This window comes from Burkholderia sp. Bp8986, from assembly GCF_003854225.1.
In the GTDB taxonomy this organism is placed as follows: domain Bacteria; phylum Pseudomonadota; class Gammaproteobacteria; order Burkholderiales; family Burkholderiaceae; genus Burkholderia.
This window is the reverse complement of record NZ_QTQM01000028.1, coordinates 57,672-100,490: the sequence shown is the minus strand read 5'-3', so window position 1 is coordinate 100,490 and position 42,819 is coordinate 57,672. Positions and strand designations below refer to the sequence as shown.

Below are 42,819 nucleotides of genomic sequence, written 5' to 3'. Positions count from 1 at the left end.
GACCACCGAGATCCATCACCACGTGTCGCATGACGGCGACGGCGCGGGCGCATCCGGCGGCGCGGCCGGCCTGACGATGTGGGCCGCGATCGGCCAGATCGTGATGCTCGACATCGTGTTCTCGATCGACAGCATCGTGACCGCGATCGGCATGACCGAGCACGTCCCGATCATGTTCGTCGCGGTGATCGTCGCGGTGTCCGTGATGCTGTTCGCCGCCCAGCCGCTCGCACGCTTCATCGACCGCAACCCGACCATCGTGATGCTCGCGCTGTCGTTCCTCGTCGTGATCGGCATGACGCTGATCGCGGAAGGCTTCGGGTCGCACGTGCCGAAGGGCTATATCTACGCGGCCATGGCGTTCTCGGCGTTCGTCGAGGGCATGAACATGCTGGCGCGGCGCGCGAAGGCGAAGCGCGTGGCGCGCGGCGAAGGTCGCTGAGCCAGGCGGGCGGGCCGTGGCCAGCCCTCGATTCGGAATGTCCGACGAAAGGAGAAACGCGATGAAATGTCCGGTCTGCAAGACGCCCGACCTGCTGATGGCCGAGCGGCAATCGATCGAGATCGACTACTGTCCGACGTGCCGCGGCGTGTGGCTCGATCGCGGCGAACTCGACAAGCTGATCGCGCGCGGAACCGGCGATGGGCCGGCGCGCCGCGACGAGGTGCCGGTGCGGCACGATGCGCAGGCGCCGCGCGGGCGTGACGACGGCTGGGGGCGCGACGGCCGCGTGCCCGACGACCGTTACCGGCACGACGGCCGGCGTCGCAAGAAGTCGGTGTTCGACCTGTTCGATTTCGATTGAACGCGACGGCGAGCGTGTCCTGCTCGGCACATCGAAAAAAAGCCCCGCCGCGCGTCATGCCCGGCGGGGCTTCGTCATTCGTCATTCGTCATGCGCGTCGCGGACGAACACGCGCCGACGTTACGCGTTGCCGGCCGTCACGTCGATGCGGCGCGGGCGCGTTTCCTCGCGGCGCGGAATCGTCAGCGTGAGCACGCCGTCGCGCAGGCTCGCATCGATCCGCGACGTGTCGAGGTCGGGGCTCAGCACGAACGTGCGCACGTAGCGCGGCGCGCGGACTTCGGCGTGACGCACGCGCAGGTCGGCCGGCGTGTCGATGCGTGTGTCGGCTTCGATCGTCAGCGTGTTGTCGTGCACCTTCACGTCGAGGTTTTCGCGCGGCACGCCGGGCAGGTCGGCACGCAGCGTGACGCGCTGCCTGTCTTCGACGATATCGACGGCCGGCGTGATCGCGGGCCGGCGCGCGGCTTCGGCGGCGGCTGCCTGCGTGGCACCGGTCTGGCGTTCGGTCAGGGTCTGGCTCTGGCTCTGGCTCGTATTCATATCGTTCTCCTGAAGGTTACTGAACGGTGATCGCGCGCGGCTTCGAGGCCTCGCGCCGGCCGACGCGAATCAGCAGGCAGCCGTTCTCATAGCGGGCGCTGACGTTGTCGGCGTCCGCGTTCTGCGGCAGCTCGACCACGCGGCGGAACGCGCCGTGAAAGCGCTCCTGCGCGTAGGTGCGTACGTCGTCGCCGGCGTCGTGCGGTGCGGGTTTGCGCTCACCGCTGATCGTCAGCAGGTCCTTGTCGATCGAGACGTCGAAGTCGGCCGCGGCCATCCCGGGAGCGAACGCGACGATCTCGATCGCGTCGTCGGTCGCGCCGACGTTCAGCGCGGGGAACGCGCTCGGACGCACCGCGCGGATGCCGGTCGGGGGCTCGCCGAACAGGCTCGCCATCTGCCGCTGTACCCGGGCGAATTCGTCGAACAGGTCGTGACCGAAATGAATACCGCTCATGAGGATCCTCCGGAACATGAGACGCGAAAGACACGATGGCGCGACGCCGATGGCGAGTGCGACGCACGGTTTTCCGCTGAGTCGAAACGGGGGCAGTGCGCGTGACGGGCACTGCCTGGCAACGGGTAATTAGAGGCCGCCGCGGTCGTTTTCAAGAGGGAAAGTGCAATCGGCATCAACGCGTCGTGACGGGGATCGATGCGACAATCGTCGCGCTATCCACAGACCACGGAGACGGAACGGACATGGAGATTCAACGCATCGCGATCGTCGGGGCCGGCGTGATCGGCGCGAGCTGGGCGGCTTTCTATCTGTCGAAGGGCTTCGACGTCGTCGCGACCGATCCCGCACCGCAGGCCGACGCGCGGCTGCGCGACGCGCTCGCGGCCTTCCTCGGCGAGCGGGCCGCCGAACTTTCCGCGCGGCTGTCGTTCGACGCCGATCTCGTGCGCGCGCTCGACGGCGTCGATTTCGTGCAGGAAAACGGCCCCGAGCGGCTCGACCTGAAGCGCGCGCTGTACCGGCAGATGGACGACGTGCTGCCCGCGCGCGTGCCGATCGCGTCGAGCTCGTCGGGCCTGAAGATGTCCGAGATCCAGACCGCGTGCGACAGGCATCCGGAACGCTGCCTGATCGCGCATCCGTTCAACCCGCCGCACCTGATTCCGCTCGTCGAGCTGGTCGGCGGCAGCGCGACCGACCCGAGCGTGATCGCGCGCGTGAAGGCGTTCTACGACGCACTCGGCAAGCAGACGATCGTGCTCAACAAGGAGATGACCGGCCACGTCGCGAACCGGCTCGCGGCCGCGCTGTTTCGCGAGGTGTATCACCTCGTCGGCGAAGGCGTGGTGAGTGTCGCCGATGCGGACAAGGCGGTCGCGTGGGGGCCGGGCCTGCGCTGGGGCTTGATGGGGCAGTGCCTGACCTATCACCTCGGCGGTGGCGCGGGCGGGATCGCACACTTCCTCGAACACCTGTCGGGGCCGATCACGACGTGGTGGGACGACCTCGGCACGCCGTCGTTCGATCCGGCCGTCGATCGCAAGCTGAACGACGAACTGCGCGCGATCCAGGGCGAGCGTTCGATGCAGGAACTGGCGGCCGAGCGCGACCGGCTGCTCGTCGAGCTGATCGACGCGCGCCGCCGCAGCTTCCTGCCCTGAGCGCGTCGCCGCGCGGCGTTCCGGTCGCGCCGGGAAGGCTATTGCTGCACGGCCGCTTGCGGTGCCGGCTGCGGCGTCTGCGCGAGCCACGCGGGCAGCGCGGCCTGCACCAGTTCGCGATTGCGCGCGCGCGTCGCGGCATCCGGCGGATAGTTGCCGTCGTTGGTCGGCAATTCGCCGTCGAGGTAGGCCTGCTTCAGCTGGGCGACGACTTCCGCGCGCGTGAGGCCCTGCGCGGGGGCGGCGGCATCGGTTTGCGCAAAGGCGGGGGACAGCAGCGCGGCTGCGGCGGCCGCGACGGCGATTCGCACGACGTTCATGGTGTGCTCCGATCAAGGGGACGGGACAGCGGACGCGCGGCACACTGCCGTGCGTTCCGATGCGGCCCATTGTCGCGAGCGGGGACTGCGCGGACGCTGACGCGTTCCGGGCAAGATGGTCAGTTGCGCGCGAACACCGCGGCGGCGTTGGCGTGAAGGCGGCAGCCAGCCTTACAGCTCGGCCGCCGCCGCGATCAGCGTCGCTTCGAGCGCGAGCGTCGAGCGCGACGCGGCCGCCGGCCGGTCGATCACGTATTCGAGTTCGCCGAGTTCGGGGAGCCCCGCGTCGAGCCGCGCGAGCCCGGCCGGAATCACGTAGCCGGCGAACGCGCTGACGCCGAGCCCCGCGCTCGCGGCCGCGCGCAGCACCGCGATGCTGCTGCTCACGACGGCGATCCGGTAAGGGCGGCCGACCGCCTCGAGCGACTCGAGCACGCGGCGGCGCGATACGCTCGGCTCCGGATGCATCGCGAGCGGCAGCACGGCCTCGTGGCCGGTGATCCGCGAATCGGGGCCGGTGCACCAGTACAGCGGTTCGCTGCGGATCACGCGGCCGCGCCGGCTGCCCGCGACGCGTTTCGCGAACACGAGGTCGTGACGGCCTTCGTCGAGCGCATCGAACAGGTCGCCCGACAGCCCGGTCGAGATCGCCAGCTCGACTTCCGGATTGCGCTGCACGAAGCTCGCGAGCGCGGCCGTCAGGTGCGCGGACGCGAAATCCTCCGACATCGCGAGCCGCACCTTGCCCGACAGCGGCGGGCCACACACCGACGTGACGGCCTCGTCCATCAGCTCGAGGATGCGCACCGCGTAGCGGAACAGTGCATCGCCGTGCTGCGACAGGTGCACGTTGCGCGTGTCGCGCTCGAACAGCGGCCGGTCGAGCAGTTCCTCGAGGCGGCGAATGTGCTGGCTGACGGTCGACTGCGACAGGCTCACGCGTTCGGACGCGGCGGTGAAACTGCCGGACTGGGCGACGGCGACGAAGCTGCGCAGCAGCTCGGGCGGTAATGGACGCATTGCTAAATCCACTGAATCGGTTTCGACAACTTCATAAATGGCCGGATGGTGCGGCGCTAGTATCGGATCACGCGCTGGTGCGGCCCATGCAAACGGGGCGCCGGACGCGTAGCCCGTGTCGCGCCGCCGGCTCCATCGGTCAGTCTAAGCCATCCGGCGTCCGGCCCGAAACCGCATCATCCCATCGACCGCCTGAGAACGCGCTCGCACGACGAGCCGCCGGGCCGCGGCGCCCCGCCGCAGGAGACACCCAGTCCGCGCCCGGAACCGGCATGCGGGCCCGACTCCCGCACGCGTCAGGCACCCGTCACGAAGAGACTGGAGACGACTCATGATCATCTACGGAACCGCGCTGCTGGCGTTCTGCCATCTGGCCGGACTGTTCCTCGGCGACCTGCTGGGCGCAGCGATCGGCGTGAAGACCAACGTCGGCGGCGTCGGCATCGCGATGCTGCTGCTGATCTGCCTGCGCCTGTGGCTGCACCGGCGCGGCTGGCTGCCGAAGGAGACCGAGGCCGGCGTCGGTTTCTGGGGCGCGATGTACATCCCGGTCGTCGTCGCGATGGCCGCGAACCAGAACGTCGTCGCCGCGCTGAAGGGCGGGCCGGTCGCGCTGCTCGCCGCCATCGGCGCGGTCGCGATCTGCGCATGCTGCATCGCGGTACTCGTGCGCACCGGGCGCGACGACACGGCCTTCGCGGGCGTGCCGCAATTCGAAGAACAGTAACGGAGGCCGCGATGCTGCAGATGCTCGAAAAAACCGTCGCCCACAACGGGCTCGTCGCGTCGTTCGCGCTGGTCGGCCTGATCATGTGGCTGTCGTCGCTCGCGTCGCGCAGGCTCACTTTCGGCCGCGTGCACGGCTCGGCGATCGCGATCGTGATCGGCCTCGTGCTTGCGTACGTCGGCGGCGCGTTCACCGGCGGCGAGAAGGGGCTGGCCGACGTCAAGCTGTTCGCCGGCATCGGCCTGATGGGCGGCGCGATGCTGCGCGATTTCGCGATCGTCGCGACCGCGTTCGAAGTGCAGCCGACCGAGGCGCGCAAGGCCGGCCTCGTCGGCGTCGTGTCGCTGCTGCTCGGCACCGTGCTGCCGTTCATCGTCGGCGCGTGCATCGCGCGCGCGTTCGGCTATACCGATGCGGTCAGCATGACGACCATCGGCGCGGGCGCGGTCACCTACATCGTCGGGCCCGTCACGGGCGCGGCGATCGGCGCGAGCTCCGACGTGATCGCGCTCAGCATCGCGACGGGCCTCGTGAAGGCGATCATCGTGATGGTCGGCACGCCGGTCGCGGCCAACTTCATGGGTCTGAAGACGCCACGCTCCGCGATGATCTTCGGCGGCCTCGCCGGCACCGTGAGCGGCGTGAGCGCGGGCCTCGCGGCGACGGATCGCCGGCTCGTGCCGTACGGCGCGCTGGTCGCGACGTTCCATACCGGCGTCGGCTGCCTGCTCGGGCCGTCGGTGCTGTTCTTCACGACACGCGCGCTGGTCGGCGCATAACCGCCACGCGTGCGATCCGGGCGACCCGTGCGCAAGCACCGGCGTGCGCGGGCCGCGGCGGGGCCGCATCCATCGCGGCGTCCTCTGAGTCGCATTCGTCAACATCATCAATCGGCGGCGGCGCCAGGCTTAGAATGCCGCTGAACCATCGAAGCGGGAGAACTGTTCATGACGGGATGGAATCACGCGCGGCAGGCGCGCGATGCACGCCTCGCGGCCGGCGCGGCTTTCGCGTGGCCCAAGGCCACTTCCTCCGGGGCGCGCGGCAAGCGGGTCGATGCGCGCGACACCGTCGCGTTGCTCGAAGCGGTGCTGCGGCCCGGCGACCGCGTTTGCCTCGAAGGCGACAACCAGAAGCAGGCCGACCTGCTCGCCATCGCGCTCGCCGACGTCGACAGCGCGAAGATCCACGACCTGCACATGGTGCAGTCGGGCGTCGTGCTGCCCGAGCATCTCGACGTGTTCGAGCGCGGCATCGCGAAGCGTCTCGACTTCGCGTATTCGGGCCCGCAGTCGCAGCGCATCGCGAAGCTGCTGTTCGGCGGCAAGATCGCGCTCGGCGCGGTGCACACCTATCTTGAACTGTTCGCCCGCTACTTCATCGATCTCACGCCGCAGGTCGCGCTGATCGCGGCGGTCAGCGCCGATGCCGACGGCAACCTGTACACCGGCCCGAACACGGAAGACACGCCGACCGTCGTCGAAGCCACCGCGTTCAAGGACGGCATCGTGATCGCGCAGGTCGACCGCATCGTCGACAAGGTGCCGCGCGTCGACATTCCGGGCGACCGCGTGCATTTCGTCGTCGAGGCCGGCCGGCCGTTCTACGTCGAGCCGCTGTTCACGCGCGACCCGGCCGCGATCACCGAGACCCAGATCCTGACCGCGATGCTCGCGATCAAGGGCATCTACGAACCGTACGGGATCAAGCGCCTGAACCACGGGATCGGCTTCAACACGGCCGCGATCGAGCTGCTGCTGCCGACCTACGGCGCGAAGCTCGGGCTGAAGGGCAAGGTCTGCACGCACTGGGCGCTCAATCCGCACCCGACGCTGATTCCCGCGATCGAATCGGGCTGGGTCGAGCAGATTCACTGCTTCGGCTCCGAAGTCGGGATGGACGACTACATCCGCGCGCGCTCCGACGTATGGTTCACGGGCCCCGACGGGTCGCTGCGCTCGAACCGCGCGTTCTGCCAGACCGCCGGCCTCTACGCATGCGACATGTTCATCGGCTCGACGCTGCAGATCGACCTGTCCGGCCATTCGTCGACGGTCACGGCCGAGCGCATCGCCGGGTTCGGCGGCGCGCCGAACATGGGCAGCGACGCGCGCGGGCGGCGTCACCCGAGCGCGCCGTGGCTGAAGGCCGGCGCGGAGGCCGACCCCGACACGCCGGCGGCGCTCAGGCGCGGCCGCAAGCTGGTCGTGCAGATCGGCGAGACGTTCGGCGACAAGAACGTGCCGATGTTCGTCGAGAAGCTCGACGCGCTGAAGCTCGCCGACAAGCTGCAGCTCGACCTCGCGCCGATCATGGTCTACGGCGACGACGTCACGCACATCGTCACCGAGGAAGGGATCGCGAACCTGCTGATGTGCCGCGACAAGGACGAACGCGAGCACGCGATCCGCGGCGTGGCCGGCTATACGGAAGTCGGCCGCGGGCGCGATCGCAGGCTGGTCGAGCGGCTGCGCGAGCGCGGCGTGATCCGCCGCCCGGAGGATCTCGGTATCGATCCGCTCGACGCCGACCGCCGCTGGCTTGCCGCGCGCTCGATCAAGGATCTCGTGCACTGGTCGGGCGGCCTGTATGCGCCGCCGGCCCGGTTCCGCAACTGGTGAGGACAAGGGCATGGAACAGTTGAACTATCGCTTCACCGCGCGCGAACGCGCGCAGGGCGAACTGGCCACGGTGCTCGTCGGCGTGGTCGCGTCCGGCAATCTCGAGGTGCTCGTCGAGCGCGTGCTGCCGGGCAACGAATGCGAGATCGACATCCGCACCGCGGCGGTCGGTTTCGGCGCGGTGTGGCAGGCCGTCGTGTCGGACTTCGTCGAACGGCGCGCGCCGGGCGGCCTGAAGCTGTCGATCAACGACGGCGGCGCGCGGCCCGACATGGTGTCGCTGCGGCTCGCGCAAGCCGTGCGAGCGATCGAGGGAGGCGCATGATGACCGACGCGATCCACGACGCACCCGCATTCGTCGCGAACCGCGCGAGCTGGTACGAAGCGTCGGCGCGCCAGCGCGTCGACGGGCTGCTCGACGCGGGCAGCTTCACCGAATTTCTCGGGCCGGGCGATCGTGTGACGAGCCCGCACCTGCCGCTGTTCGACCTGCCGCAGCAGTTCGACGACGGGATGGTGGTCGGCCGCGGCCGGCTCGACGGCACGCCGGTGTTGGTCGCCGCGCAGGAGGGCCGCTTCATGGGCGGCGCGTTCGGCGAGGTACACGGCGCGAAGCTCACGGGGCTGCTGCGTGCGGCGCGCGACCTCGGCACGCCGGTGCTGATCCTGTTCGATACGGGTGGCGTGCGGCTGCAGGAAGCGAATGCGGGCGAACTGGCGATCGCCGAGATCATGCGTGCGCTCGTCGAGGCACGCGCGGCCGGCGTGCCGGTGATTGGGCTGATCGGCGGGCGTGCGGGCTGCTACGGCGGCGGCGGGCTGCTTGCCGCGTGCTGTTCGGCGCTCGCGGTGTCCGAGCAGGGGCGCATCAGCGTGTCGGGGCCCGAGGTGATCGAGACCAATCGCGGCGTCGAGGAATTCGACGCGAAGGATCGCGCGCTGATCTGGCGCACGATGGGCGGCAAGCACCGCCGGCTGATCGGCGGCGCGGACCGCTACGTGGCCGATACGCCCGACGCGTTTCGCGCGGCCGCGCTCGACCTGATCGGCCGTGCGCCGAAATTCGACGCGGCGATGCTGCGCGCGGAGCAGGCGCGTCTCGAAGCGCGCGTCGAACGGTTCGGCGCATGCAAGGACGCGCTCGACGTGTGGCGTGCGCTCGGCGCGAGCGAGCCGGAAGCGATTCCCGGCATGCCCGACGGTGAATTCGCGAAGCTCGCCGATCAACTGCAGGAGCCGCAGCATGACGCTCGATGAAGTACTGACCTCGCTGTTCCCGAACGGCCACGCGATCACGCGGACCGGCGGCTTGCTGGCGGGCCACGCTGATCTGACCGGCACGCGCGTCGACGTGATCGGCGTCGCCGACCGGCTGCCGTTCGGCATCGACGAAGCCGTGACGCTCGCGTCGCACGTGCTCGACACGATCGGGCGCGGCGGCGACACGCCGATTCTCGTGCTCGTCGACAGCGACAGCCAGCGGATGAGCAAGCGCGACGAACTGCTCGGCCTGAACGAAGGCTTGTCGCATCTCGCGAAATGCCTGATGCACGCGGAGCTCGCCGGGCACCGGACGATCGGCCTGCTGTACGGCCATACGGCCGCGGGCGCGTTCATCGCGACCGCGCTCGCGACGCGCACGCTGCTCGCGTTGCCGGGCGCGGAGCCGGAAGTGATGGACCTGCCGTCGATGTCGCGCGTGACGAAGCTGCCGATCGACGTGCTGAAGGAGATGGCGCGCTCGACGCCGGTGTTCGCGCCGGGGCTCGACAATCTCGTGAAGATGGGCGCCGTCGACGCCGTGCTCGACCCGGCACGCGCGCTCGACGCGCAGGTCGCCGAATGGCTCGGCAAGCCGGCCGATCGCAACGACGTGCGTGCGGCGCGCGGCCGGCCGGTCGCGGCCGACGTCGCGCGGCGTGTCGAGGCACTCGCGCGTGCCGCACGCTGACACGCCGCTGCGCCGCCACACGCTCGTCACGCTGACGGCGGCCGGGTGGGGCGCGGCCTGCGCGCGCGATCCCGCGCTGGCGGCCGATCCGCTCGTGCAGGCGTGGGCCGCGCACGGCTGGCCGCTGATCGTGCGCCGCGCGTCGCCCGACGAGGCCGATGCGGGGCGCATCCCGCTCGGCTTGCCGCTGCCGCCTTCGGCGGGCAAGCGGCGCATTGCAATGAACGTCGCCGCCGACGCGCTCGCGTCGGTCGGTCCGCTGCCCACGCTCGCCGATGTGCTCGCTGTCGCACCCGACGCATGGCACGCGACGCTGCGCGACCTGGCTGCGCTCGGCGCCCGCTGCGGCGTGCAGGGCCGCGTATTCGGCAGCCTCGCATGGCAGGCGCTGACGGGCGAGCGCTACCTGAGCGCGTCGTCCGATCTCGACATCGTGTTTCCGCTGCCTGACGCCGCATCGCTCGCCGCTCTGCTCGACGGCCTGGCGACACTCGATGAACACGCGCCGATGCGCATCGACGGCGAACTGCTGCGCGACGACGGCGCCGGCGTGAACTGGCGCGAGCTGCATGCGCGGCTGCCTGAAGTCGCGGTCAAGACGGCGATGGCCGTCGAATTGATGCCTGCCGACGCATTCACCGGAGGCACGCGATGAGTGCTTGGGCCGCCTGCCGTGCACCGGCGCCGTCCGATGCCGAGCGCATCGCCGAACTCGCCGAGCACAGCCTCGTGCTGGAAATCGACACCTATCCGAAGCCGGGCCTCGTCAGTCACGTCGACAGCGGCAGTCACGCGGACATGGATGCCACGATGTTCGTGCGCAGCGCGGCCGTGCTGCGGCCGTACTTCGCGGAGCTCGCCGAAGCCGGTGCGCGTGACGCCGACATGGCCGTGCTGCGCAAGATCGGGCTGCGCGCGGAACACGCGATGCTTGCCGCGACCGGCGGCGTCAACACGCATCGCGGCGCGATCTTCGGGCTCGGGCTGCTGTGCGCGGCCGCCGGCCGCCGCACGGTGCCGGGCACCGCGGCACGCACGCTGACGCTCGGCGCGTTCGTCGCGCGGCGCTGGGGCACCGAGATCCTCGGCGGCCCGCGGTTGCCCGACAGTCACGGCGAGCGCGCGAGCCGCCGCTACGGCGTCGGCGGCGCGCGTCGCGAGGCGGCCGACGGGTTCACGACCGTGTACGACGTCGGGCTGCCGGCCCTGCGCCGCGCGCGGCCCTGCATGCCGGACGATCCGGAGGCCGCGCGCGTCGACGCCTGCTTCGCGCTGATCGCCGCGCTCGACGATACGAACCTGCTGCACCGCGGCGGGCAGGCCGGCCTCGATTTCGCGCGCGCCACGGCACGCGCATTCGTTGCCCGCGGCGGCATCCGCGCCCGCGACTGGCGACTGCGAGCGGCCGCCGCGCACCGCGCGTTCGTCGCGCGCCGGCTGAGCCCGGGCGGCGCGGCCGACCTGCTGGCGATGAGCGTGTTCGTCGATGCGCTCGAGACGAACGAGGCGGGACGATGACGCTGGCGATCCTCTGTTCGGGGCAAGGTGCGCAGCGTGCGGACATGTTCGAGCTGACCGGCGCGGTGCCGCAAGCCGATGCGCTGTTCGCGCACGCCGGCCGGCTCCTCGGCGACGATCCGCGCGACTGGGTGCGGCACGCCGAACCGGATGCGCTGCGCGAGAACCGCGCTGCGCAGATCCTCTGCACGGTGCAGGCGCTTGCGGTGACGATGTTGCTCGAGGCGATGTGGCCGCGGCGTCGTTGCGTCGCGGGGTACAGCGTCGGCGAAGTCGCATCGTGGAGCGTCGCGGGGATGATCGATCCGCACGACGCGCTGGCGCTGGCCGAGGCGCGCGCGCGCGCCATGGATGCCGCGAGCGGCGGCGATGAACGGATGGCATTCGTGCGCGGGCTCACGCGTGCGCGGCTCGCGCAACTCTGCGACGGCCGCGATGCGGCGATCGCGATCGCCAATCCGGGCGATGCTTACGTGCTGGCCGGGCGGCAGGCCGACGTCGCCGCGGTGGCCGACGCCGCCGCACGCGACGGTGCGCTGCGTGTCGCGCCCGTGTGCGTGCGGATCGCGTCGCACACGCACCGGCTCGCGGCGGCGGTGCCCGCGTTTCGCGCATCGCTGGCCGCCGTGAACGTGCGCCGGCCGCTGCCCGGCACGCGACTGTTTTCGGGGATCGACGGCGCGTCGGTGCTCGATGTCGACGCCGGGCTCGACAAGCTTGCGCGCCAGATCGCGGAGCCGGTCGAGTGGGCGGCCTGCCTGGCCGCGTGCGTCGAGGCCGGCGCGACCGCGTTTCTCGAACTCGGCCCGGGCCGCGCACTGGCCGAGATGGCGGGCGGCGCGTATCCGGCGCTGCCGGCCCGCAGCGTCGCGGATTTCCGTTCCGTCGACGGTATCGCGAGCTGGCTCGCGCGCGTCGCGGCCGGCTGACCGGCGGCGTGCAAGCGGCCGGATCACGCGCCGGAACCGCTTCAAGTCCGCTTCGAATTCCGCTTCGAAATCCGCCTGCCGACCGGTCGTTCCGCGCCGGGTGTTGCGCCGGCGCAGCAGCGCTGCAGCAGGCGCTTGTCATGCGAATTGGCGTCGCTACAATGGCGCCCGCCATGAGACCAGCCGCCTTCCTCGTCGCCGCGCTTTGCTGTGCGGCGACCGCCCACGCCAGCCCGATCCCGTCCGACGCCGCCGCGGTCGGCAGGTACTTTTCGTATGACAATGCGGCGGCCGACGCGACCGTCGACCTGATCGGTCAGGCACAGCGCCGCGTGCTGCTGGCCGGCTACGCGTACGTGCCGCCCGCGGTCGCGGCGGCGCTGCGCGCGGCGCGTTCGCGCGGGATCGACGTACGGGTCGTGCTGGTTCGCTCGCCGCGTGCGGGCAAGTACAGCGGCGCGGGCTATCTGAAATCGGCCGGCATCGACGTGGCGATCGATTCGCGGCACGGCGACCCCGCACCGCGCTTCGTGATCGTCGACGACAGCGTCGCGCTGACGACGCTGTCCGACGACGCGGCCGCGCACGCGGAAACGGTCAACGTGTTCCAGCGTGCGCCGGAACTCGCGCAGTCGTACGCGCAGTCGTTCTGGCGGTTGTATCGGCAGGCCGGCGGGCTCTAAGCGCTTGACGGCGGCCCGCCCCGGGCGAACGCCACCCATCCTATTCCTTGCCGCGATCGGCCTGCCGCGGACGCCGGTATGACCCCGCTTGCATCGGCGTGTCCGATGAACCATGCTCGTTGAACAGGTGCCGGCGCGCAGGTCGCGCATCCGGCCCAACGGCAGGGAGCCGATCTTGACCGAGTGTTTTGCCGATCGCGCCGACGCGGGTCGTCAGCTTGCGCTCGCGCTGCACGACTATGCGGGGCGTCGCGACGTCGTCGTGCTCGCGCTGCCGCGCGGCGGCGTACCGGTTGCATTCCCGATCGCGCAGGCGCTGCGCGCGCCGCTCGACGTGCTGGTCGTGCGCAAGCTCGGCATGCCCTCCGATCCCGAATTCGCGATCGGCGCGATAGCGACCGGCGGGGCGATCCACCTGCAGCACGCGGCGATCCGCGCGATGGGCGTGTCCGATTCCCAGCTGGCCGACGTGATCGTGCGCGAGACCGCCGAACTGCAGCGCCGCGACACGCTGTATCGCGGCGCGCGGCCGCCGCTGCCGGTCGACGGGCGCATCGCGATCGTCGTCGACGACGGAATCGCGACCGGCGCGTCGATGCGCGTCGCACTGCAGGCGCTGCGCAAGCGCCATCCCGCGCGCATCGTGGCCGCCGCACCCGTCGCGCCGGCCGGCGCCCAGCATGCGTTCGACGATCTGGCCGATGCGTTCGTGACGGTGTCGCAGCCGCTGCGCTTCTTCGGGATCAGCCAGTTCTACGCGCGTTTCGACCAGACCGGCGACGACGAGGTGCGCGCGCTCCTCGATGCTGCCCACGGGCCGGACGACGACCTCACGTCCGCCTGACCCGGCGCCGGCGCGATATCGGGCGAACGGCTTCGGCCTGCGCGAACACGCGCTGCAGCGCCGGATGGACGTTGCCGTGCCAGCGCGCGCCCGTGAACAGCCCGTAGTGATCGCAGTCGTCGATATCGAGACGCTGGCGCTCGCCGGCCTTGAGGCCGCGGCACATGTCGAGTGCCGCATGCGTCTGGCCGGCGCCGGTGACGGCGTCGCAACCGCCTTCGACCGTCAGCAGCGCGACGCCGCGCAGCGCGGCCGGCTCCACGCGCTGGCCGCCGACTTGCCACGTGCCGTTCGCGAGGCACATCCGCTGGAACACGATATCGACGGTGTCCAGGAAGTATTCGGCCGGCATGTCGAGCAGCGCCGTGTATTCGCGCAGCGCGCGCCGCGCGTCCGCCAGCGCCGTCAGGTCGAAGTGCGACGCGGCGCGCGCGTAGTCCTCGATCAGCGTCAGGAAGCGTTGCGGATACAGCAGCGCGATCTCGCCCTGCTGAAGATAGGTCGGGAACACGTGCCGGCCACGGCCGGGGAAGCGGGGCGGCACGATGTCGATCAGGTGGCGGCGGCACCACGTGAGCGAACGGGACGCGGCCGTGGTGCCGAGCGTGGTCGGGTTGATGCGTGCGTCGAGCGGCCCGCCGATCAGCGTGACGCTCGCGGGCGGTGCGTGGCCGCGCGCGGCGCGCAGCGCGAGTGCGCCGAGCGCGGGAACGGTGGCCTGGCATACGGCGACGACGTGCAGCGGCCGGTCGTCGCGGGCGAGCGCGTCGACGAAGCCGTCGAGCGTCGCCACGTACTCGTCGAGCCCGAAGCGGCCCGCCGCGAGCGGGACGTCGCGCGCATTGACCCAGTCGGTCACGCAGACGTCGCCGTCCGCGAGCAGCGCCTCGACGGTCTCCCGCATCATCACGGCCGCGTGCCCCGCTAGCGGCGCACACAGCAGCACCGCGCGCCGCGCATCGTCGCGTGCGAAGCGCCGCAACTGGCAGAACGGCGTGCGCGCGACGATCCGCTCGTCGACGGCCGGCCGCCGGATCTCGAAGCGCGGCGGCCCGGCGGCCGGCCCGAGGAGCGGCTCGAACAGGTCGTCGTAGCACGACGACACGGCGTGCGGCAGCGTCGCGGCGGGCCATACGTCGAACGCGTGGCGCGTCGCTTCGCGCCAGGCGCGCATCCATTCCCGCTGCTGCTCGACGACGTCGTACCACATGGCGAACCTCGAGGCGGAAGGGGGGGAATCTGCATTATGGTCACTCCGGGCGCGCAGCGGGTGTCGGAAACGTGACCGGACGACGCGGATTTCGCCGCGCGTTTCGGCGGCATCGCGCTAGGCACCGGCGCACGGCGCTGCTACAGTCGTCGGTCCCATTCCCTCAAGCGGAGCGTTTGCGATGAAGCTGATCGGCATGCTGGATTCCCCGTTCGTGCGCCGTGTCGCCATATCGGCGAAGCTGCTCGACCTGCCGTTCGAACACGAGTCGGTCTCGGTGTTTCGTCAGTTCGACCGGTTCCGGTCGTTCAGCCCGGTCGTGAAGGCGCCGACGCTCGTGACCGACGACGGTGCGACGCTGCTTGATTCGTCGCTGATCGTCGACTACTTCGACCATCGCGTCGCGCCGGAGCGGCGCCTGTTGCCCGACGCCGCCGACGCGCGGCTGCGCACGCTGGTGCCGGTGGGCCTCGCGCTGGCGGCGGCCGAGAAGACGGTGCAGGTGGTGTACGAGCACGCGTTGCGACCGACCGACAAGCAGCACGCGCCGTGGCTCGAGCGCGTGCTGAGCCAGCTCGAGGCTGCGTACGGCGAACTCGAGCCGCTCGTCGCGGCCGCGAACGGCTGGTTCGGCGGCGCGCGGCTGCTGCAGTCCGACGTGACCGTCGCCGTCGCCTGGCGCTTCACGCAATTCATGGCAGCCGATTACCCGGCGCTCGCGCGGATCGATCCGGCCCGGTATCCGGCGCTGGCCGCGCATTCGGCGCGTGCGGAAGCGCTGCCGGCGTTTGTCGAGACGCCGCTCGCCTGAATCCGGCGTCGATCGCGGCGGCACCGGAACGACGGCGGGCGACGGCGGCGCGTCCGGCCCCGCCGCGTCGGAACCGGGCCGGCATTCGGCGCGTATCGACCCAACCGCAGTCCGCGGCGCGTCCGACCGCGCGTTATTGTTCGGCGCGACGTGCTGAAAACCACGTCGCGCCGCTGCGTCTTATGCGCCCGCGCGCTCGTGCGCTGCCCGCCCGGCCCCGTCCGGCAAGGACGTGCCGATTGTTCTCCGCCGCTGACAAGTGACTTCGCAATCGCGCTGTTTATCCGGATGCGGGCCGTCCCTAGAATCCACTCCATCGAATATGCATTGCCTGATGGAGCCGATGATGAGAGCGCTGATCGAATCGAGTCTGTACCACCCGTCCGTCGTGTTGCCGCTTGCCGCGCTGACGCAGCTGATGGTCGAGCGCGACTTCAATCTCGGCCAGGTCGGCCTGATCGTCGCCGCGCGGGGCGCGCAGGCAGCCGTGTCGCGTTCGCGTGCGCTGATCTTCTGCCGCCACTGCGAAGCGCACGCATGAACCCGCGTCACGTCTACGGATAAAAAAACGCCCGGCCGGCGCAAGCCGGTCGGGCGGATCGGGTTCGATCGGGCCCCGGCTTCGGCCGGGGCTTTTTCATGGGCGAGCGGGCGACGCTCAGGCGCGCGCCGGCGACACGACGCCGTAGATTTCCGCGTCGTCTTCCTCGCGCAGCTGGCGCGCCAGCTGGTGTGCCTCGCGGCGCGACGCGACGGCCGGCGGCGAGCCCTTGAGCGGCTGGCGTGCGGTTTCGGCGAGTGCGACGACCGACACGATGCCGATCACGGCCGCGCCCATCATGTAGTACGCGGGCATCATCAGGTTGTGGGTCACGTCGACGAGCCACGCGGTGACGAGCGGCGTCGTGCCGCCGAACAGCGACACCGACACGTTGAAGCCGATCGCGAGCGCGCCGTAGCGGATCTCGGTCGGGAACAGCGCCGGCAGCGCCGACGGCATCACGCCGGTGAAGCACGACAGCAGCACGCCGAGGATCAGCAGGCCGCCGAACACCGACGCGGTGGTGCCCGCATGAATCAGCATCATCGACGGAATCGACAGCGCGAGCAGGCCGACGCAGCCGGCCAGCATCACGGGCTTGCGGCCGACCTTGTCCGACAGGCGGCCGGCGGCGAGCGTCAGCGGCATCATCAGCACCATCACGATCAGCACCAGCACGAGGCTGTGCGACTCGTCGAAGTGCAGCGTCGACGACATGAAGCTCGGCAGGTACGACAGCACCATGTAGTCGGTCACGTTGAAGATCAGCACGAGGCCGACGCAGAGCAGCAGCGCGCGCCAGTTGCGCATCAGCGTCTCGCGGAAGCGCGCTTTCGGCACGGCCTTGTCCTGCGCTTCGCGCTCCTCGGCCTGGCGCTTGAACGCCGGCGTTTCCTCGAGCTTCATCCGGATGTACAGGCCGATCAGGCCGAGCGGGCCCGCGATCAGGAACGGCACGCGCCAGCCCCACGACAGCAGCGCTTCCTGCGACAGCGACGCGGTGAGCAGCGCGACGACGCCGGCGCCCATCACATAGCCGATCAGCGTGCCGAACTCGAGGAAGCTGCCCATGAAGCCGCGGCGCTTGTCGGTCGAGAACTCGGCGATGAAGGTGGCGGCGCCGCCATATTCGCCGCCGGTCGAGAAGCCCTGCACGAGGCGGGCGACGAGCAGCAGCACGGGCGCCATGATGCCGATCGACGCGTAGCTGGGGATCAGGCCGATCGCGAAGGTGCCGACGGCCATCATGATCATGGTGGCGGCGAGTACGCGCTGGCGGCCGATGCGGTCGCCAAGCGGGCCGAACACCATGCCGCCGAGCGGGCGCACGAGGAACGCGGCCGCGAACGTGCCGAAGGTCGCGAGCAGCTGCGCGGACGGGCTGCTGGACGGGAAAAACACTTTACCGAGCGTGACGGCGATATAGCTGTAGACGCCGAAGTCGAACCATTCCATCGCATTGCCGATGGCCATCGCGCTGACGGCGCGCTTGAGCAGGCTCTGGTCGACGACGGTAATGTCGTCCGCGGCGAGCGGAGCCTCGCCGGACGACGTGGAGGAAGAAGCAGCGGTCGGGCTGACGTGTGTTGCGGTCAAGGTCATGCACTCCTTTGACTGCGCCGGAACGGGCGGGCCGTCCGACACGGTTTGCCGGCGAGCGCGATGTCGTGTGCTGCGCGTCGGGGCAGGCCATTTAAGCGCTTACTGCACATGAGGCGGTAAAGGGCCGTAAGGGACTGCTTCGACGCGGGCCCGATGGGCCGTCGCGACGGTGCGCTCATGAAGAATGGGCCGCGTGATGCGAGCGGCAGATGCCGGCGCGGACGGAGTCCGGCGTTCCGGCAAGCGCCCCGGAGGGGCAACGAAACGAGAAAAGCGGGCCTGTCGGGCGGGCTTTCCTGTGGATGCAATTTCGGTCGAAGCACCGGCCCGCAATGCGCGGACGGACTTCTTGCGAAATCGAATAGACAGAGATTGAATGTTGAAACAGGCGACATGATAGCACGATGACAGACGATCGTGCAAATTGCCCGGAATCCCCCGTCTGGCGGCGGTTTCGGCGGGGCCGGCTCCGGTATGATCGGCGGCGCGCGGCGGGGTCGCGCGGCCCGCCGGATGGGGGCCGAATTTGCGAGGAACCGGATGACCGAACTGATCAGGATTGCGGCGTTGTTCGCCGTCACTGCACTGGCCGAGATCGTCGGCTGCTACCTGCCGTGGCTCGTGCTGAAAGGGGGAAGGCCTGTCTGGCTGCTGGTGCCGGCCGCGCTGTCGCTCGCGTTGTTCGCGTGGCTGCTGACGCTCCACCCGAGCGCGGCGGGGCGCACGTATGCGGCGTACGGCGGCGTGTATATCGCGGTGGCGCTGATCTGGCTGCGGGCGGTCGACGGCATCGCGCTGACCCGCTGGGATGTGGCGGGCGCGATGCTCGCGCTCGGCGGGATGGCCGTCATCGCACTGCAGCCGCGCGCTTGAGCGCGGCTGCAGGCACGGCTTCGGCGCGTGAGGCGCCGCGTCAGGCGGCTTCGGCGGCGTCCGCGTCGGCGGACTTGCGCCATACGCAGGCGCCCTTGACCGACTTGTCGAGTTCGTCGAGCTGGGCCTGGTGAGCGGCCAGTTCGTCGTCGCTCGCCGCGAGCACCGGCAGCTCGAGCGACGCGAGCGCCACGCGCTGGCCGTTCGCCGCGCCGCCGTCGGCGCCTGTGTCGTCGAGCATGTCGATCACGAGGCTGTCCTGGCCGCGCGTCATCGCGAGATAGACTTCGGCGAGCAGCTCTGAGTCGAGCAGTGCGCCGTGCAGCGTGCGGTGCGCGTTGCTGATGCCGAACCGGTCGCACAGCGCGTCGAGCGAATTGCGCTTGCCCGGGAACATCTGCTTGGCCTGCACGAGCGTGTCGATCACGCCGCCGCAATGCTCGGTGAACGGCGGCAGGTCGAGCCGCGCGAATTCTGCGTCGAGGAACCCGAGGTCGAACGGCGCGTTATGGATGATCAGCTCGGCGTCCTTCACGAAGTCGCGGATCTGGTCGACGACTTCCGCGAACTTCGGCTTGTCGCTCAGGAATTCGGTCGTGAGGCCGTGCACGGCCAGCGCGCCCGGATCGCTGTCGCGCTCGGGGTTCACGTAGATGTGCAGGTTGTTGCCGGTGAGCCGCCGGTTCAGCAGCTCGACGCAGCCGATTTCGATCAGGCGGTCGCCCGTGCGGGGGTTCAGGCCGGTGGTTTCGGTATCGAGAATGATCTGGCGCATGTCGGATAAATCGGGAAAGACGGTAGGGCGGCCTGCGTTCAGGCTGCGATTCAGGCCGCGAGCGATGCGACGCCGCGGTTCGCGAGCGCGTCCGCGCGTTCGTTTTCGGGATGGCCCGCATGGCCCTTCACCCAGCGCCACTCGACCTCGTGCTGTGCGACGAGCGCGTCGAGCCGCTTCCACAGGTCGGCGTTCTTCACCGGGGTTTTCGCCGCGGTGACCCAGCCCTTCTTCTTCCAGCCGTGGATCCACTCGCTGATGCCTTTCTGCACGTACTGCGAGTCGGTATGGACGATCACGCGGCACGGCCGCTTCAGCGCCTCGAGCGCGGCGATCACGCCCATCAGCTCCATGCGGTTGTTGGTCGTGTTCGGCTCGCCGCCGAACAGCTCCTTTTCGCGGTCGCCGTAGCGCAGCAGTGCGCCCCAGCCGCCGGGGCCGGGGTTGCCTTTGCAGGCGCCGTCGGTATAGATGTCGATGGTGTCGGTGGTCATGAGTGTTCTTGATGGGTGGTCGGAGTGGCCGCCGGCGTCAGGCCCGGCGCGAGCACGGGCTTCTTCATCTTGATCGGGCCGACGAGACGCATGCCGCGCACGCGCTTGACGGCGGTGACCATGTAGACGGCGCCGAAGATCGGCCACCAGCGGTCGCCGGCGGCTTCCATGAAGCCGTAGCGGGCAAGCCATTTGTCGGTGACGAGCGGCGGTCGGTAGCAGCCGAAGCGGCCGCGCTCGAGATCGAAGCCGAGCAGCTTGATCCAGTCCTTGAGCCGGATGAACGCGATCTGGTCGCGTGCGGCCGGCACGAACGGGCGGTTGGCCATGCGCCCGAACGACTGCCGCATGCCCCACAGGCTCAGCGAATTGAAGCCGGTGATTACGAGCTGGCCTTCCGGCATCAGCACGCGTTCGGCCTCGCGCAGCAGGCGGTGCGGGTCGGACGTGAATTCGAGCGTATGCGGCATCACGATCAGGTCGACGCTCTGCGACTCGAACGGCAGGTCGAGCAGGTCGCACCAGGTCGTGCTGCGATCGGCCGGCGCATGCTCGGGCGCATGCGCCTCGCGCGCCCACGGATACTGGTAGGGCGCGCTCGCGCCGCTCGCCGGGTCGAGCACGAGGCCGCGATACGGCATGCGGTTCTCGCGCAGCGCGTCGAGCTGCGGCAGGCCGAGCTGCAGCGCGTGAAACCCGAAGACGTCGGACACGATCCGGTCGAGCTGCGCCTGCTCCCAGTCCAGCACGTAGCGGCCGGGTGGCGAGTCGGTCCAGGCGGGCCAGTCTATAATTTGACGATCGGACATAACGATGATTGCGTGCCCATGAACGAGCTGGAATATGTGCCGGTGCCGGCATTCGAAGACAACTATATCTGGCTCGTCTCGGACGGCCGCGATGCGATCGCCGTCGATCCGGGTGAAGCCGCGCCGGTACGCCGTGTTCTTGCCGAACGCGGCTGGCGCTTGACCGCTATTTTACTCACGCACCATCACGCCGACCACGTCGGCGGTGTCGCGGCGCTGCGCGATGGCCAACCGGACGATGTGCCGCTGGTCGTTTATGGCCCGGCGGAAGAATCGATCGACGTGGTCACGCGCCCGCTCGCGGGCGGCGATCGCGTGACGCTCGGCGCACCGGCGCTTGCGTTCGACGTGCTCGACGTGCCGGGTCATACGCGCGGCCACATCGCCTATTTCCAGGCGGCCGGGCAGGGCGCGGCCACGCCTCACGTGTTCTGCGGAGATACACTGTTCTCATGCGGTTGCGGCCGGCTGTTCGAAGGCACGCCCGCGCAGATGCTCGCGTCGCTCGACGCGCTCGCGGCGCTGCCCGGCGACACGCGCGTGCATTGCGCACACGAATACACGCTGTCGAACATCCGCTTCGCGCTCGCGTGCGAACCGGGCAATGCGGCGCTCGCCGCCTGGCGCGACGATGCGCAGGCGCTGCGCGCGCGCGGCGTGCCGACGCTGCCCACGACGATCGCGCACGAACGTGCCGTCAACCCGTTCATGCGGTCGGACAGCGCGGCCATCCATGCGACGCTCGAGGCCGAGCTGCACGAAACGGTGCCGGATCGACTGGCGGCATTCACGCTGATGCGCGAGTGGAAAAACCGGTTCCGATGACGATTTCGGGAGGACTCCAAACCTCAGGTGGCGTCTGTAAAAATTGCTGCAAATGTAGGATTTCGCTGAGTTTTCGGTGTTTTTATTGACGTGAAGCACGCACTTCCGTAGTATCGCCAGCAATTTCCAGCCGTCGGAAGCCGAGATTTTCATGCGACTTATATTGAGTGCGATGGTGGTCCTGCTGCTCGCCGCTTGCGCGAGCCAGGCCCCTGTCGCCAACAACGCCGCCGATTCGCAGGCGACGTCCAACTACCTCCGTAAATCAGCCACCGCCAAAGAAACTGTCGACGTCGACAAGCAATCCGTCGGCGACCTGACCAGTGCGGACTCCGATCTCTGGGGCCGTATTCGCCGCGGCTTCCAGATGCCCGACCTGCAGAGCGACCTCGTCGACATGCAGACGACCTGGTACACGCAACGTCCCGATTACGTGCAGCGCATGACCGAGCGCTCGCAGAAGTACCTCTATCACATCGTCGAGGAGCTCGAGGCGCGCCACATGCCGACCGAGCTCGCGCTGCTGCCGTTCATCGAATCCGCGTTCAACCCGCAGGCGCTGTCGGTCGCGAAGGCGGCCGGCATGTGGCAGTTCATGCCGGGCACGGGCCGCACGTACAACCTGAAGCGCAACATGTGGCAGGACGAGCGTCGCGACGTGCTCGCGTCGACGAGCGCCGCGCTCGACTACCTATCGCGCCTGCATGACATGTTCGGCGACTGGTATCTCGCACTGGCCGCGTACAACTGGGGCGAAGGCAACGTGCAGCGCGCGATCGCGCGCAACCAGGCGGCCGGCCTGCCGACCGACTACCAGAGCCTGCGGATGCCGAACGAGACGCGCAACTACGTGCCGAAGCTGCAGGCGGTGAAGAACATCATCGCGAATCCGCAGCAGTTCGGCCTGACGCTGCCGGAGATCCCCAACCACCCGTATTTCGTGACGGTCACGACGGCGCGCGACATCGACGTGGCGGTGGCCGCGAAGCTCGCGAATCTGTCGCTCGACGAGTTCCGCTCGCTGAACCCGTCGTTCGCGAAGCCGGTGATCCTCGGCGCGACCGAGCCGCAGATCCTGCTGCCGTTCGACAACGCGGCGGCGTTCGAGAAGAACCTGAAGGCCTACAACGGCCAGTTGTCGACGTGGACCACCTATACGGTGAGCGAGCGCGCGCGCCCTGCCGCGATCGCCGAGAAGATCGGCGTGGACGCCGACACGCTGATGTCGGTCAACAAGATTCCGGCCGGCATGCGCCTGAAGCCGGGCTCGACGATCGTCGTGCCGCGCGGCGATGACGACGACGAGGACATCAGCGCGGACGTCGCGGAAAACGGCGTGCTCGCGATGGAGCCCGACGTGCCCGACACGCGCAAGATGCTGATCCGCGTGCGCCGCAAGCAGTCGATGGCGGCGATCGCCGGCCGCTACGGCGTGTCGGTCGCGCAGCTGAAGGCATGGAACCGCACGCATCGCGATCTCGCGATGCCGGGCCAGGCGCTCGTGCTGCACGTGCCGGTCGGCCGCGCGGTGCCGGCCGAGCCGGGGCCGGAGCGGATCGCGACGTCGACCGCCGGCGCGCATATCGAGCGCGCGAGCCTGTCCGTCGGCGGCAAGTCGCGCGGCGCGAAGCACGGTGCCGCGAAGCCAGCGGCCCGTGCGGCCAAGGCCGCGCCCGCGAAGGCTGCACCGAAGGCCGCTGCGCACAAGGGCAAGAAGTAACGCGGCCGCGATCGCGGCGCGGCGGCCCGACCGGGCCGCGCGATTGCGTTATCATCCGACGAAACGCGTAGCAACGCCGTCACCGAGGTGACGGCGTTTTCGTTTGTGCGCGGCAGCGCGGCCGCCGCTGCGCGCAGTCACAAGGAGAAGCGATGTCGTCGGTGCAGGTGAGGGTGCTCGCGCTGTTTGCGATCGGATATTTCGTGTCGTACGTGTTCCGCGGCGTCAATCTCGGCTTCGCGCCGTTCGTCACGCACGAGCTCGGGCTGTCGGCCGCCGATCTCGGGCTGCTCACCAGTCTCTATTTCCTCGGCTTCGCCGGCGCGCAGATTCCGGCCGGCGTGCTGCTCGACCATTTCGGCCCGCGCCGCGTGGCGGCCGGGATGCTGCTGTTCGCGGCCGCCGGCGCCGCCGTGTTCGGTATCGCGCACGATCTCGGCACGATGATGGTCGGCCGGCTCCTGATCGGCGTCGGCGTATCGGTGTGTCTCGGCGCGGCGTTCAAGGCGCTCGCGCAGCATTTTCCGGTCGGCCGGCTTCCGCTCGTCAACGGTCTCGTGATGGCGGTCGGCGGCCTGGGTGGTGTCGCGGTCGGCTCGCCGCTGACCTGGCTGCTCGGCGTGACGAGCTGGCGCGTGATCTGCGGCGGCCTCGCGGTGCTGACGATCGTCGTCGCGGCCGCGATCGGCCTCGGTGCGCCGGAAGCCGAGCGGCCGCGTCAGCAGGGCGGGATCGTCAGCCAGTTCAAGGGCACGTGGCACATCCTGGGCAGCCGTGCGTTCTGGAAGATTTCGTCGTTCTCGATCGTCACGCAGGGCGTGTTCTATGCGATGCAGTCGCTGTGGGTCGGCCCGTACCTGCGCGACGTCGCGGGGTTCGATGCGCAGCACGCCGCGCGGCTCGTGTCGGTGCTCGGCTTCGCGATGATGGCGGGCTGCGTCGGCTTCGGCGCGGCGGCGCGCGTGCTCGAGCGCCGCGGGGTGTCCGTCCAGGCATTTTGCGGCATCGGCATGGCGCTGTTCGTCGCCACGCAGGGCGCGATCGTCGCGCGCGTGCCGCTGCCGCCGGCCGTGCTGTGGGCGGCCTACGGGATGTTCGGCGGCGTCGGGATCCTGACCTACGCGGTGCTGGCCGGTCGCTTTCCGGCGCATCTGATCGGCCGCGCGAATACGACGCTGACGCTCGTGATCTTCGTGCTGATCTTTGCGTTCCAGATCGGCATCGGCGCGGTGCTGTCGCACTGGCCGGCCGTCGACGGCCATTACCCGGCCGCCGCGCACGTCACGGCATGGAGCGTGCTGCTCGCGCTGCAGCTCGCGAGCGCGGTCTGGTGCGTGTGGCCCGCGCGCAGCGCTGGCAAGCACGTTGATCCGGCGGTACGCTGACGGGTAGGGCGGCTGCGGAAACGGGGCCGCAGCAACGAGTGTCGTGCGCGACCGCGCGCCGTCACGCGCGCCGCATGCACGATCGGACGGCCATATCGATTGAAGATAAGGCCAATTTCGGGCTATAATTTGAAAGTTTGTGCTGATCAACCTCGCACCCTAGCGCCTACCTCACTCATCCCGTTCATCCGCCGCACGCCGCCTGTCGGGCGATGCCGCGAAGCCTCGTGCGCCACGCGCCGGGTTCGCGTCTCGACAACGCAGGTCGCGTCCAGCTAGCGATTCCGCGCGCCTACGCAGCGCGGCGCTCGCGCGGCAGGGTAAACAGGTCGGCAGCAGGGTGTTCCCCAAGGAGCCTCCCGTGTTGCCGTCTTTTTCTCCCGCCTTGCTTGCACTCGCCGACGGCACGGTCTTTCGTGGTTATTCGATCGGGGCCGAAGGCCACACGATCGGTGAAGTCGTGTTCAACACCGCGATTACCGGCTATCAGGAAATCCTGACCGATCCGAGCTACGCGCGTCAGATCGTCACGCTCACCTACCCGCATATCGGCAACGTCGGCGTCAACGCCGAAGACGTCGAAGCCACGAAAGTCCATGCCGCCGGCCTGATCATCCGTGATCTGCCGACGCTCGCATCGAACTTCCGCATGGACCGCACGCTCGGCGATTACCTGCGCGACGAAGGCGTCGTCGCGATCGCCGGCATCGATACCCGCAAGCTGACCCGGATCCTGCGCGACAAGGGCGCGCAGAGCGGCTGCATCCTGGCCGGCTCGGACGACGAGGCGAAGGCGATCGAGCTCGCGCGCTCGTTCGCGGGCCTCGCGGGCATGGATCTCGCGAAGGTCGTATCGACCACCAAGCCGTTCGAGTGGAAGCAGACCGAATGGCGCCTCGGCAGCGGCTACGGCATGCAGGAAGCGCCGAAGTACCGCGTCGTCGCGTATGACTTCGGCGTCAAGTACAACATCCTGCGCATGCTCGCGGAGCGCGGTTGCCACGTGACGGTGCTGCCGGCACAAGCGAGCGCGGAAGATGCGCTCGCGCTGAATCCGGACGGCATCTTCCTGTCGAACGGCCCCGGCGATCCGGAACCGTGCGACTACGCGATCGCGGCCACGAAGCAGTTCATCGAGCGTGGCGTGCCGACCTTCGGCATCTGCCTCGGCCACCAGATCATGGGCCTCGCGGTCGGCGCGAAGACGCTCAAGATGAAGACGGGCCACCACGGCGCGAACCACCCGGTGAAGGATCTCGGCGACGGTCGCGTGGTGATCACGTCGCAGAACCACGGCTTCGCGGTCGACGCGGATTCGCTGCCGGCCAACGCGCGCGTGACGCACGTGTCGCTGTTCGACGGCACGCTGCAGGGCTTCGAGCTGACCGACAAGCCGGCATTCTGCTTCCAGGGCCACCCGGAAGCGTCGCCCGGCCCGCACGACATCGGCTATCTGTTCGACCGTTTCACCGCACTGATGGACGCGGCGAAGCAGCGCAACGCCTGACGCAACTGAAGCAACCGAAGAACGGGAGATTCGCATCATGTTCGGCCACGCACTCGGCATCACGGATATCTGGACCTACGTGTTCGGCGTGATCTTCATCATCCTGCTGCCGGGGCCGAACTCGATGTACGTGCTGTCGCTCGCGGCGCAGCGCGGCGTGAAGGCCGGCTATCGCGCGGCTTGCGGCGTGTTCGTCGGCGATACGGTGCTGATGGTGCTGTCCGCCGCGGGCGTCGCGTCGCTCCTGAAGGCGAACCCGCTGCTGTTCTCCGTCGTCAAGTACGGCGGCGCCGCGTATCTGCTCTACATCGGCTCAGGCATGCTGCGCAGCGCGTGGCAGAAGCTGCGCGCGCGCAGCGATGCGCCGGCTGACGCGCCGCAGGCGGTCGACGGCGAGCGGCCGTTCCGCAAGGCGCTGATCGTGAGCCTCCTGAATCCGAAGGCGATCCTGTTCTTCATCTCGTTCTTCATCCAGTTCGTCGACCCGGCATTCCCGCATCCCGCGCTGTCGTTCGTCGTGCTCGGGGCGATCGCGCAATGCGCGAGCTTCCTGTACCTGAGCACGCTGATCTTCGCGGGCGCACGGCTCGCCGAGCATTTCCGCCGCCGCCGCAGGCTCGCGGCGGGCGCGGCGAGCAGCGTGGGCGGCCTGTTCATCGGTTTCTCGGTGAAGCTCGCGCTCGCCACCATGAGCTGAGCGCGGCCTGCCGACCGACGACAACGCCACGACAAAGATTACTTACTGAATTCACAAGCCATGCCAAAACGCACAGACATCAAAAGCATCCTCATCATCGGCGCCGGCCCGATCATCATCGGCCAGGCTTGCGAGTTCGACTATTCGGGCGCGCAGGCTTGCAAGGCGCTGCGTGAAGAGGGCTACAAGGTCGTCCTCGTGAACAGCAACCCGGCGACGATCATGACCGACCCGAACACGGCCGACGTTACGTACATCGAGCCGATCACGTGGGAAGTGGTCGCACGCATCATCGAGAAGGAGCGCCCGGACGCGATCCTGCCGACGATGGGCGGCCAGACCGCGCTGAACTGCGCGCTCGACCTGCACCACCACGGCGTGCTCGAGAAGTTCGGCGTCGAGCTGATCGGCGCGTCGCCGGAAGCGATCGACAAGGCGGAAGACCGCCAGAAATTCAAGGAAGCGATGACCAAGATCGGTCTCGGTTCCGCGAAGTCGGGCATCGCGCACTCGATGGAAGAAGCGACCCAGGTGCACGCCGAGATCATGGCCGGCACCGGCGGCAGCGGTTACCCGGTCGTGATCCGTCCGTCGTTCACGCTCGGCGGCTCGGGCGGCGGCATCGCATACAACCGCGAAGAATTCGAAGAGATCTGCAAGCGCGGCCTCGACCTGTCGCCGACGCGCGAACTGCTGATCGAGGAATCGCTGCTCGGCTGGAAGGAATACGAGATGGAAGTCGTGCGCGACCGCGCCGACAACTGCATCATCGTGTGCTCGATCGAGAACCTCGACCCGATGGGCGTGCACACCGGCGACTCGATCACGGTCGCGCCGGCGCAGACGCTCACCGACAAGGAATACCAGATCCTGCGTAACGCATCGCTCGCGGTGCTGCGCGAGATCGGCGTCGACACGGGCGGCTCGAACGTGCAGTTCTCGATCAACCCGAAGGACGGCCGCATGGTCGTCATCGAGATGAACCCGCGCGTGTCGCGTTCGTCGGCGCTCGCGTCGAAGGCGACCGGCTTCCCGATCGCGAAGGTTGCGGCGAAGCTGGCGGTCGGCTACACGCTCGACGAGCTGAAGAACGAAATCACCGGCGGCCAGACGCCGGCGTCGTTCGAGCCGACGATCGACTACGTCGTCACGAAGATCCCGCGTTTCGCGTTCGAGAAGTTCCGCGAAGCCGATTCGCGCCTGACCACGCAGATGAAGTCGGTCGGTGAAGTGATGGCGATCGGCCGCACGTTCCAGGAATCGTTCCAGAAGGCGCTGCGCGGCCTCGAAGTCGGCGTCGACGGTCTCGACGAGAAGTCGACCGACCGCGACGAGATCGCGATCGAGATCCACGAGCCGGGCCCGGACCGCATCTGGTACGTCGGCGATGCGTTCCGCATCGGCATGACGGCCGAGGAAATCTTCGCGGAAACCGCGATCGACCCGTGGTTCCTCGAGCAGATCGAGCAGATCATCCTGAAGGAAAAGGCGCTCGCGGGCCGCACGCTCGCGTCGCTGACGTTCGACGAGTTGCGCTTCCTGAAGCAGAGCGGCTTCTCCGACCGCCGCCTCGCGAAGCTGCTCGGCGCGACGCCGGAAGACGTCCGTCGCCGCCGCGTCGAACTGAACGTGCGCCCGGTCTACAAGCGCGTCGACACCTGCGCGGCCGAGTTCGCGACCAAGACGGCCTACATGTACTCGACCTACGAGGAAGAGTGCGAGGCGCAGCCGACCACCAACAAGAAGATCATGGTGCTGGGCGGCGGCCCGAACCGGATCGGCCAGGGCATCGAGTTCGACTACTGCTGCGTGCACGCGGCCCTCGCGATGCGCGAGGACGGTTACGAAACGATCATGGTCAACTGCAACCCGGAAACGGTGTCGACCGACTACGACACGTCCGACCGCCTGTACTTCGAGCCGCTGACGCTGGAAGACGTGCTCGAGATCGTCGACAAGGAAAAGCCGGTCGGCGTGATCGTCCAGTACGGCGGCCAGACGCCGCTGAAGCTCGCGCTCGACCTCGAGGCGCACGGCGTGCCGATCGTCGGCACGTCGCCGGACATGATCGACGCGGCCGAAGACCGCGAACGCTTCCAGAAGCTGCTGCAGGACCTCGGCCTGCGCCAGCCGCCGAACCGCACCGCGCGCGCCGAAGACGAAGCGCTCGCGCTGGCGGCCGAAATCGGCTACCCGCTCGTCGTGCGTCCGTCGTACGTGCTGGGCGGCCGTGCGATGGAAATCGTCCACGAGCCGCGCGACCTCGAGCGCTACATGCGCGAGGCCGTGAAGGTGTCGAACGATTCGCCGGTGCTGCTCGATCGCTTCCTGAACGACGCGATCGAATGCGACGTCGACTGCATCTGCGACGGCGAGTCGGTGTTCATCGGCGGCGTGATGGAGCACATCGAGCAGGCGGGCGTCCACTCGGGCGACTCGGCATGCTCGCTGCCGCCGTACTCGCTGTCGAAGGAAACCGTGGCCGAGCTGAAGCGCCAGACGGGCGCGATGGCGAAGGCGCTGAACGTGGTCGGCCTGATGAACGTGCAGTTCGCGATCCAGCAGGTGCCGCAGGCGGACGGTTCGAAGCAGGACATCATCTACGTGCTCGAAGTGAACCCGCGCGCGTCGCGCACGGTGCCGTACGTGTCGAAGGCGACCAGCCTGCCGCTCGCGAAGATCGCGGCGCGCGCGATGGTCGGCCAGAAGCTCGCGCAGCAGGGCGTGACGAAGGAAGTCGAGCCGCCGTACTTCAGCGTGAAGGAAGCGGTGTTCCCGTTCGTCAAGTTCCCGACCGTCGATCCGGTCCTCGGGCCTGAAATGCGTTCGACCGGCGAAGTGATGGGCGTCGGCCAGACCTTCGGCGAAGCGCTGTTCAAGTCGCAGCTCGCGGCCGGTTCGCGCCTGCCGGAGTCGGGCACGGTGCTGCTCACCGTGATGGATGCCGACAAGCCGAAGGCGGTCGAAGTCGCGCGCATGCTGCACGACCTCGGCTACCCGATCGTCGCGACCAAGGGCACGGCTGCCGCGATCGAAGCGGCCGGCGTGCCGGTGAAGGTCGTGAACAAGGTGAAGGACGGCCGTCCGCACATCGTCGACATGATCAAGAACGGCGAGATCGCACTCGTGTTCACGACGGTCGACGAGACGCGCCAGGCGATCGCCGATTCGCGTTCGATCCGCATGAGCGCACAGGCGCACAAGGTCACGTACTACACGACGATGTCCGGCGCGCGCGCGGCCGTCGAAGGCCTGCGCTACCTGAAGGATCTGGAAGTCTATGATTTACAAGGTCTTCACGCTCGCCTAAACTAAGCAGTCAGTTACCTGTCGAAGCAACACGTGCCGCGATTAAGCGGTGTTTCCGGTTCACCGGAAATACGTTTAATCGCGGTGATTTTTTTTATAGCCGTTTTTAGCGATTGAGCCGTTTATGAGCACCATTCCGTTGACAAAGCGTGGCGCAGAGCAACTGCGCGATGAATTGCAGCGCCTCAAGTCCGTCGAGCGGCCGGCCGTGATCAACGCGATCGCGGAGGCTCGCGCACAGGGCGATCTGTCCGAAAACGCCGAATACGACGCTGCGAAAGAAAAACAGGGCTTCATCGAGGGTCGCATCGCGGAAATCGAATCGAAGCTGTCGGCCGCGCAGGTCATCGATCCCACCGTGCTCGACGCCGAAGGCCGCGTGGTCTTCGCATCGACGGTCGAACTCGAGGATCTCGAGTCCGGCGACACCGTCAAGTACCAGATCGTCGGCGACGACGAAGCCGATATCGATCACGGCCTGATCTCGGTCAGCTCGCCGATCGCGCGCGCGCTGATCGGCAAGTCCGAAGGCGACGTCGCGGCCGTGCAGGCGCCGAGCGGCGTGCGCGAGTACGAAATCATCTCGGTCAGCTATATCTGAAGCGGGGCGACGTGATGCCGCATCGCGTGTTCCGTCTGCTGTCGGCCGTGTGGGTCGGCAGCCTGCTGACGATCGGGTATGCGGTCGCGCCCGTGCTGTTCCGGACGCTGGAGCGGATGACGGCCGGCTCGGTCGCCGCCCAGCTGTTCCGCATCGAGGCGATCCTCGGTGTGGTATGCGGCGTGCTGCTGCTCGCGCTGTCGAACCAGCAGGTGCGGCGCGGCAGCGGCGATTATCGTCGCGTGCGCTGGATCGTCGCGGCGATGGTCGCGTGCGTGCTGGTCGGGTATTTTGCGTTGCAGCCGTTCATGAACGCGCTGCGGGTGGCCGCGATGGAGGCGGGCACCGATATCGCGAACTCGCCGTATGCGAGCCGCTTCGGGATGCTGCACGGCGTCTCGAGCCTGTTCTATCTCGTCGAGAGCGTGCTGGGGCTGATGCTGATCTGGCGTCTGCCGGCGCAAGACGCCTGAATGGCCTGAGCGCCGCGCGGGCAACGCGGCACGGGGTGCCCCGTGCCGCGCGGCGGGATTACTTGCCCTGGTGCGGCCGCTTCGTGCTGGCCTGACGCTTTTTCGCGCGCTTCACCGTGCCGCCTGCCGTCACGCGCTCGTTGCCGCGCACCGTGACCTTCACCGGCCGCGGACGGCGCACCGGGCTCGCGTTCGGCGACACCTTGACGACCTTGACGGTGCGCGGTGCACGGCCTTTCTTGTCGTCGACGGCTTCGGCCGCGCTCGGCAGCGCGCCGGCACGACGGCCGCGGGCCGGGGCCGTCACGGCAGCCTCGGGCTTCCAGATCACCAGCAGCTTGCCGATGTGCTGGATCGGCGCCGCGTTCAGGCGGTCGCAGATCTCGTCGTAAATGGCGACGCGCTCGTCGCGCTCGTCACCGAACACACGGATCTTGATCAACTGGTGCGCAGCGAGGTGCACCTTGATTTCCTTCAGCACGGCGTCGGTGAGCCCTTCGGCGCCGATCAGCACGACGGGCTTGAGCGCATGGGCCTGGGAGCGCAGCGCGGAGCGCTCGGCGGGGGAAAGCGAAAGGGCGGGCATGGAAATGTCGAAATCTAAATAGGGGCGCGCTGCGTCAGAAGCGAATCGCGGGAAGTTACCGCATCAGCCGCGCGCCGAAACCACGTAAAATCGCGGCTTGGGCCCGGAAGGGGCCGCAGCCGCGCGAAGAAGACGCGTATTATCCGCCAAAAGCACGGCTTCACGAAGCAAATAGCAGCAATCTCTCTCTCGAATGGCAAAAAACCGCTTTAACCAGCACTGGCTGCACGACCACATCAACGACCCGTACGTCAAAATGGCGCAGCGGGAGGGCTATCGCGCGCGCGCCGCGTACAAGCTGAAGGAAATCGACGAGCAGGACAAGCTGATCCGTCCGGGCCAGGTGATCGTCGACCTCGGCGCGACGCCGGGCAGCTGGAGCCAGTATGCCCGCAACAAGCTCGCGCAGGGCAAGAAGCGCGACGCGGAGCGCGAAGGCGGCATCGACGGCACGATCGTGGCGCTCGACATCCTGCCGATGGAGCCGATCGCCGACGTCCACTTCCTGCAGGGCGATTTCCGCGAGGACGACGTCCTCCACCGGCTCGAAGAAGTGCTCGAAGGTCGCGCGGTGGACCTTGTTATTTCCGACATGGCCCCCAACCTCTCCGGCGTGGCCTCGGCGGACGCGGCGCGCATCGAGCATCTGTGCGATCTGGCGCTCGAATTCGCGCAGAATCATCTGAAGCCGGACGGTGCGCTGCTCGTGAAGTGCTTTCACGGCAGCGGCTACAGCCAGATCGTCGAAAAGTTCAAACAGCAGTTTAAGACTGTCGCGCCGCGCAAGCCGAAGGCGTCCCGCGACAAATCGTCCGAAACGTTCATTTTGGGTCGGCATCTGAAGCATCCGCGCTGACGCGCAGCGGCGTGCCGCAAACGGGCTCCGGCCCTTGCCAGACAAGCGAAGCGCTATCGCGGCGGTTGTCAATCCTTATGGCAGGGGTGGTCGGACTGGATTAGAATGACCGAGGAGCGCCGCAAGGAAAATGTAGGCGCTCGTCTACGAGTGAAGGAGTGGTGCTTTGAACAACAATATGTTTTCGAAGGCAGCAGTGTGGCTGGTGATCGCACTGGTGCTGTTTACGGTGTTCAAGCAGTTCGACAAGCCCCGCGTCCAGGAAGGTGTGTCCTATTCGCAGTTCATGGACGACGCCAAGAACGGCAAGGTCAAGAACGTCATCGTTCAGGGGCGCAACCTCACCGTCACTCCGGCTGATGGCCAGAAATACCAGATCGTGTCGCCCGGCGACATCTGGATGGTCGGCGATCTGATGAAGTACGGCGTGCAGGTCAGCGGCAAGGCCGACGACGAGCCGAACGCGCTGATGTCCGCGCTGTACTACCTCGGGCCGACGATCCTGATCATCGTGTTCTGGTTCTACATGATGAGGCAGATGCAGGGAGGCGGCAAAGGCGGCGCATTCTCGTTCGGGAAATCGCGCGCGCGGCTGATCGACGAGAACAACAACGCGGTGAACTTCTCCGACGTCGCGGGCTGCGACGAAGCGAAGGAGGAAGTGTCCGAGCTCGTCGACTTCCTGCGCGACCCGCAGAAATTCCAGAAGCTGGGCGGTCGCATTCCGCGCGGCGTGCTGCTCGTCGGCCCTCCGGGTACCGGCAAGACGCTGCTGGCCCGCGCGATCGCCGGTGAAGCGAAGGTCCCGTTCTTCAGCATCTCGGGTTCCGACTTCGTCGAAATGTTCGTCGGCGTCGGCGCGGCCCGTGTGCGCGACATGTTCGAGCAGGCGAAGAAGCACGCGCCGTGCATCGTGTTCATCGACGAAATCGACGCGGTCGGCCGTCATCGCGGCGCCGGCATGGGCGGCGGCAACGACGAGCGCGAGCAGACGCTGAACCAGATGCTGGTCGAGATGGACGGCTTCGAAGCGAACTCGGGCGTGATCGTGATCGCCGCGACCAACCGTTCCGACGTGCTCGACAAGGCGCTGCTGCGTCCGGGTCGTTTCGACCGCCAGGTCTATGTCGGCCTGCCGGACATCCGCGGCCGCGAGCAGATCATGCGCGTGCACCTGCGCAAGGTGCCGATCGCGAACGACGTCGACGCAGCGGTCATCGCGCGCGGCACGCCGGGCTTCTCGGGCGCCGATCTCGCGAACCTCGTGAACGAAGCGGCGCTGTTCGCCGCCCGCCGCGGCAAGCGCATCGTCGAGATGCAGGATTTCGAGGACGCGAAGGACAAGATCTTCATGGGTCCGGAGCGCAAGTCGGCGGTGATTCGCGAGGAAGCGAAGCGCGCCACGGCTTACCACGAGTCGGGCCACGCGGTGATCGCGAAGCTGCTGCCGAAGGCCGATCCGGTACACAAGGTCACGATCATCCCGCGCGGTCGCGCGCTGGGCGTCACGTGGCAGCTGCCGGAGCACGACAACGAGACGTATTCGAAGGATTACCTGCTCGACCGCCTGGCGATCCTGTTCGGCGGCCGCGTGGCCGAGGAGCTGTTCCTGAACCTGATCAGCACCGGCGCGTCGGACGACTTCAACAAGGCGACGCAGACGGCACGCGCGATGGTGGCCCGTTTCGGCATGACCGACGCGCTCGGGCCGATGGTCTACGTCGACGACGAGAGCGACAACGGCCCGTTCGGCCGAGGCTTCACGCGCACGATCTCGGAAGCGACGCAGCAGAAGGTCGACGGCGAAATCCGCCGCGTGCTCGACGAACAGTACGGCCTTGCACGCCGCCTGCTCGAAGAGAACCGCGACAAGGTGGAGGCAATGACGGCCGCGCTGATGGAGTGGGAAACGATCGACGCCGATCAGATCAACGACATCATGGAAGGGCGTCCGCCGCGCTCGCCGAAGAGTTCGCCGGCTGTCGGCGGCGATTCGTCGGGCGGCGGCACCACCGCCGAAGTGAAGCCCGGCAACGCGCCGGCGCCTGCTTCGCCGGCCTGACCTTCGCCGTAGCACCGTTCACGGGCTGGTGTGGCTTCACACCGGCCCGTTTTGCATTCATCAACGCCTCCCGCCCGTGCCCGATTCCGCTGTTTCAGCATCCATTCCCGCGCCGCTGCAGTGCGGCCGTTTCTCCCTGACGTTCGAGCGCCCGCTCGTGATGGGCATTCTGAACGCCACCCCCGATTCGTTCTCCGACGGCGGCCGCTTCCTCGCGCGCGACGATGCGCTGCGCCAGGCCGAGCGGATGATCGCCGAAGGCGTCGACCTGATCGACATCGGTGGCGAGTCGACGCGTCCCGGCGCCCCGCCCGTGCCGCTCGACGAGGAACTCGCGCGCGTGATCCCGCTGGTCGAAGCGTTGCGGCCGCTGAACGTGCCGCTGTCGATCGACACCTACAAGCCGGCCGTGATGCGCGCGGCGCTCGCTGCCGGCGCGGACCTGATCAACGACATCTGGGGTTTCCGTCAGCCGGGCGCGATCGATGCGGTGCGCGAGGGTAACAGCGGGCTGTGCGCGATGCACATGCTCGGCGAGCCGCAGACGATGCAGGTCGGCGAGCCCGATTACGGCGACGTCGTAAGCGACGTGCGCGATTTTCTCGCCGCGCGCGCGCAGGCGCTGCGCGACGCGGGCGTCGCGCCGGAACGGATCTGCGTCGATCCGGGCTTCGGGTTCGGCAAGGCGGTGGTCGACGACAACTACGCGCTGCTGGCCGCGTTGCCGGACACGGCGCCGGCGCGGCCCGACGGGCGCGCGTATCCGATTCTCGCGGGCATGTCGCGCAAGTCGATGCTCGGCGCGGTGATCGGCGGCAAGCCGCCGATGGAACGCGTCGCGGCGAGCGTGGCGGCCGCGTTGTGCGCGCTCGAGCGTGGAGCTGCGATCGTGCGCGTGCACGACGTCGCGGCGACGGTCGATGCGTTGAAGGTCTGGAACGCCGTGCGCGAAGCCGCGCGGCAACGATAAGTCAGAAATCAGAAAGACGAAGGAGGAAGGTTCGCCATGGGACGTCGATATTTCGGCACGGACGGCATTCGCGGCACGGTGGGCGAGGCGCCCATCACGCCTGATTTCGTGTTGCGTCTCGGCTATGCAGCCGGCAAGGTACTGGCCGGTGCGGCCGACGTCGCGGCCGGTGCACGGCCGACGGTACTGATCGGCAAGGACACGCGCGTGTCGGGCTACATGCTCGAGGCCGCGCTCGAGGCCGGCTTCTCGGCGGCCGGCGTCGACGTGATGCTGGCCGGCCCGATGCCGACGCCGGGCGTCGCGTATCTCACGCGCGCGCTGCGCCTGTCGGCCGGCGTCGTGATCAGCGCATCGCACAACCCGTACCAGGACAACGGGATCAAGTTCTTCTCCGCCGACGGCAACAAGCTGCCCGACGAAACGGAAGCCGAAATCGAGGCATGGCTCGACAAGCCGCTCGAATGCGCATCGTCGGACCGGCTCGGCAAGGCGCGCCGCCTCGACGATGCGGCCGGCCGCTACATCGAGTTCTGCAAGAGCACGTTCCCGGCCGCCTACGATCTGCGCGGGCTGAAGCTCGTGATCGATTGCGCGCACGGCGCCGCGTACCAGATCGCGCCGCACGTGTTCCACGAGCTCGGCGCGGACGTGATCCCGGTCGGCGTCGCGCCGAACGGCTTCAACATCAACGACGGGGTCGGCGCGACGGCGCCCGACGCGCTGATGCGCGCGGTGCGGGCGAACCATGCGGACCTCGGCATCGCGCTCGACGGCGATGCGGACCGCCTGCAGGTCGTCGATTCGACCGGCCGGCTGTACAACGGCGACGAGCTGCTCTACGTGCTCGTGAAGGACCGCATCGCGACCGTCGGCAAGGTCGACGGCGCGGTCGGCACGCTGATGACGAACTTCGCGGTCGAAGTTGCGCTGCAGCGTGAGGGCGTCGAGTTCGTGCGCGCGGCGGTCGGCGACCGCTACGTGCTCGAACAGTTGCGCGAGCGCGGTTGGCAGCTCGGCGCGGAAGGCTCGGGCCACATCCTGTCGCTCGACCGCCACTCGACCGGCGACGGCATCGTGTCGGCGCTGCTCGTGCTGGCCGCGCTCAAGCGCAGCGGCCGCACGCTCGCGCAGATGCTCGACGGCGTCACGCTGTTCCCGCAGAAGCTGATCAACGTGCGGATGAAACCGGGTGCCGACTGGAAGGGCAACGCATCGATTCGCGCGGCGATCGACGCGGCCGAAGGCGCGCTGGCCGGTCACGGCCGCGTGCTGATCCGCGCGTCGGGCACCGAGCCCGTGCTGCGCGTGATGGTCGAGGCCCGGCATGCGGCCGACGCGACGCGTCACGCGGAAGCGATCGCCGACGCGGTGCGCGCGGCGACGGCCTGAACCGGCTCGGCGACGGCGCGCGACGGTCCGGCCGTGTGCGCGCCGCCGCCCCGGTGATTCGACATGCGGCGCCTGCGGGCGCCGCAATTCGTCAGACGCAAAGGTTTGCGCTATTAAACAGAAGGCGCTTTCGACGCGGATTTCGTCTGATCAAAGAAATCCTCCGTCCCTGAATCGTGACAGCCGCGGCAAGGGGCTTTCCGGCCCGCGCGCGCTGCGATACGATCCGCTCGCAACCCGCATCGGCGGGCGCGGATCTGCCTCTTCCCGACCGGCAATTCTTGCCGCCAACCCCGCCACGCCGCGCTTGTGCTGCTGCCCGAACCGGGCCCGCTACACCCTTTCAACCAGTCATGTTACTGTCACGCCAGTTTCATCGATTGTCACATTATCGTCATGAGGAGCCCCTAACCTTCGCGGTGCCGTAGTCATCCGCTCACACACTGGAGGTCTCATGAAATTGATGCAAACCGCGATTGCCGGCCTGGCTGGCGCGCTTTTCGCAGTCGCCGCGCAAGCTGCCGACATCACGGGCGCAGGCAGCACGTTCGCGATGCCGATCTATACGAAATGGGCTGCGGACTACCAGCAGTCCGGCGGCGCGAAGGTGAACTACCAGGGTATCGGCTCGTCGGGCGGCCTGAAGCAGATCGTCGCGAAGACGGTCGATTTTGCCGGTTCGGACGCGCCGCTGAAGGATGACGAGCTCGCGAAGGAAGGCCTGTTCCAGTTCCCGACGGTGGTCGGCGGCGTGGTGCCGGTGATCAACGTGCCGGGCGTGAAGGCCGGCGAACTGACGCTGTCGGGCCCGGTGCTCGGCGACATCTATCTCGGCAAGATCAAGAAGTGGAACGACCCGGCGATCGCCGCGCTGAACCCGAAGGTCAAGCTGCCGGATACGGACATCGCGGTCGTTCGCCGCGCTGACGGCTCGGGCACGAGCTTCATCTGGACGAACTACCTGTCGAAGGTCAACGACGAATGGAAGTCGAAGATCGGCGAAGGCACGACGGTCAACTGGCCGACGGGTACGGGCGGCAAGGGCAACGACGGCGTCGCGGCGTTCGTGCAGCGCCTGCCGGGCGCGATCGGCTACGTCGAGTGGGCGTACGCGAAGAAGAACAACATGATCTACACGGCCCTGAAGAACTCGACGGGCACGGTGGTCGAGCCGAAGACCGAAACGTTCAAGGCCGCTGCTGCAGGCGCGAACTGGTCGAAGTCGTTCTACCAGATCCTGACGAACCAGCCGGGCAAGGAAGCATGGCCGGTCGTCGGCGCGACGTTCGTGCTGCTGCACGCGAAGCAGGACAAGCCGGAGCAGGGCGCCGAAACGCTGAAGTTCTTCAGCTGGGCGTTCAAGAACGGCGAGAAGGCTGCCGACAGCCTCGACTACATCTCGCTGCCGGCATCGGTCGAGACGGAAATCCGCAAGCAGTGGAAGACGAAGGTGACGGACGCATCGGGCAAGCCGGTCGCCGCAGAGTAAGCCATCCAGCGGTTCGCTGCCCGGTCGTGCCGGCCGGGCAGTGTGTGCGGTAAGGCCGGGCGTTACGGCGCCCGGCGATCCAGAACAGGCGCCCATGTCTGATATTTCGTACACGTCCTCCCGGTCCGATGCCGCGCAGCAACGCGCGCCGAGCCGTCTCGGAGACGTTCTGTTCGGCGGCCTCGCACGGCTCGCCGCGATCGTGACCCTGCTGCTGCTGGGCGGGATCATCGTTTCCCTCATCATTGCGTCGCTGCCGACCATCCAGAAGTTCGGCCTCGGCTTCCTGTGGCAATCCGAGTGGGATCCGAACTCGGATGTCTACGGCGCAGTCGTGCCGATCTACGGCACGATCGTGACGTCGTTGATTGCACTCGTCATCGCGGTGCCGGTCAGCTTCGGCATCGCGCTGTTCCTCACCGAACTGTCGCCCGTGTGGCTGCGCCGCCCGCTCGGCATCGCGATCGAACTGCTCGCCGCGATTCCGTCGATCGTGTACGGCATGTGGGGCCTGCTCGTGTTCGCGCCGATCTTCGCCGAATACTTCCAGAAACCGATCGGCCGTCTCTTCAAGGACGTGTGGGTGCTCGGTCCGCTGACGGCCGGCGCGCCGATCGGCATCGGCATTCTCGCGGCCGGCGTGATCCTCGCGATCATGATCATCCCGTACATCGCATCGGTGATGCGCGACGTGTTCGAAGTCACGCCCGTGCTGCTGAAGGAATCGGCGTACGGGATCGGCTGCACGACGTGGGAAGTGATGTGGAAGGTCGTGCTGCCCTATACGAAGACCGGCGTGATCGGCGGCGTGATGCTCGGCCTCGGCCGCGCGCTCGGCGAAACGATGGCCGTGACCTTCGTGATCGGCAACACGAACCTGCTCGACAGCGTGTCGCTGTTCGCACCGGGCAACAGCATCACGTCGGCGCTCGCGAACGAATTCGCGGAAGCGCAACCGGGCCTGCATACGTCCGCCCTGATGGAACTGGGCCTGATCCTGTTCGTGATCACGTTCATCGTGCTGTCCATCTCCAAACTGCTGCTGCTTCGTCTCGAGAAGGGAGAGGGCAAGAAATGAGCGAGCCCATCATGAATTTCCCGGGGCCGAACGGCGCCGCGCTCGACGCGATGCGCAACCGCCTGCAGCGCAAGCGCAAGGTGACCAACGCGATTGCGCTGACCGCGTCGCTCGCCGCGATGGCATTCGGCCTGCTGTGGCTCGTGTGGATTCTCTACACGACGGTGCATCTCGGTGTCGGCGGCCTGTCGCTGCAGCTGTTCACCGAATCGACGCCGGCACCGAACACCGAAGGCGGCGGCCTGGCGAACGCGATCGTCGGCAGCCTGCTGCTGTGCGGTTTCGGCACGCTGGTCGGCACGCCGATCGGCATCCTCGCGGGCGTCTATCTCGCCGAATACGGCCAGAAGAACCTGCTGGCGAGCACGATCCGCTTCATCAACGACATCCTGCTGTCGGCGCCGTCGATCGTGATCGGCCTGTTCGTGTACGCGATCGTCGTCGCGAAGTCGGGGCGCTTCTCGGGCTGGGCCGGCGTGATCGCGCTCGCGCTGCTGCAGATCCCGATCGTGATCCGCACGACCGAGAACATGCTGAAGCTCGTGCCGAACGCGCTGCGCGAAGCAGCCGTCGCGCTCGGCACGCCGAAGTGGCGCATGGTGCTGAAGATCACGCTGCGCGCGTCGGTCGGCGGGATCGTGACGGGCGTGCTGCTCGCGGTCGCGCGGATCGCCGGCGAAACGGCGCCGCTGCTGTTCACGGCCCTGTCGAACCAGTTCTTCTCGGTCGACATGAGCCAGCCGATGGCCAACCTGCCCGTCACGATCTACAAGTTCGCGATGAGCCCGTTCGCCGAATGGCAGTCGCTCGCATGGGCGGGCGTGTTCCTGATCACGCTCGGGGTGCTCGGACTCAACATCCTGGCGCGCTCAATCTTCTCGAAAAAGTAACGGCGGAGCAATCCGATGAATATGGCAGAAAGCCACCTGAATCCCGTCGAGCGCACCGCTGCGCCCGCCGGCACGCACGATGCGTCGCATGGCCGTCCGCTGGCGCCACTGAACGCGAAGATCGAGGTCAACAACCTCAACTTCTTCTACAACAAGTTCCACGCGCTGAAGAACATCAACCTGCGCATTCCCGAAGGGAAGGTGACGGCGTTCATCGGCCCGTCGGGCTGCGGCAAGTCGACGCTCTTGCGCACGTTCAACAAGATGTTCGCGCTCTATCCGGAGCAGCGCGCCGAAGGCGAAATCCTGATGGACGGCGAGAACCTGCTGACCACCAAGCGCGACATCTCGCTGCTGCGTGCGCGGATCGGCATGGTGTTCCAGAAGCCGACCCCGTTCCCGATGTCGATCTACGACAACATCGCGTTCGGCGTGAAGATGTTCGAAAAGCTCACGCGCTCGGAGATGGACGATCGCGTCGAGTGGGCGCTGACGAAGGCCGCGCTGTGGAACGAAGTGAAGGACAAGCTGAACCAGAGCGGCTACGGTCTGTCGGGCGGCCAGCAGCAGCGTCTGTGCATCGCGCGCGGCATCGCGATCCGTCCGGAAGTGCTGCTGCTCGACGAGCCGTGCTCGGCGCTCGACCCGATCTCGACGGGCCGCATCGAGGAACTGATCGCGGAGCTGAAGAGCGACTACACGGTCGTGATCGTCACGCACAACATGCAGCAGGCCGCGCGCTGCTCGGACTTCACGGCCTACATGTACCTGGGCGAGCTGATCGAATTCGGCGAAACCGAAAAGATCTTCATCAAGCCGGTGCGCAAGGAAACGGAAGACTACATCACCGGCCGTTTCGGCTGATGACGGAGAACCACAACCATGTCGGATAAACATCTGTCGAGCCAGTTCGACGCGGACCTGAATGCCGTGTCGTCGAAAGTGCTGGAAATGGGCGGGCTCGTCGAGTCGCAGATCGTCGGCGCGATGCATGCGCTGAACGAATTCGACCGCGATGCGGCCGAGAAGGTGATCGCGGCCGAGGAAACGCTGAACGCGATGGAAGTCGACATCGACCAGGAGTGCGGCAACATCATCGCGCGGAGGCAGCCGGCCGCGCGCGACCTGCGTCTTCTGATGTCGATTTCGAAAACGATTACGAACCTCGAGCGCGCCGGCGACGAGGCCGAGAAGATCGCGAAGCGCGTGCGCCGCCTGATCGAAGAACCGGCCGCGCGTGCGGTGAACATCGCCGAGATCAAGGTGTCGGGCGAGATGGCCGTGACGATCCTGCGCCGCGCGCTCGACGCGTTCGCGCGCCTCGATACGGTGGCGGCCGCGCAGATCGTCAAGGACGACAAGGAAATCGACCTCGAATTCCGCGCGTTCGTGCGCAAGCTCGTGTCGTACATGCAGGAAGATCCGCGCACGATCTCGGTCGGCCTCGAGTATCTGTTCATCGCGAAGGCGATCGAACGGATCGGCGACCACGCGAAGAACATCGCCGAATTCATCATCTACATCGTGAAGGGCACCGACGTGCGGCACCAGCCGCGCGACACGCTCGATCGCGAAGCCAACAGTTAATCGACTCCGTATAGGAAGAACAGAGGTGCCGATGCCCAGCAACATTCTCGTCGTCGAAGATGAGCCAGCGATTTCCGAACTGATCTCGGTGAATCTCCAGCATGCCGGTCACTGCCCGATCCGCGCGTACAACGCGGAGCAGGCGCAGAACCTGATCAGCGACGTGCTGCCCGATCTCGTGCTGCTCGACTGGATGCTGCCGGGCAAGTCCGGCATCGCGTTCGCGCGCGACCTGCGCAACAACGAACGGACCAAGCACATCCCGATCATCATGCTGACCGCGCGCGGCGACGAGCAGGACAAGGTGCTCGGCCTCGAGATCGGCGCGGACGACTACGTGACGAAGCCGTTCTCGCCGAAGGAACTGATGGCGCGCATCAAGGCCGTGCTGCGCCGCCGCGCGCCGCAACTGACCGAGGACGTCGTGTCGATCAACGGGCTGCGCCTCGATCCGGCCACGCATCGGGTCGCCGCGCACGGCGACGGCAGCGAGATCAAGCTCGATCTCGGCCCGACCGAATTCCGCCTGCTGCATTTCTTCATGACGCATCCGGAGCGCGTGCACAGCCGCACGCAACTGCTCGACCAGGTCTGGGGCGATCATGTGTTCGTCGAGGAACGCACCGTCGACGTCCATATCAAACGATTGCGCGCGGCCTTGAAACCGGCCGGCTGCGATGCGATGATCGAGACCG

General features: G+C 67.9%; 45 protein-coding genes (1 of these 45 cut by a window edge). 35 read left to right on the top strand and 10 right to left on the bottom strand.

Going from position 1 to position 42,819, the window contains the following annotated elements; all coding sequences use genetic code 11:
* On the top strand, nt 1-442 hold a 442-nt coding region (locus DID99_RS23675), incomplete at its 5' end, for a TerC family protein (RefSeq protein WP_148093542.1).
* A 61-nt stretch (nt 443-503) separates the two neighbouring features.
* Entirely contained in the window at nt 504-806 is a 303-nt protein-coding gene (locus DID99_RS23670; RefSeq protein ID WP_124667618.1) for a zf-TFIIB domain-containing protein, read from the top strand.
* Nucleotides 807-926: 120 nt separating this feature from the next.
* Here DID99_RS23670 and DID99_RS23665 read toward each other — a convergent pair whose 3' ends face one another.
* Entirely contained in the window at nt 927-1,349 is a 423-nt protein-coding gene (locus DID99_RS23665; protein WP_124667617.1) for an Hsp20/alpha crystallin family protein, read from the bottom strand.
* Between the two features lie 16 nt (nt 1,350-1,365).
* Complete coding sequence (locus DID99_RS23660; protein ID WP_044844922.1) at nt 1,366-1,806, bottom strand: Hsp20/alpha crystallin family protein; 441 nt, start codon at nt 1,804-1,806, stop codon at nt 1,366-1,368.
* Between the two features lie 245 nt (nt 1,807-2,051).
* On the opposite strand from DID99_RS23660, the gene DID99_RS23655 reads away from it, so the two are divergent.
* Nucleotides 2,052-2,969 (top strand): 3-hydroxyacyl-CoA dehydrogenase NAD-binding domain-containing protein, encoded by a 918-nt coding sequence (locus DID99_RS23655; RefSeq protein WP_124487560.1) that lies wholly within the window; start codon nt 2,052-2,054, stop codon nt 2,967-2,969.
* Nucleotides 2,970-3,007: 38 nt separating this feature from the next.
* Here DID99_RS23655 and DID99_RS23650 read toward each other — a convergent pair whose 3' ends face one another.
* Both DID99_RS23650 and DID99_RS23645 read right to left on the bottom strand, forming a co-directional pair.
* Entirely contained in the window at nt 3,008-3,289 is a 282-nt protein-coding gene (locus DID99_RS23650) for a DUF4148 domain-containing protein (protein WP_124571587.1), read from the bottom strand.
* 171 nt (nt 3,290-3,460) lie between these two features.
* Nucleotides 3,461-4,309, bottom strand: a complete 849-nt coding sequence (locus tag DID99_RS23645) for a LysR substrate-binding domain-containing protein (RefSeq protein WP_039322076.1) — start codon at nt 4,307-4,309, stop codon at nt 3,461-3,463.
* Nucleotides 4,310-4,640: 331 nt separating this feature from the next.
* On the opposite strand from DID99_RS23645, the gene madL reads away from it, so the two are divergent.
* From madL to DID99_RS23590, 11 genes are all read left to right on the top strand, one after another.
* Entirely contained in the window at nt 4,641-5,036 is a 396-nt protein-coding gene (gene madL / locus DID99_RS23640; protein ID WP_044844919.1) for a malonate transporter subunit MadL, read from the top strand.
* An 11-nt stretch (nt 5,037-5,047) separates the two neighbouring features.
* Complete coding sequence (gene madM, locus DID99_RS23635; RefSeq protein ID WP_124667616.1) at nt 5,048-5,815, top strand: malonate transporter subunit MadM; 768 nt, start codon at nt 5,048-5,050, stop codon at nt 5,813-5,815.
* Nucleotides 5,816-5,983: 168 nt separating this feature from the next.
* Complete coding sequence (mdcA, locus tag DID99_RS23630; protein ID WP_124667615.1) at nt 5,984-7,657, top strand: malonate decarboxylase subunit alpha; 1,674 nt, start codon at nt 5,984-5,986, stop codon at nt 7,655-7,657.
* A 10-nt stretch (nt 7,658-7,667) separates the two neighbouring features.
* Nucleotides 7,668-7,982 carry a malonate decarboxylase acyl carrier protein gene (gene mdcC / locus DID99_RS23625; protein WP_124667614.1) on the top strand — a complete coding sequence of 105 codons (315 nt, stop codon included), beginning with the start codon at nt 7,668-7,670 and terminating at the stop codon, nt 7,980-7,982.
* Nucleotides 7,979-8,914, top strand: a complete 936-nt coding sequence (locus tag DID99_RS23620) for a biotin-independent malonate decarboxylase subunit beta (RefSeq protein WP_124571584.1) — start codon at nt 7,979-7,981, stop codon at nt 8,912-8,914. The genes mdcC and DID99_RS23620 overlap by 4 nt, the downstream gene beginning before the upstream one ends.
* Entirely contained in the window at nt 8,901-9,608 is a 708-nt protein-coding gene (gene mdcE, locus DID99_RS23615; RefSeq protein WP_044844914.1) for a biotin-independent malonate decarboxylase subunit gamma, read from the top strand. The genes DID99_RS23620 and mdcE overlap by 14 nt, the downstream gene beginning before the upstream one ends.
* Nucleotides 9,595-10,263: a malonate decarboxylase holo-[acyl-carrier-protein] synthase gene (mdcG, locus tag DID99_RS23610; RefSeq protein ID WP_124571583.1), complete on the top strand. Its 669-nt coding sequence runs from the start codon at nt 9,595-9,597 to the stop codon at nt 10,261-10,263. Before mdcE ends, mdcG begins: the two co-directional genes overlap by 14 nt.
* Nucleotides 10,260-11,126, top strand: coding sequence for a triphosphoribosyl-dephospho-CoA synthase MdcB (gene mdcB / locus DID99_RS23605; protein WP_124667613.1), 867 nt, complete (start codon nt 10,260-10,262; stop codon nt 11,124-11,126). Before mdcG ends, mdcB begins: the two co-directional genes overlap by 4 nt.
* Nucleotides 11,123-12,055 (top strand): acyltransferase domain-containing protein, encoded by a 933-nt coding sequence (locus DID99_RS23600; protein WP_124667612.1) that lies wholly within the window; start codon nt 11,123-11,125, stop codon nt 12,053-12,055. Before mdcB ends, DID99_RS23600 begins: the two co-directional genes overlap by 4 nt.
* Nucleotides 12,056-12,216: 161 nt before the next feature.
* Nucleotides 12,217-12,738 carry a phospholipase D-like domain-containing protein gene (locus DID99_RS23595; protein WP_124487570.1) on the top strand — a complete coding sequence of 174 codons (522 nt, stop codon included), beginning with the start codon at nt 12,217-12,219 and terminating at the stop codon, nt 12,736-12,738.
* 175 nt (nt 12,739-12,913) lie between these two features.
* Nucleotides 12,914-13,582, top strand: coding sequence for a phosphoribosyltransferase (locus DID99_RS23590; RefSeq protein WP_124571580.1), 669 nt, complete (start codon nt 12,914-12,916; stop codon nt 13,580-13,582).
* On the opposite strand, the gene phaZ is transcribed toward DID99_RS23590, so the two are convergent.
* Nucleotides 13,569-14,792 carry a polyhydroxyalkanoate depolymerase gene (gene phaZ / locus DID99_RS23585; RefSeq protein WP_124667611.1) on the bottom strand — a complete coding sequence of 408 codons (1,224 nt, stop codon included), beginning with the start codon at nt 14,790-14,792 and terminating at the stop codon, nt 13,569-13,571. The genes DID99_RS23590 and phaZ overlap by 14 nt on opposite strands.
* A gap of 181 nt (nt 14,793-14,973) precedes the next feature.
* Here phaZ and DID99_RS23580 point away from each other — a divergent pair, with 181 nt between their 5' ends.
* Both DID99_RS23580 and DID99_RS23575 read left to right on the top strand, forming a co-directional pair.
* Nucleotides 14,974-15,603 (top strand): glutathione S-transferase, encoded by a 630-nt coding sequence (locus DID99_RS23580; protein ID WP_124667610.1) that lies wholly within the window; start codon nt 14,974-14,976, stop codon nt 15,601-15,603.
* A 343-nt stretch (nt 15,604-15,946) separates the two neighbouring features.
* On the top strand, nt 15,947-16,144 hold the full coding sequence (locus tag DID99_RS23575) for a hypothetical protein (protein WP_044844954.1): 198 nt from the start codon (nt 15,947-15,949) through the stop codon (nt 16,142-16,144).
* A 117-nt stretch (nt 16,145-16,261) separates the two neighbouring features.
* Here DID99_RS23575 and proP read toward each other — a convergent pair whose 3' ends face one another.
* On the bottom strand, nt 16,262-17,746 hold the full coding sequence (proP, locus tag DID99_RS23570) for a glycine betaine/L-proline transporter ProP (protein ID WP_124523557.1): 1,485 nt from the start codon (nt 17,744-17,746) through the stop codon (nt 16,262-16,264).
* 540 nt (nt 17,747-18,286) lie between these two features.
* Here proP and DID99_RS23560 point away from each other — a divergent pair.
* Nucleotides 18,287-18,619, top strand: coding sequence for a YnfA family protein (locus DID99_RS23560; RefSeq protein ID WP_044844907.1), 333 nt, complete (start codon nt 18,287-18,289; stop codon nt 18,617-18,619).
* A 40-nt stretch (nt 18,620-18,659) separates the two neighbouring features.
* Here the strand turns inward: DID99_RS23560 and dnaQ are convergent, their stop codons facing one another.
* From dnaQ to DID99_RS23545, 3 genes are read right to left on the bottom strand one after another with little or no spacing between them, the layout of a single operon-like run.
* Nucleotides 18,660-19,394, bottom strand: coding sequence for a DNA polymerase III subunit epsilon (gene dnaQ / locus DID99_RS23555; protein ID WP_124571578.1), 735 nt, complete (start codon nt 19,392-19,394; stop codon nt 18,660-18,662).
* A gap of 50 nt (nt 19,395-19,444) precedes the next feature.
* Nucleotides 19,445-19,888 carry a ribonuclease HI gene (rnhA, locus tag DID99_RS23550; protein ID WP_044844905.1) on the bottom strand — a complete coding sequence of 148 codons (444 nt, stop codon included), beginning with the start codon at nt 19,886-19,888 and terminating at the stop codon, nt 19,445-19,447.
* A complete protein-coding gene (locus tag DID99_RS23545) occupies nt 19,885-20,697 on the bottom strand; it encodes a class I SAM-dependent methyltransferase (protein ID WP_044844904.1) in 813 nt (270 codons plus the stop codon). The genes rnhA and DID99_RS23545 overlap by 4 nt, the downstream gene beginning before the upstream one ends.
* An 18-nt stretch (nt 20,698-20,715) precedes the next feature.
* Between DID99_RS23545 and gloB the strand changes: the two genes are divergently transcribed.
* The 8 genes from gloB to DID99_RS23500 all read left to right on the top strand — a co-directional run bounded on the left by gloB (nt 20,716) and on the right by DID99_RS23500 (nt 31,214).
* Nucleotides 20,716-21,522, top strand: a complete 807-nt coding sequence (gloB, locus tag DID99_RS23540) for a hydroxyacylglutathione hydrolase (protein ID WP_124667609.1) — start codon at nt 20,716-20,718, stop codon at nt 21,520-21,522.
* 151 nt (nt 21,523-21,673) lie between these two features.
* Nucleotides 21,674-23,242 carry a transglycosylase SLT domain-containing protein gene (locus tag DID99_RS23535; RefSeq protein ID WP_124487579.1) on the top strand — a complete coding sequence of 523 codons (1,569 nt, stop codon included), beginning with the start codon at nt 21,674-21,676 and terminating at the stop codon, nt 23,240-23,242.
* Between the two features lie 152 nt (nt 23,243-23,394).
* A complete protein-coding gene (locus tag DID99_RS23530) occupies nt 23,395-24,627 on the top strand; it encodes a nitrate/nitrite transporter (RefSeq protein WP_124667608.1) in 1,233 nt (410 codons plus the stop codon).
* Between the two features lie 361 nt (nt 24,628-24,988).
* A complete protein-coding gene (gene carA / locus DID99_RS23520; protein ID WP_044844900.1) occupies nt 24,989-26,134 on the top strand; it encodes a glutamine-hydrolyzing carbamoyl-phosphate synthase small subunit in 1,146 nt (381 codons plus the stop codon).
* Between the two features lie 37 nt (nt 26,135-26,171).
* Entirely contained in the window at nt 26,172-26,831 is a 660-nt protein-coding gene (gene leuE, locus DID99_RS23515) for a leucine efflux protein LeuE (RefSeq protein WP_124487581.1), read from the top strand.
* Nucleotides 26,832-26,891: 60 nt separating this feature from the next.
* The gene (gene carB / locus DID99_RS23510) at nt 26,892-30,146 is read left to right on the top strand and encodes a carbamoyl-phosphate synthase large subunit (protein WP_124667607.1); all 3,255 of its coding nucleotides are present in this window, start codon (nt 26,892-26,894) and stop codon (nt 30,144-30,146) included.
* Between the two features lie 118 nt (nt 30,147-30,264).
* Nucleotides 30,265-30,741 (top strand): transcription elongation factor GreA, encoded by a 477-nt coding sequence (gene greA, locus DID99_RS23505; RefSeq protein ID WP_021163362.1) that lies wholly within the window; start codon nt 30,265-30,267, stop codon nt 30,739-30,741.
* A gap of 14 nt (nt 30,742-30,755) precedes the next feature.
* The gene (locus DID99_RS23500; RefSeq protein ID WP_044844897.1) at nt 30,756-31,214 is read left to right on the top strand and encodes a DUF4149 domain-containing protein; all 459 of its coding nucleotides are present in this window, start codon (nt 30,756-30,758) and stop codon (nt 31,212-31,214) included.
* 58 nt (nt 31,215-31,272) lie between these two features.
* Here the strand turns inward: DID99_RS23500 and DID99_RS23495 are convergent, their stop codons facing one another.
* Nucleotides 31,273-31,800, bottom strand: a complete 528-nt coding sequence (locus DID99_RS23495) for a YhbY family RNA-binding protein (protein WP_124487583.1) — start codon at nt 31,798-31,800, stop codon at nt 31,273-31,275.
* 193 nt (nt 31,801-31,993) lie between these two features.
* Here DID99_RS23495 and DID99_RS23490 point away from each other — a divergent pair, with 193 nt between their 5' ends.
* The 10 genes from DID99_RS23490 to phoB all read left to right on the top strand — a co-directional run.
* Nucleotides 31,994-32,656: an RlmE family RNA methyltransferase gene (locus tag DID99_RS23490; protein ID WP_124487584.1), complete on the top strand. Its 663-nt coding sequence runs from the start codon at nt 31,994-31,996 to the stop codon at nt 32,654-32,656.
* Between the two features lie 166 nt (nt 32,657-32,822).
* Complete coding sequence (ftsH, locus tag DID99_RS23485; protein ID WP_044844894.1) at nt 32,823-34,718, top strand: ATP-dependent zinc metalloprotease FtsH; 1,896 nt, start codon at nt 32,823-32,825, stop codon at nt 34,716-34,718.
* A 28-nt stretch (nt 34,719-34,746) separates the two neighbouring features.
* Nucleotides 34,747-35,688, top strand: coding sequence for a dihydropteroate synthase (folP, locus tag DID99_RS23480; protein WP_044844893.1), 942 nt, complete (start codon nt 34,747-34,749; stop codon nt 35,686-35,688).
* A 36-nt stretch (nt 35,689-35,724) separates the two neighbouring features.
* Complete coding sequence (gene glmM, locus DID99_RS23475) at nt 35,725-37,080, top strand: phosphoglucosamine mutase (RefSeq protein WP_124667606.1); 1,356 nt, start codon at nt 35,725-35,727, stop codon at nt 37,078-37,080.
* Nucleotides 37,081-37,534: 454 nt separating this feature from the next.
* Nucleotides 37,535-38,569: a phosphate ABC transporter substrate-binding protein PstS gene (gene pstS / locus DID99_RS23465; protein ID WP_124487586.1), complete on the top strand. Its 1,035-nt coding sequence runs from the start codon at nt 37,535-37,537 to the stop codon at nt 38,567-38,569.
* 94 nt (nt 38,570-38,663) lie between these two features.
* Entirely contained in the window at nt 38,664-39,647 is a 984-nt protein-coding gene (gene pstC / locus DID99_RS23460; RefSeq protein WP_124523544.1) for a phosphate ABC transporter permease PstC, read from the top strand.
* Entirely contained in the window at nt 39,644-40,537 is an 894-nt protein-coding gene (pstA, locus tag DID99_RS23455) for a phosphate ABC transporter permease PstA (RefSeq protein ID WP_044844889.1), read from the top strand. The genes pstC and pstA overlap by 4 nt, the downstream gene beginning before the upstream one ends.
* 15 nt (nt 40,538-40,552) lie before the next feature.
* Entirely contained in the window at nt 40,553-41,401 is an 849-nt protein-coding gene (gene pstB, locus DID99_RS23450) for a phosphate ABC transporter ATP-binding protein PstB (RefSeq protein ID WP_124487588.1), read from the top strand.
* Between the two features lie 18 nt (nt 41,402-41,419).
* Nucleotides 41,420-42,124, top strand: coding sequence for a phosphate signaling complex protein PhoU (gene phoU / locus DID99_RS23445; protein WP_044844888.1), 705 nt, complete (start codon nt 41,420-41,422; stop codon nt 42,122-42,124).
* A 31-nt stretch (nt 42,125-42,155) separates the two neighbouring features.
* A protein-coding gene (gene phoB / locus DID99_RS23440; protein WP_006750313.1) for a phosphate regulon transcriptional regulator PhoB crosses the window boundary here: on the top strand, nt 42,156-42,819 show its 5' portion. Its footprint extends 38 nt past the window's final position; 664 of the gene's 702 nt are visible here — the first part of the coding sequence; its start codon is at nt 42,156-42,158; its stop codon lies beyond the right edge, outside the window.

Excerpts from the sequence above, each read along its gene's own strand:
- DID99_RS23645 (WP_039322076.1), bottom strand. The coding sequence starts at position 4,309 with ATGCGTCCATTACCGCCCGAGCTGCTGCGCAGCTTCGTCGCCGTCGCC.
- proP (WP_124523557.1), bottom strand. The coding sequence starts at position 17,746 with ATGACCTTGACCGCAACACACGTCAGCCCGACCGCTGCTTCTTCCTCC.
- leuE (WP_124487581.1), top strand. The coding sequence starts at position 26,172 with ATGTTCGGCCACGCACTCGGCATCACGGATATCTGGACCTACGTGTTC.
- mdcA (WP_124667615.1), top strand. The coding sequence starts at position 5,984 with ATGACGGGATGGAATCACGCGCGGCAGGCGCGCGATGCACGCCTCGCG.
- pstS (WP_124487586.1), top strand. The coding sequence starts at position 37,535 with ATGAAATTGATGCAAACCGCGATTGCCGGCCTGGCTGGCGCGCTTTTC.
- phaZ (WP_124667611.1), bottom strand. The coding sequence starts at position 14,792 with ATGTGGTACGACGTCGTCGAGCAGCAGCGGGAATGGATGCGCGCCTGG.
- rnhA (WP_044844905.1), bottom strand. The coding sequence starts at position 19,888 with ATGACCACCGACACCATCGACATCTATACCGACGGCGCCTGCAAAGGC.
- mdcB (WP_124667613.1), top strand. The coding sequence starts at position 10,260 with ATGAGTGCTTGGGCCGCCTGCCGTGCACCGGCGCCGTCCGATGCCGAG.
- DID99_RS23655 (WP_124487560.1), top strand. The coding sequence starts at position 2,052 with ATGGAGATTCAACGCATCGCGATCGTCGGGGCCGGCGTGATCGGCGCG.
- DID99_RS23580 (WP_124667610.1), top strand. The coding sequence starts at position 14,974 with ATGAAGCTGATCGGCATGCTGGATTCCCCGTTCGTGCGCCGTGTCGCC.
- madL (WP_044844919.1), top strand. The coding sequence starts at position 4,641 with ATGATCATCTACGGAACCGCGCTGCTGGCGTTCTGCCATCTGGCCGGA.
- DID99_RS23560 (WP_044844907.1), top strand. The coding sequence starts at position 18,287 with ATGACCGAACTGATCAGGATTGCGGCGTTGTTCGCCGTCACTGCACTG.
- glmM (WP_124667606.1), top strand. The coding sequence starts at position 35,725 with ATGGGACGTCGATATTTCGGCACGGACGGCATTCGCGGCACGGTGGGC.
- DID99_RS23500 (WP_044844897.1), top strand. The coding sequence starts at position 30,756 with ATGCCGCATCGCGTGTTCCGTCTGCTGTCGGCCGTGTGGGTCGGCAGC.
- gloB (WP_124667609.1), top strand. The coding sequence starts at position 20,716 with ATGAACGAGCTGGAATATGTGCCGGTGCCGGCATTCGAAGACAACTAT.
- DID99_RS23575 (WP_044844954.1), top strand. The coding sequence starts at position 15,947 with ATGATGAGAGCGCTGATCGAATCGAGTCTGTACCACCCGTCCGTCGTG.
- pstA (WP_044844889.1), top strand. The coding sequence starts at position 39,644 with ATGAGCGAGCCCATCATGAATTTCCCGGGGCCGAACGGCGCCGCGCTC.
- DID99_RS23670 (WP_124667618.1), top strand. The coding sequence starts at position 504 with ATGAAATGTCCGGTCTGCAAGACGCCCGACCTGCTGATGGCCGAGCGG.
- DID99_RS23595 (WP_124487570.1), top strand. The coding sequence starts at position 12,217 with ATGGCGCCCGCCATGAGACCAGCCGCCTTCCTCGTCGCCGCGCTTTGC.
- DID99_RS23495 (WP_124487583.1), bottom strand. The coding sequence starts at position 31,800 with ATGCCCGCCCTTTCGCTTTCCCCCGCCGAGCGCTCCGCGCTGCGCTCC.
- DID99_RS23600 (WP_124667612.1), top strand. The coding sequence starts at position 11,123 with ATGACGCTGGCGATCCTCTGTTCGGGGCAAGGTGCGCAGCGTGCGGAC.
- DID99_RS23620 (WP_124571584.1), top strand. The coding sequence starts at position 7,979 with ATGATGACCGACGCGATCCACGACGCACCCGCATTCGTCGCGAACCGC.
- phoU (WP_044844888.1), top strand. The coding sequence starts at position 41,420 with ATGTCGGATAAACATCTGTCGAGCCAGTTCGACGCGGACCTGAATGCC.
- DID99_RS23545 (WP_044844904.1), bottom strand. The coding sequence starts at position 20,697 with ATGTCCGATCGTCAAATTATAGACTGGCCCGCCTGGACCGACTCGCCA.
- DID99_RS23530 (WP_124667608.1), top strand. The coding sequence starts at position 23,395 with ATGTCGTCGGTGCAGGTGAGGGTGCTCGCGCTGTTTGCGATCGGATAT.
- carB (WP_124667607.1), top strand. The coding sequence starts at position 26,892 with ATGCCAAAACGCACAGACATCAAAAGCATCCTCATCATCGGCGCCGGC.
- pstC (WP_124523544.1), top strand. The coding sequence starts at position 38,664 with ATGTCTGATATTTCGTACACGTCCTCCCGGTCCGATGCCGCGCAGCAA.
- madM (WP_124667616.1), top strand. The coding sequence starts at position 5,048 with ATGCTGCAGATGCTCGAAAAAACCGTCGCCCACAACGGGCTCGTCGCG.
- dnaQ (WP_124571578.1), bottom strand. The coding sequence starts at position 19,394 with ATGCGCCAGATCATTCTCGATACCGAAACCACCGGCCTGAACCCCCGC.
- DID99_RS23665 (WP_124667617.1), bottom strand. The coding sequence starts at position 1,349 with ATGAATACGAGCCAGAGCCAGAGCCAGACCCTGACCGAACGCCAGACC.
- DID99_RS23660 (WP_044844922.1), bottom strand. The coding sequence starts at position 1,806 with ATGAGCGGTATTCATTTCGGTCACGACCTGTTCGACGAATTCGCCCGG.
- greA (WP_021163362.1), top strand. The coding sequence starts at position 30,265 with ATGAGCACCATTCCGTTGACAAAGCGTGGCGCAGAGCAACTGCGCGAT.
- DID99_RS23650 (WP_124571587.1), bottom strand. The coding sequence starts at position 3,289 with ATGAACGTCGTGCGAATCGCCGTCGCGGCCGCCGCAGCCGCGCTGCTG.
- pstB (WP_124487588.1), top strand. The coding sequence starts at position 40,553 with ATGAATATGGCAGAAAGCCACCTGAATCCCGTCGAGCGCACCGCTGCG.
- mdcC (WP_124667614.1), top strand. The coding sequence starts at position 7,668 with ATGGAACAGTTGAACTATCGCTTCACCGCGCGCGAACGCGCGCAGGGC.
- DID99_RS23490 (WP_124487584.1), top strand. The coding sequence starts at position 31,994 with ATGGCAAAAAACCGCTTTAACCAGCACTGGCTGCACGACCACATCAAC.
- mdcE (WP_044844914.1), top strand. The coding sequence starts at position 8,901 with ATGACGCTCGATGAAGTACTGACCTCGCTGTTCCCGAACGGCCACGCG.
- DID99_RS23535 (WP_124487579.1), top strand. The coding sequence starts at position 21,674 with ATGCGACTTATATTGAGTGCGATGGTGGTCCTGCTGCTCGCCGCTTGC.